Annotated in this window: 38 protein-coding genes (1 of these 38 cut by a window edge); 18 read left to right on the top strand and 20 right to left on the bottom strand. The window is 69.7% G+C overall.

Annotation, left to right across the window (positions count from 1 at the left end):
• Window positions 1-151 precede the first annotated feature (151 nt).
• On the bottom strand, window positions 152-589 hold the full coding sequence (locus A5773_RS17690; protein ID WP_066949743.1) for an ester cyclase: 438 nt from the start codon (window positions 587-589) through the stop codon (window positions 152-154).
• A 213-nt stretch (window positions 590-802) separates the two neighbouring features.
• Between A5773_RS17690 and A5773_RS17685 the strand changes: the two genes are divergently transcribed.
• From A5773_RS17685 to A5773_RS17670, 4 genes are all read left to right on the top strand, one after another.
• A complete protein-coding gene (locus A5773_RS17685; protein ID WP_066949747.1) occupies window positions 803-1,159 on the top strand; it encodes a hypothetical protein in 357 nt (118 codons plus the stop codon).
• A 50-nt stretch (window positions 1,160-1,209) separates the two neighbouring features.
• A complete protein-coding gene (locus A5773_RS17680; RefSeq protein ID WP_066949750.1) occupies window positions 1,210-2,016 on the top strand; it encodes an MBL fold metallo-hydrolase in 807 nt (268 codons plus the stop codon).
• Between the two features lie 213 nt (window positions 2,017-2,229).
• Window positions 2,230-3,369: a PPE family protein gene (locus A5773_RS17675; protein ID WP_066949754.1), complete on the top strand. Its 1,140-nt coding sequence runs from the start codon at window positions 2,230-2,232 to the stop codon at window positions 3,367-3,369.
• Window positions 3,370-3,493: 124 nt separating this feature from the next.
• Window positions 3,494-4,624, top strand: a complete 1,131-nt coding sequence (locus A5773_RS17670) for a PPE family protein (protein WP_067260511.1) — start codon at window positions 3,494-3,496, stop codon at window positions 4,622-4,624.
• Here the strand turns inward: A5773_RS17670 and A5773_RS17665 are convergent.
• On the bottom strand, window positions 4,613-6,976 hold the full coding sequence (locus A5773_RS17665; RefSeq protein ID WP_156659310.1) for a heavy metal translocating P-type ATPase: 2,364 nt from the start codon (window positions 6,974-6,976) through the stop codon (window positions 4,613-4,615). The genes A5773_RS17670 and A5773_RS17665 overlap by 12 nt on opposite strands.
• 115 nt (window positions 6,977-7,091) lie before the next feature.
• Between A5773_RS17665 and A5773_RS17660 the strand changes: the two genes are divergently transcribed.
• Both A5773_RS17660 and A5773_RS17655 read left to right on the top strand, forming a co-directional pair.
• The gene (locus tag A5773_RS17660; RefSeq protein ID WP_067791789.1) at window positions 7,092-7,496 is read left to right on the top strand and encodes a CBS domain-containing protein; all 405 of its coding nucleotides are present in this window, start codon (window positions 7,092-7,094) and stop codon (window positions 7,494-7,496) included.
• Window positions 7,493-9,031, top strand: coding sequence for an FMN-binding glutamate synthase family protein (locus tag A5773_RS17655; protein ID WP_067791787.1), 1,539 nt, complete (start codon window positions 7,493-7,495; stop codon window positions 9,029-9,031). Before A5773_RS17660 ends, A5773_RS17655 begins: the two co-directional genes overlap by 4 nt.
• Here A5773_RS17655 and A5773_RS17650 read toward each other — a convergent pair.
• Genes A5773_RS17650 through A5773_RS17640 form a run of 3 tightly spaced genes read right to left on the bottom strand, consistent with a single transcriptional unit; the run spans window position 9,000 to window position 16,735 of the window.
• The gene (locus A5773_RS17650; RefSeq protein WP_066949771.1) at window positions 9,000-11,657 is read right to left on the bottom strand and encodes a cation-translocating P-type ATPase; all 2,658 of its coding nucleotides are present in this window, start codon (window positions 11,655-11,657) and stop codon (window positions 9,000-9,002) included. The genes A5773_RS17655 and A5773_RS17650 overlap by 32 nt on opposite strands.
• A gap of 17 nt (window positions 11,658-11,674) precedes the next feature.
• Window positions 11,675-12,289: a DUF5994 family protein gene (locus tag A5773_RS17645; protein WP_067791785.1), complete on the bottom strand. Its 615-nt coding sequence runs from the start codon at window positions 12,287-12,289 to the stop codon at window positions 11,675-11,677.
• A gap of 9 nt (window positions 12,290-12,298) precedes the next feature.
• Entirely contained in the window at window positions 12,299-16,735 is a 4,437-nt protein-coding gene (locus A5773_RS17640) for a cation-translocating P-type ATPase (protein ID WP_082948292.1), read from the bottom strand.
• 190 nt (window positions 16,736-16,925) lie between these two features.
• Between A5773_RS17640 and phoU the strand changes: the two genes are divergently transcribed.
• The 3 genes from phoU to mgtA are packed head-to-tail and all read left to right on the top strand — an operon-like array spanning window position 16,926 to window position 21,247.
• A complete protein-coding gene (gene phoU, locus A5773_RS17635; RefSeq protein ID WP_066949778.1) occupies window positions 16,926-17,591 on the top strand; it encodes a phosphate signaling complex protein PhoU in 666 nt (221 codons plus the stop codon).
• A gap of 36 nt (window positions 17,592-17,627) precedes the next feature.
• Window positions 17,628-18,626: a magnesium transporter CorA family protein gene (locus tag A5773_RS17630; RefSeq protein WP_066949782.1), complete on the top strand. Its 999-nt coding sequence runs from the start codon at window positions 17,628-17,630 to the stop codon at window positions 18,624-18,626.
• A complete protein-coding gene (gene mgtA / locus A5773_RS17625; RefSeq protein ID WP_066949785.1) occupies window positions 18,623-21,247 on the top strand; it encodes a magnesium-translocating P-type ATPase in 2,625 nt (874 codons plus the stop codon). Before A5773_RS17630 ends, mgtA begins: the two co-directional genes overlap by 4 nt.
• 3 nt (window positions 21,248-21,250) lie before the next feature.
• Here mgtA and A5773_RS25675 read toward each other — a convergent pair whose 3' ends face one another.
• Window positions 21,251-21,520, bottom strand: coding sequence for a hypothetical protein (locus tag A5773_RS25675; protein ID WP_231989076.1), 270 nt, complete (start codon window positions 21,518-21,520; stop codon window positions 21,251-21,253).
• Between the two features lie 24 nt (window positions 21,521-21,544).
• Complete coding sequence (locus A5773_RS17620; protein WP_066949788.1) at window positions 21,545-21,889, bottom strand: DUF732 domain-containing protein; 345 nt, start codon at window positions 21,887-21,889, stop codon at window positions 21,545-21,547.
• A gap of 164 nt (window positions 21,890-22,053) precedes the next feature.
• Here A5773_RS17620 and A5773_RS17615 point away from each other — a divergent pair, with 164 nt between their 5' ends.
• A complete protein-coding gene (locus A5773_RS17615) occupies window positions 22,054-22,971 on the top strand; it encodes a PHB depolymerase family esterase (RefSeq protein ID WP_066949792.1) in 918 nt (305 codons plus the stop codon).
• A gap of 141 nt (window positions 22,972-23,112) precedes the next feature.
• Here the strand turns inward: A5773_RS17615 and nei2 are convergent, their stop codons facing one another.
• The 3 genes from nei2 to A5773_RS17600 are packed head-to-tail and all read right to left on the bottom strand — an operon-like array spanning window position 23,113 to window position 29,169.
• Window positions 23,113-23,868 (bottom strand): endonuclease VIII Nei2, encoded by a 756-nt coding sequence (nei2, locus tag A5773_RS17610; protein ID WP_067791783.1) that lies wholly within the window; start codon window positions 23,866-23,868, stop codon window positions 23,113-23,115.
• 13 nt (window positions 23,869-23,881) lie between these two features.
• A complete protein-coding gene (locus A5773_RS17605) occupies window positions 23,882-28,459 on the bottom strand; it encodes an ATP-dependent helicase (RefSeq protein ID WP_067791781.1) in 4,578 nt (1,525 codons plus the stop codon).
• 38 nt (window positions 28,460-28,497) lie between these two features.
• Window positions 28,498-29,169: a TetR/AcrR family transcriptional regulator gene (locus A5773_RS17600; protein WP_066949803.1), complete on the bottom strand. Its 672-nt coding sequence runs from the start codon at window positions 29,167-29,169 to the stop codon at window positions 28,498-28,500.
• A 278-nt stretch (window positions 29,170-29,447) separates the two neighbouring features.
• Between A5773_RS17600 and A5773_RS17595 the strand changes: the two genes are divergently transcribed.
• Both A5773_RS17595 and usfY read left to right on the top strand, forming a co-directional pair.
• Window positions 29,448-29,831, top strand: coding sequence for a hypothetical protein (locus tag A5773_RS17595; RefSeq protein WP_066949806.1), 384 nt, complete (start codon window positions 29,448-29,450; stop codon window positions 29,829-29,831).
• A 97-nt stretch (window positions 29,832-29,928) separates the two neighbouring features.
• Entirely contained in the window at window positions 29,929-30,240 is a 312-nt protein-coding gene (gene usfY, locus A5773_RS17590; protein WP_067791779.1) for a protein UsfY, read from the top strand.
• Window positions 30,241-30,374: 134 nt separating this feature from the next.
• On the opposite strand, the gene A5773_RS26320 is transcribed toward usfY, so the two are convergent.
• Window positions 30,375-30,521, bottom strand: a complete 147-nt coding sequence (locus tag A5773_RS26320) for a hypothetical protein (RefSeq protein ID WP_197505307.1) — start codon at window positions 30,519-30,521, stop codon at window positions 30,375-30,377.
• Between the two features lie 107 nt (window positions 30,522-30,628).
• Here A5773_RS26320 and A5773_RS17585 point away from each other — a divergent pair, with 107 nt between their 5' ends.
• Both A5773_RS17585 and A5773_RS17580 read left to right on the top strand, forming a co-directional pair.
• Window positions 30,629-31,066 carry an ATP-binding protein gene (locus A5773_RS17585; RefSeq protein WP_055405180.1) on the top strand — a complete coding sequence of 146 codons (438 nt, stop codon included), beginning with the start codon at window positions 30,629-30,631 and terminating at the stop codon, window positions 31,064-31,066.
• A complete protein-coding gene (locus tag A5773_RS17580) occupies window positions 31,063-31,851 on the top strand; it encodes an RNA polymerase sigma factor SigF (RefSeq protein ID WP_066949812.1) in 789 nt (262 codons plus the stop codon). Before A5773_RS17585 ends, A5773_RS17580 begins: the two co-directional genes overlap by 4 nt.
• On the opposite strand, the gene A5773_RS17575 is transcribed toward A5773_RS17580, so the two are convergent.
• From A5773_RS17575 to A5773_RS17540, 8 genes are all read right to left on the bottom strand, one after another.
• On the bottom strand, window positions 31,822-32,253 hold the full coding sequence (locus tag A5773_RS17575) for an STAS domain-containing protein (protein ID WP_066949815.1): 432 nt from the start codon (window positions 32,251-32,253) through the stop codon (window positions 31,822-31,824). The two genes, A5773_RS17580 and A5773_RS17575, sit on opposite strands and share 30 nt — an antisense overlap.
• A 176-nt stretch (window positions 32,254-32,429) precedes the next feature.
• Window positions 32,430-34,223 (bottom strand): acetyl/propionyl/methylcrotonyl-CoA carboxylase subunit alpha, encoded by a 1,794-nt coding sequence (locus tag A5773_RS17570; protein ID WP_066949818.1) that lies wholly within the window; start codon window positions 34,221-34,223, stop codon window positions 32,430-32,432.
• 108 nt (window positions 34,224-34,331) lie between these two features.
• The gene (locus A5773_RS17565; RefSeq protein ID WP_066949821.1) at window positions 34,332-34,769 is read right to left on the bottom strand and encodes a SufE family protein; all 438 of its coding nucleotides are present in this window, start codon (window positions 34,767-34,769) and stop codon (window positions 34,332-34,334) included.
• On the bottom strand, window positions 34,766-35,659 hold the full coding sequence (locus A5773_RS17560; RefSeq protein ID WP_067791777.1) for a sulfurtransferase: 894 nt from the start codon (window positions 35,657-35,659) through the stop codon (window positions 34,766-34,768). The genes A5773_RS17565 and A5773_RS17560 overlap by 4 nt, the downstream gene beginning before the upstream one ends.
• Before the next feature lie 39 nt (window positions 35,660-35,698).
• A complete protein-coding gene (locus tag A5773_RS17555; protein ID WP_067791827.1) occupies window positions 35,699-36,187 on the bottom strand; it encodes a pyridoxamine 5'-phosphate oxidase family protein in 489 nt (162 codons plus the stop codon).
• Window positions 36,184-36,840: a nucleoside triphosphate pyrophosphatase gene (locus A5773_RS17550; RefSeq protein WP_066949828.1), complete on the bottom strand. Its 657-nt coding sequence runs from the start codon at window positions 36,838-36,840 to the stop codon at window positions 36,184-36,186. The genes A5773_RS17555 and A5773_RS17550 overlap by 4 nt, the downstream gene beginning before the upstream one ends.
• Complete coding sequence (locus A5773_RS17545; RefSeq protein ID WP_067791826.1) at window positions 36,837-37,094, bottom strand: acyl-CoA carboxylase subunit epsilon; 258 nt, start codon at window positions 37,092-37,094, stop codon at window positions 36,837-36,839. Before A5773_RS17545 ends, A5773_RS17550 begins: the two co-directional genes overlap by 4 nt.
• A 56-nt stretch (window positions 37,095-37,150) precedes the next feature.
• Window positions 37,151-38,791, bottom strand: a complete 1,641-nt coding sequence (locus tag A5773_RS17540; protein ID WP_066949834.1) for an acyl-CoA carboxylase subunit beta — start codon at window positions 38,789-38,791, stop codon at window positions 37,151-37,153.
• Between the two features lie 35 nt (window positions 38,792-38,826).
• Between A5773_RS17540 and A5773_RS17535 the strand changes: the two genes are divergently transcribed.
• The 3 genes from A5773_RS17535 to A5773_RS17525 are packed head-to-tail and all read left to right on the top strand — an operon-like array spanning window position 38,827 to window position 41,753.
• Window positions 38,827-40,371 carry an FAD-binding protein gene (locus tag A5773_RS17535; RefSeq protein ID WP_067791775.1) on the top strand — a complete coding sequence of 515 codons (1,545 nt, stop codon included), beginning with the start codon at window positions 38,827-38,829 and terminating at the stop codon, window positions 40,369-40,371.
• Window positions 40,372-40,388: 17 nt separating this feature from the next.
• Window positions 40,389-41,201, top strand: coding sequence for a biotin--[acetyl-CoA-carboxylase] ligase (locus A5773_RS17530; RefSeq protein WP_066949840.1), 813 nt, complete (start codon window positions 40,389-40,391; stop codon window positions 41,199-41,201).
• Between the two features lie 33 nt (window positions 41,202-41,234).
• Window positions 41,235-41,753: a PH domain-containing protein gene (locus A5773_RS17525; RefSeq protein ID WP_067791824.1), complete on the top strand. Its 519-nt coding sequence runs from the start codon at window positions 41,235-41,237 to the stop codon at window positions 41,751-41,753.
• Here A5773_RS17525 and A5773_RS17520 read toward each other — a convergent pair.
• Window positions 41,708-42,367, bottom strand: a complete 660-nt coding sequence (locus tag A5773_RS17520; protein WP_066949843.1) for a GtrA family protein — start codon at window positions 42,365-42,367, stop codon at window positions 41,708-41,710. The two genes, A5773_RS17525 and A5773_RS17520, sit on opposite strands and share 46 nt — an antisense overlap.
• 97 nt (window positions 42,368-42,464) lie before the next feature.
• Here A5773_RS17520 and A5773_RS17515 point away from each other — a divergent pair, with 97 nt between their 5' ends.
• Window positions 42,465-42,725 carry the start of a 5-(carboxyamino)imidazole ribonucleotide synthase gene (locus A5773_RS17515; RefSeq protein ID WP_197507889.1) on the top strand. It continues 969 nt past the right edge of the window, so 261 of the gene's 1,230 nt are visible here — the first part of the coding sequence; the start codon lies at window positions 42,465-42,467; the stop codon falls past the right edge of the window.

Raw genomic sequence — 42,725 nt, 5'->3', positions numbered from 1 at the left:
CCAAACGCCGCCGCACCCGCGCCCAAGACCGCGCCTCCCGGGTAGCCACCGAACGCCGCAACAACCACCAAGCCCGCATGGCCCGGCGAGCCGAATCGGTGAGCTCCAGCGGGCCGGCCCCACCCGCCAGCGATGACGATCCGCCACCCTTCTAGCTGATAGGAGGAAGCACACCCATCTGAATCAGCACGTTCGCCATGTCGAAATAGACCTTCTCGCATAGCAGTCGATCGCCGTCGAATTCGAAGATGCCGACTATCGGAATCTCGATGCGGCGACCGGTTGGTGGGATGCCCGCCCATTCGCCGTCATGGGTTCCCGTGATCAGCCCTTCGCCGAATATCGCGTCGTCGGTATGGCGCATCCTGCCGAACTCGGCGTGCAGGTCTGGGAGGCCAACCATGAGGCCTTGCAGCAGCTCCCGGACGGCATCCTCACCGTCGCTCGGAACGCCGTTCACCTCGTAGCGTGGCTGCGCGAAGGTGGCGATTGTCGCCTCGACGTCGTGGCGGTTTTCCGCCTCGGCATGCTGATTGACGATTGCCTCGCGGCGCTGGCGAAGGCTGGTGATGTCGTCGACCGCTGTCATTACGGGGCCTCCTCGATGCCTCGACGAATCCCCCGGTAGGGCGTCACTGTAGAACACCCCTGCGCCACACGGGCGGCTTTGCTCCGCGACGCCCTTTTCTGGGATCGGTAGCGAACAGGCCGGTATCTGCTGATTCGCGTAGTCCACTTCCCCCGTGACGGGGTCGGCGCGAGCGGATACTGATCGCAGAGCGTCGAGGAAAGGCGCGAGGCAATGTCGAACAATCAAAAGCTCAGGAAGGTCATTACCGGGACGCTGCTGTCCGGCGGCGTGGCGCTGGCGGGTCTGGGCCTGTCCGCCGGTACGGCCCAGGCGGAGCGCGGTATTGCGCCGCAAGTGATCGGCCCCCTACCCCTGGACAACTTCACGGTCCCGCACGACTGGTGCCCGGGGCAGCCGTTGCCGATGCCCGATGTCCGATGGGATATGGGCGTCTGCCATCACTGGTACTGGGTCCCCGTCGGGGGGATGGGCAACGTCGGCCAGTTCGTGTGGGAGGGCGACGCTCCCCGCCGGCCGCTGGGTCCGCCACCTTGCTACGGAGCACCCATCTGCTTGCCCGGCCTGTAGCGGAAACTTCCGGGCCGCGTGAGCAGCCCGCGATCGGGTAGCCCGCGGCTATGGACATCACCGTGACGTTCGTGGGCAACGCGACCACCTTGATCGCGGCGGGCGGGCTGACGCTGCTGACCGATCCCAACTTCCTGCACCGGGGGCAACTCGCCTACCTCGGTCACGGGCTGGTATCCAAGCGACTCAGGGAACCGGCGTTGCGTATCGACGAACTACCGCCGATCGACGCCGTCGTGCTCTCCCACATGCACGGCGATCACTGGGACCGCGTGTCGCAGAAAGGCCTCGACCACGACCTCCCGGTGGTCACCACCCCGCACGCCGCCAAACGGCTGCAGCACCGGGGCTTCGCGAACGCGAGTGGGCTGTCGACGTGGGAACAGCACAAGATCACCAAGGGCGCCACCACCGTCACCATGACGTCGCTGCCGGGCCGACACGCCCCGGGGTGGAGCCAGCGGCTGTTGCCGCCGGTGATGGGCACCATGCTGGAATTCGCCGCCGCCGACGGATCACTCCGGCGCCGGCTCTACATCTCCGGCGACACCCTGCTCATCGAGGACCTCAAAGAGATCCCGGCGCGGTTCGACTCCATCGAGGTCGGCGTGTTGCACCTCGGCGGCACCCGGCTGCCGGCCGGCCCGCGGCTTCCCTTCGGGCTGACCGTAACCATGGACGGCCGCCAGGGCGCGGGATTGGTGTCGATGCTGGACCTGCCGAAGGCCATTCCGGTGCATTTCGACGACTACGGCGTCTTCGCTTCGCCGCTGGCCGAATTCACGCGGGAGATGCAGCGCCGCGACATGGCCGATCGGATCATCGAGGTGCCCCGCGGCGCGTCGGTGACCGTCTAGAGGGTCCGTCGGCGCCGGTTTTCGAGGTGCCGAAGCCGACTAATACTTTGGCTACCCTAAGGTCGCCGGTATATCGTTCTCACGGTCCGGAACTCGATGGGAAGGATGCGCGCAGCACCTTGGGGGGGTGAATGCCTAATGTTTCCGGTCTCTTTGCAACTTGGTAATCGAAATTTTCCGGCCGCGTACCCGGCATAGACAATGTGAGATGTGATGGACTTATTCGCGCCACCCGAGGTCACCTCGACGCTAATCCATTCCGGTCCCGGGGCGGGTTCGCTGATCGAGGCCGCTGGCGCGTGGCAGAATTTGGGCGTCGAGTTGGAAAACTCGGTTGCCGTGTACGCGTCCGCATTGTCGTCGTTGATCGATTCGTGGGACGGCCCGTCCTCGATGGCGATGCTGCAGGCCGTACAGCCCTATCTCATCTGGCTGCGCACCACCGCGCAACAAGCCCAGCAAATGGCCACCTCGGCAGAGTCCGCCGCGGTGGCATTCACCACCGTGCGCTCGGCGGTGGTGCACCCCTCGGTCGTCGCCGCCAACCGGACCCGGCTGGCGCAGTTGCTGGCCACCAACCGGTTCGGGCAGAACACCGCCGCGATCGCCGCGACCCAGGACGAATACCAGACCATGTGGGCGAACAATTCCGCGGCGATGACCCGATACCAGGCGGCGTCGTCGCAAGCGACCACGTCGTTGTCGCAATTCAATTCGCCGCTCGCCATCACGAACCCGACGGGCACGCTCAACCAAAACGCCGCGGTGTCTAATGCTTCCTTGCTCAGCTCGGCCTCCAGCACGGGGAACATCATCGACTCGCTCGGCGTCACCCCCTTCGACCCCAACGCCGGTTGGTTCAGCTACTTCAGCACCTGGGGCAACCAGTTCATCTCGTCCGGGTTCCCGATCAACCTGCTCAGCTACCTGGCGCAGAACACCTCGGCCCAGGCGCTGCAGGGTGTGGGCAGCGACATCGGCCTGGGGCTCTCGGAGGGCGAGGGGGCGCTGGCGTCGTCGGTGACCAGGCTGGCCAGTGCGTTGCAAGCCGCACCCGGGGGCGCGGCCGCGGGTGCGATGGGGGTCGGTGTTTCGCTGGGCAAGCTGACCGCGCCGCCCGCGGTGGTGGGCCTGCTACCGGCGACGCAGACGCCGGTGCAACTCGCATCGTCGGTGTCGCCACTGCCGGCCGACGCCGGGCTCACCGGCATGCCGCTCATGCCCATGATGGCGCCGGCAACCAACTCCGCGGGCAGTGGTTGGCGCAAGCGCAAGCAACAGAAGTTTGAGGACCTTGAATACGGGGCGGAACTCCCGAAGAAGGTGATTCACCGACCGCCAAGCGGGGGATGAGAGCCAATGACGCCTCCCCACTCCGGAAGTCGATTCTCGCCGCCGGATAGGTTAATCGCGGCCCAAAATCCCTGTTGCGCAAGCAAAGTAGTCCCGCGCACCCTATTGCGTTGGACGAGACATGATTGATTTCGGGCTGCTGCCGCCCGAGATCACTTCGGCGCTGATCCACTCCGGACCCGGCGCCTGGTCAATGATCGAAGCGGCCGGCGCCTGGCAGGAGCTCAGCGCCGAACTGGAGGCGGCCGCAAGCAGCTATACCGAAGAGCTGGCGTCGCTGGCGGGGACGTGGCAGGGCCCGTCCTCGGTGGCGATGGCCCAGGCCTTCGAGCCCTACCTGGCCTGGTTGCGGACCACCGCGGCGCAATGCCAGGAAATCGCCGCATCGGTGGAGACCGTCACGGCCGCATTCGAATTGACGCATTGGACGGTGGTGCATCCCTCCGTCGTCGCAGCCAACCGGGCGCGGCTGGCGTTGTTGCTGGCCACCAACTTCTTCGGCATCAACGCTCCGGCCATCGCCGAGACCGAAGCCGAGTACAACGCCATGTGGGTCAACAACTCGGCGGCGATGTATCGCTACGGCGCAACCTCGCTGAACGCCGTCAAGCTCTCCCCACTCTCGTCCCCGCCGCCCGTCGCCAACCCCTCGGGCGTCTCCACCCAGGCCTCGCTGGTGCCGGCCGCCAACGCGCTGGCAAGCTCTCAGACGTCCACGGGGTCGATCATCGACGCGCTCGGCGTCACCCCCTTCGACCCCAACAAGGGCTGGTTCGGGTACACCAGCATCTGGGGTTGGCAGTTCATCGCCGGCGGATTCCCCGTCAACCTGCTCAGCTACCTGGCGCAGCTCAATGCGGCCCAAGCGCTTTCAGGTGTCAGCGCCGACATCGGACAGGGCCTGGCGGAGGGCGGGGCCGCCCTGGCGTCGGCGGATGCAAGCCTGGTGAACGCCCTGGGTTCGGGGGCGCTGGCGCCCCGGGGCGCGCTGGGCGTTTCCGTGCTGGTGGGCAAGCTGAGCATGCCGCCGGCGACGGTGGGGATGCTGCCCGGCGCGCAGCCGCCGGTGCAGCTCGCCTCGGCGGTGTCCGCGCTTCCGCCGGGGGCGGGGCAGACCCCCGCCATGCCGGTGGCGCCGATGCGGCCGCCGGTGGGCGGCAAGGGTGGCCGGGGCGACGGGCGCGACTACGAGGACATCGAAATCGGCGCGGAGCTGCCCGGCACCGTTATGAAACGACCGCCGTCAGCGGGATAGCTTGTCCGCCAAGGCATCCCGGCCATCCGGTTTTCGCGGGCCGGGTTCGTCCTCGGCGAGGGTGAAATAGCTTTCCTCCTCCTGAAGGAAATGCAGGCGTAGCAGGGCATGCAACCCGTAGAGGCAGGCGAGCAGGTCGTCGAGCTGGTCGGGGCCGATCGCCCCCCTGCTCTGGGCCAAGGCCAGATGGGCGCCGATCCGGTCGGAGAGCCGCTGGATCTCCGCGTGGGTGCGGCTCATCGGGGCGGTCGCTTCGCTGGTGCCCAGCGGGTGGGCCAGCGCGGGATAAAGCTGCGTCTCCTCGGCTTGCTCGTGCGGGATGATGCGCTCGGTGAGCACGGCGTGCGCGCGGCCGATCGCCTCCAGCGCCGACTGGTCGGGCGCGGCGGCCAACCGGTCGGCGGCGTCGCGCAACAGATCCACGGCGTCGCGCAGCTCGTCATGCTCGGCGTCGAAGCGCCGCAACAGCTGCTCGGTCGACGCGGGGAGATCGACCTCGATGTCCGGGTCGCCGCGCAGGGCGCGCAGCGCGTTGAGAATCACGGCGACGTCGATGCCCTCCTGCACCAGCGCGCCGACGGCCGGTGGGAGCCAACCGATGGCGGCGACGGCCATCGCCGCCAGCGACAGGACCATGCCGGTGACCGCGCTCTGCACGGCGATGCGTCGCGACCAGCGGGCGATGTCCATCGCGTCGGCGAGCCGCTCCAGCCGATCGGTGGTCAACACGATGCCGGCGGCCTCCGAGGACGCGGTGGCACCGCGGGCGCCCATCGCGACGCCGACCGTGGCCGCAGCCAACGCCGGTGCGTCGTTGACCCCGTCGCCGACCATCACGGTCACCGCACGGTCCCGTTCCGCGCGCACGGCCGCCACCTTGTCGGCCGGGCTTTGTTCCGCGTACACCTCGTCCAAACCCAGGACGGCGGCGACCTCGCGGGCGGGTTCGGCGCGGTCTCCGGTCAGCATGACCAATCGGTTCAGCCCGGCTTCGCGTAACCGGCGCAGCGTTCGCGGCGCATGGCGACGCAGCGGGTCGCGCAGCAACACCGCGCCCGTGGGCCGCCCGTCGGCGCAGACCCAGGCGATCGCGGCGCCGTCGAGCAGGGCGCGATTGACCACCGCGCGGGCCCATTCCGCGGTCGCGGTGTCGTGCGAGAGTTTGCCGACGTGGACCCGCCGGCCGTCCAGGGTTGCGGTGACACCCCGGCCCGGTTCCTCGACCACCTCGGTGGGCAGCGACAGCCGCAGACCGCGGGCCCGCGCCGCGGTGACGATCGCCTCGGCCAGCACGTGCGGAGACATCTGATCGACCGAGGCGGCCAGGCGCAGGATCTCGAGCGCATCGCGGCCGGGCGCGGCCGCGACGTCGATGACGACGGGCTGCCCCATGGTCAGGGTGCCGGTTTTGTCCATCACCAAAGTCGTTGCGTGGCCCAGGTTTTCCAGAGCGCCACCGCTGCGGATGACCACGCCGCGCCGCGACGCCCGCGACAGCCCGGACACGATCGCGACCGGCGCCGCGAGCAACAGCGGGCATGGCGTCGCCACCACCAGCACCGCCACCGCCCGCACCGGTGACCCGCTGGCGAACCAGGCCGCCCCGGCCACCAACAGCGTCAACGGCAAGAACCACGCCGCGTACCGGTCGGCCAGCCGTACCACCGGCGCGTTCTCCGCCCCGGCCTCCGCGGCCAGGCGGACGATCTGCGCGTAGGTGCTGGCGGCGGCGGTGGCGGTGGCGTGAATCTCAAAGGCGCTGCCCGCGTTGACAACCCCGCTGCGCACCGGCTCGCCCACGCCGCGCTCCACCTGCAGGGGTTCGCCGGTCAGGACCGATTCGTCCAGCACCGCGACAGGGCCGGAAATGTGCCCGTCGACGGGCACCACTTCACCCGGGCCCACCACGAGCAGATCGTCGACCGCCACCTCGTCCAGCGCGATCACGTCCACCGCCGACCCGACGCGACGGCGCGCGAATCGCGGCGCGTGTTCCAGCAGCGCCCGCAGATCGTGGGACGCGCGGCGCTCGGCCGCCGCCTCCAGCGCCCGCCCACCGGACAGCATGACCGCGATCAGCGCGCCCGCGAGATACTCACCCACCAGCAGCGTGCCTACCAGCGACAAAACGGCGATCAGATCGACCCCGAATCGACCCCGGCGCAGTGCGGCCAGCACCCACACCACCGCGGGGAGCAACGCCACCACCGTGCCCGCGATCCAGCAGCCGTCGGCCACCCGCGGCGCCCCGGCAAGCCAGGCGATCCCCCCGGCCGCCAACGCGACGACGGTGACCACGGCAAGGATCGGCTCGACCCACTGAGCGGGCCGCAACCAGCCCCGGCGTCCCATAGCGCCCATGCCTGCCAGCGTGGTCCCGCATTCCCGAATGGGCTAGGGCCGGATGGACGCGGATTGAGGACTCAGGTCACTAGAAGGCCGGCCGCCCGCTGGCGAGCATGGAGGCGTGACTGAGATATCAACGCCGGGATCCATCCCGATCTCCACCATCACCGGTGACCCCGTGGCCCGCGTCCCCGCCGACGCCACGATCGCCGACGCCGCCAGGGCCATGGTGACCTGCGACGTGGGAGCCGTCGTGATCGGCGACGAGGCACGGCCGGTCGCGCTGGTGAGCGAGCGCGACATCGTGCGGGCCGTAGCCGCCGGGCGAAACCTCGCCACCGCAGCGGTCTCCGACGTGGCCAGCACCAAACTGGTGTGGTGTGACGCCGAAGCCTCGGTCGACCAGGTCGCCGCCCGGATGATGGACCGCTACATCCGCCACGTGCTGGTGGAGCGCGACGGCGCGCTGGTCGGCATCGTGTCGGCGCGCGACCTGCTGGGCGTATACACGGAATTCGATTCTTGAAATCGCGGGCGGTGGCCGCGTTGGTCGGCGGGAGCCTGGCCGGACTGACGGGCTGGGATCTCCTGCAGCGGCGTCACACCATCCTGCGCAACTACCCGATCATCGGGCACCTGCGGTTCCTGCTGGAAGCCGTCGGCCCGGAACTGCGCCAGTACATCGTCACGGACAACGACGCCGAGCGGCCGTTCAGCCGCGACCAGCGCCGCTGGGTGTACACGTCGTCGAAGCTGGCCAACCGGTACTTCGGCTTCGGCACCGACAACGACCTGGAACGGGTGCACAACTATCCGATCATCAAGCACGCGGCGTTCCCCGTCGCGGCGCCGGTGGGCGAACCCGAGCACCCCGACCCGGCGGTGCCGTTGCCGGCGGCCAAGGTGCTCGGCGGCGCGCGGGGGCGCGCCAAAGCCTTCCGCCCGTCGTCGGTGGTCAACATCTCCGGGATGAGCTTCGGCGCGCTCGGCGGCGCGGCCATCACCGCCCTGAACAAGGGCGCGGCCCTCGCCGGCGCCTTGCACACCACCGGCGAGGGCGGGGTGTCGCCGTATCACCTGGGCGGCGGCGACCTGGTCTGGCAGATCGGCACCGGCTACTTCGGTTGCCGCGACGGCGACGGCCGCTTCAGCCTGCCCCGGCTGATCGATCGGGCGGCAGCCACGCCGGCGATCCGCGCCATCGAGATCAAGCTCAGCCAGGGCGCCAAGCCGGGCCTGGGCGGTGTGCTGCCGGGCGCCAAGGTCACCCCCGAGATCGCCGCCATCCGCGGCGTTCCGGTAGGGGTGGACTGCAGGAGCCCCGCCGGCCACTCCGCCTTCCATGACGTCGACGGGCTGTTGGAGCTGGTGGAGACCATCGCCGCCGAGACAGGCCTGCCGGTCGGGATCAAGTCGGCGGTCGGGGAGGAACGGTTCTGGTGTGACCTGGCCGCGCGCATGGCGCGCACCGGGACGGGCGTCGACTTCGTGACCGTCGACGGAGGTGAGGGCGGCACCGGCGCCGCGCCGCTGGTCTTCAGCGACCACGTCGCCCTGCCGTTCAAATGGGCGCAGCCCCGGGTCTACCGGGCCTTCGCCGAGCACGGGCTGCACCACGATGTGGTCTTCGTCGGGTCGGGCAAGCTGGGCATCCCGGAGAACGCGCTGCTGGCGCTGGCCACCGGCTGCGACATGATCAACGTCGGCCGAACCGCCATGTTCTCCATCGGCTGCATTCAGGCCCAGCGCTGCCACACCGGCCGCTGCCCCTCCGGCGTGGCCACCCAGTCGCCGTGGCTGCAGCACGGCCTCGACCCGGACCTGAAGTCGGTGCGCTGCGCCAACTACCTCGCCACCCTGCGCTTCGAGCTACTGCAGCTCGCCCGCACCTGCGGCCACGTCCACCCGGCGCTGGTGCCGCTGGAAGCCATGGAACTTCTCGACATCGACATGAAGACGGTGCGGGTCGACGAATTGTTGGGCTACCAGCCCGACTGGGGACTGCCGAGCCGGGCGGACATCGAGGCGATCACAACCGTGATGTCCGCTGGCGCAAGATGAGCTTCCGGATTTCGCTCACCCACAGGACCGTGCTGGCCATGGCCACGCACACCAGCCACTGGCTCATCGACAGCGGCGTGGTGGTGAAGGCGGTGTTGAGAACCGGCAGCTGAACAACGGCCACCTGCAGCAGTGCCGATAACCCGATCGCCGCCCACAACCAGCCGTTGGCGAAGAACCGGTGGAAGGCGGTCCGCGTCTCGGAACGGGCGTTGATGGTGTTGACCAGCTGGGCGATCACCAGCACCGTGAAGCCAGCGGTGCGGGCGGTGTCCAGGGACGACGACAGCGGCCCGCCGGGCGCGTACAGGTGGATCGTGACGAGGGTGGCGGCGGCTACGGCCGCGCCGATCACGATGATGTTGTTCCACATCCGGGCGTCGATGACCCGGTCCGACGCCGAGCGCGGTGGCCAGTCCATGACCTCTTCGGCGTGTGGGTCCACGCCCAGCGCCAGGGCCGGAGCGCCGTCGGTCAGCAGGTTGATCCACAGAATCTGCGTGGCCAACAGCGGCAGCGCGACGTTATGACCCTGGGAGAGGCCGATCGCGCCGGCGAGCACGACGCCGAAGAAGACGGTGAAGATCTCGCCCATGTTGGAGGAGAGCAGGTAGCGCAGCGTCTTCTTGATGTTGGAGAAGATGCCCCGGCCCTCGCGAATGGCCTGCACGATGGTCGCGAAGTTGTCATCGGCGAGGATCATGTTCGCCGCTTCCTTCGCGACCTCGGTGCCGGTGCGGCCCATCGCGATGCCGATGTCGGCCGATTTGAGCGCGGGCGCGTCGTTGATCCCCTCGCCGGTCACCGCGACGACCTCATGCTCGGCCTGCAGCGCGTCGATGATGCGCTGCTTGTCCGCCGGGCTCACCTGGGTGAACTGCGAGTGCAGCCGCACCGTTTCGCGCAGCCGGTGGTCGTCCAGGGCGGCGAGTTCCGCACCGGACACGGCCGACTCGCTGTCTTCGATGCCGAGCTGGCGGGCGATGCGCGCCGCGGCTTGGGGATGGTCGCCGGTGATCATCACGACCCGGACGCCGGCCCGGCGGGCCTCGGCGATCGCCGCCGCCGCCTCCGGTCGCGGCGGGTCGGTGATGCCCACCATGCCGAGGTACACCAGGTCGTGGTTCGACCGGCAGGCGACCGCCACGACGTGCAGGGCATCGAGCCTGAGCCGCTCCGCACCGCTTCGAATCGTGGCTCGCGTCGCGTCGTCGAGCGGAGCCACCCGATCACCGGCTCGCAGGTGCGTGCAGTGGCCGAGCACCTCGTCGGGGTCGCCCGTCGTCACACCCGCCGGGGTGGGGCGGGGCCCGCCGCCGAGCTTCCGGTGGGCCACCAGGAAGGCCGCTTCGACGGGATCGCCCCGGATCGTCCACCGCCCGTCGTCCGCTTCGAGGGTCGCGTTGGCGGCCGCGGCGCCCCCGTCGAGCACCAGCGCGGCCTGCCGCCACAAGTCGTCGCCCTCGTCCAGCGCCGCCCCGGCACGCTCGAGGCGACCCTCGGGCCGGTATCCGGCACCGGTGACCGCCACCTCGCCGAGGGGGGTGACGACCCGCACGACCGTCATCTCCCCAGTGGTGAGCGTGCCCGTCTTGCCCGAACACACCACCGACGCCGACCCCAGGGTCTCGGCGGACGACAGCTCCTTGACGACGGCGTTCTGGGCCGCCATTCGCCGCATGCCCAGCGCGAGTACCACCGACATGATGGCGGGCAGGCCTTCCGGCACGGCCGCCACGGCCAGCGATACGCCCAACAGCGCCGCCGTCACCACGTCGTGGGCGCTGTGCATGCCGAAGACCACGAGAATGGTCGCGATCACGATGACGGCGATCACCAACACCGCGATCCCCAGCAGCCGGCTGGCCCGGGCGACCTCACGCTGCAACGGTGTCGGCTCATGGTCGGCGATGCGCACCAGGCTGGCGATCTGCCCGGTCTGGGTCGCCATTCCCGTGGCGGTCACCACCGCCCGCCCGACACCGGTGCTGACCGCGGTGCCCTTGAACACCATGTCCGCTCTGTCCCCGAGCGCCGACGGCTCCGCCAGTGTCCGGGCGTCCTTGGGCACCGGCTCACTCAAGCCGGTCAGCGCGGCCTCCGACACCTCCAGCCCCGCGGCCGAGAGCAGCCGCGCGTCGGCCGCCACGGCATCGCCCTCGGCGAGCAGCAGCAGGTCGCCGGGCACCACCTCGCTCGCGGGAACGGTGCGCCGCGCGCCGCCGCGGAGGACCGTCGCCGAGGTAGCGGCCATCCGCGCCAACGCGCTGACCGCGCGCTCCGCGCGCGTCTCCTGCGCGTAACCGAGGAGCGCGTTCAGGACGAGGATCACCGCGATCACCACCGCGTCGACCGGCCAGCCGCCGGCCCCCTCGACAACCCAGACGGCGAGCGAGGCGACCAGCGCGGCGAACAGCAGGTAGATCAGGGGGCTGCGAAACTGCGCCAGCAGCTTCCGGTAGGCCGGCGGCGGCGGAACGCTCGCGATATCGTTCGCGCCGACGACGGCGAGCCGGCGGGCGGCCTCCTCGGCGGTCAGGCCGAGTTCGGCGTCGGTGCGCAGCTTTTCGACGACGGCGGCGGCATCGAGGAGCGCGGGGTCGGGGTCGATCAGCGCGGCGTCCACCGAACGCGCTCAGCCGCTCAGGGGTGGCTCGCCGGCAGCACCGACGGGGCTTCTCTGCGGGACTCCACCATGCGGTTGCGAACGATGTGTTCGACGAGGATCGGCACGAAGGTCTGGACGGGTGCGTCGACGAACTGCTCGGCGGCCTCCTCGGACCAGCGTTTGATCTGCGCGGTCCGTTGCTCGTCGCCCAGCCCCTCATGGCGGGCCAACTTGTCGGCGACGTCGGCCACCGATCGCGCCACGGTTGACCGGCTGCGCGACGGCGCCCCGTCGTCGGCGGGCACCCGCGCCTGCTCCAGCGCCTGACGGGCCACCTCATCGCCGGCGTCCGGGCGGATGACGTGCAGTGTGAGGTGATGGCCGTTCTCCCCGATCAGGATGACGCTGGACGGCTCGTCGCTGGTGAAGGCCAGCAGTTCGACCGTGTGGCCGCCGATCTGCACCAGCGCAGGGGTGTCCTGCCAGCCGTTGCGGCGGTAGCCCACCATCACGACGGGGCCCAGCCGCTCGGACACAGCAGCCAGCAGGGCCGGCAACTCGTCGAGCAGGTTCGTCGTTCGCGGCCACCAGGCACCGTCGATGTGCTCCGATACGGACCGATAAGGCTTGAGCTGTAAGCGATTTTGCATGTGCACGCCTCAATCGTGGTCGGTGCGCCCGGGACCCGGCAGGGTCGGCCGCACCGAAGGGGTGGGACTTTGTGCCCTTTCGGGTTCGATCGCCGGCTCGCCGCCGAGCCACCGCCGCTGTGCGCCCTGCGACGCGCGCAGCAGCAGGTCGGGGGCGACCGCCGACAGGCCGCTGGCGGCCGCCGCGGCCAGCAACCCCTGGCCCCAGGCGAGGGGGTCCAGCGGCGTGCAGCCGAACAGCTGGCTGAGTCCCGGTGTGCTGACCACCACCACGAGCGCGCCCAGCGAGCCGACCGAGGTCAACACCACCAGCGGGGCGCGCGAATCGACCAGCGTCTGGGTGAGCTGCGCACCCACCAACGCCACCAGCGCGACCGTGGCGGCGCGGCGCGGCGGGCCGGTCACGCTGGCCATCGCCCAGCCGGCCGTCGCGCCGATCGTGGTGGCCGCACCGCGGATCCCGATCGCCCGCCACATCGCCGCCTCGTCGCGGTCGACGTCGGCGGTGCCCGTCTGGGGGCTGACGGCCAGAGCTGCGGCCGGCAGCGCGTCGGTCATCATGTTGACCAAGAGCATCTGGCGGGCGTTGAGCACCGAACGCCCGGTCAGGACCGTGGTGATCAGGGCGAAGCACACCTCGCCGAGGTTGCCGCCCAACAGCATCGACACCGCCGACTGCACCCGCCGCCACAGCTGCTCACCCTCGTCCAGCGCGTCGAGCAGCGCCTCGATCCGTTCGTCGAGCAGCACCACGTCCGCCGCGGTGCGGGCCGCATCGCTGCCGCGCGCCGCCACGCCGATGCCCACGCTGGCCGCCCGGATCGCGGCGGCGTCGTTGACGCCGTCGCCGACCATCGCCGTCACCAGCCCGGACCGCTCGAGGGTCTGCACCACGTCGATCTTGTGTTCCGGCGTCATCCGCGCGAACACCACCCGCGCCGCCGCCGCGGCGGCCCGTTGGTCGGCGGACAGCGCCTCCCAGTCGCTGCCGGTGATCACCTGTTCGGCGGTGACGTCGATCCCCAGCTCCTGGGCGATCGCCGCCGCGGTCGCCGGGTGATCGCCGGTGATCAGCCGGACGCCGATGCCACGCTCGCCGAGTTCCTTGAGCACCGCGGGGGCGGCGGCCCGCGGGGTGTCCGCCAGTCCGAGCAGGCCGACCGGCGTGAGGCCGGAGCCGCACAGGGCCTCCAGGCGGTCCGGATCCCTTGCCGCGGAGGCGGCTTCACCCGCGCTGAGTTGACGCTCGGCCACCGCCAGCACCCGTAACCCGTTGGCCGCCATCTCGTCGACCTGTCGTGTCAAGGGGTGGTCGTCGTGCAGCAGCGCCGACGCGAGCACCTCGGGTGAGCCCTTGATGGTCAGCCGGGTGCCGACGAGCGCGGCGGCGAACGGGCGACCGGACTGGAACGGCAGGAAGGCGTCCCGGGTCAGCCGCTGCGGCCCGGAGCCGTCGCCGCGCAGGGCGGGGTCTTCTGCGGCGCGGTGGATCGCGTCGTCGGTGGCGTGGTCGACGCGGTGGGTGTGCCGGGCGTAGCTGGTGCTCAACGCAGCATCCAACAGCGCACCGGGGGTGTAGCCCGGCATCGGGCGCACCGCCTTGACCTTCAGCCGGTTCTCGCTCAGCGTCCCGGTCTTGTCGAAGCACACCACGTTCAGCCGGGCCAACGCCTCCACCGAGTGCGGGTTGCGGATCAGCACCGATTCGCCGGTGAGCCGGCGCGCGGCGGCCAACTGGGCCAGCGTCGCCACCAGGGGCAGGCCCTCCGGGATGGCGGCGACGATCAGCGTGACCGCGCTGGACACCGCCTCGCGCAACCCGGTGCCCCGCGCCACGCTGAGCAGTCCGACCAGGCCCCCGCCGGCCACGCTGAACGGCAGGGCCCGGCGGGTGATGTGCCGCAACTGCCGCTGCAGCCCGATCTCCTGCATCTTCCTCGGCGCCATCGCCAGCGCCCTGCGCATCTCCGACTGCGATCCCACGGCGGTGACCACGGCCACCGCCGTGCCCGCGACCACCGTGGTGCCGGCGTAGAGCATGCAGGTCCGTTCGGCCAGCGGGGCGCCCGGCGTGGGATCGATCTGCTTGGCCACCGGCAGCGATTCGCCGGTCAGCGTCGACTCGTCGACCTCCACGTTCGAGGCGTGCAGCAAGCGGGCGTCCGCCGGCACCACCTCGTCGGCGTGCACCTCGATGATGTCGCCCAGCCGCAGCCGCTTGGTCGGCACCTTCTCGCGGCGGTGCGCGTCCAGCGCACCCACCCGCCGCCTCGCCGGCGGATCCTGCACCGCCAGCAGGCGATTCAGGGTGCTCTCCGCGTGCAGCTGCTGCTCGGCCGACAAGGCGGCGTTGACCAACAGCACGCTGCCCACCAGCACCGCATCCAGCGGCGAGCCGAGCAGCGCGCTGGCCGCCGCGCCGGTGGCCAGCAAGGGGGTGATGGGGTCCGCCAGGTCGTCGCGCATCTCGTCGGCGAAATCGCGGACGACCGCCCACGCCGCCGCGCTCGCGTCGTGCAGCGCACGAATCGGTGGCACCTGCTGCCACCAGGCGGCAGCCGCCTCCTCGCGGTCCTCCTCGGTCGGGCGGGGCAGCAGCCGCTGCACGTCGGCGACCGGCAACGCGTGCCAGTCGTGGATGGTTTCGGGCTTCGGCAGCGGATCGCGCAACGTCTTGGTGGCCGCCCGGTACCCGAACCACAGGCTGGCGAACATGCCGACGTTGACCGATGCCGAACTCCGGCCGGGCACACCGGGAATCAGCATCAACGCGCCGAGCGCCGAAGCCGACGCCGACAACCGGACGGCGTTGTCGGTGGCGGCGCGCGCGGCGGGCAGCGCGTGCAACACCCGCCAGGCGCCGGTCAGGTCATTTGCGATCACATCGGCCGCCCAGGGCGGCGAATGCCCCGGCCGCAGCAGCCCGATCGTCACGTCGGAGCGGTGCGCGGCCCGCATGCCCGACGTGGTCAACAGCGCCACGGTGTTACCGGCGGCCTTCAGTTCCGCAACGGCCGCCGCCACCGCGTGGTCGATCGACCCGTCCGCCGGATACAGTTGGTCGAAACCCTGTGCCAGGGAACGTAATCCGTCGTCGTCGAGTGAATATACGCGCGGCTGCGACCGCCTAGCCTCGGTCAGCACCGCGGCGGCGAACGGATCGCGGATGAAGCTGATGAGGGCCTCGCCGACGTTGCCCGCCCCGGGGATGTCGGCCAGGGGGTGCCATCCCGGTTCCAGGCCGTCGTTGTCGAGCGCGGCCCGAACCGCCTCCCAGGCGTGGGCGCGCGCCGAATCCTCCACTCCGAGTACACGACTGACCGTCAATTCGTCGGTGTACAGCGCGCGCGGGTCGACCATGATCGCGTCGATCCGGTCGAGTGCCCGCAACACCCGGGGGCGCAGCACCAGCGCGTCGTGGCGGGTGGAAAGGCCGCGGTTCATCGTGCAGCCGAACGCTTCTCGCACGGTGCGCAACGGCTTGGGGATGGCGGCCAGCGCGGCGGCGCCCGCCGCGTCGGGGTTGCGGGTGAGCAGGCCGACCGCGGCGGCGGCGCCGAGACCCGCCATGCCGACGCGGTTGGCGTAGCGTTCCGCGGGCCCGTCGGGGGGCGCCGGGTTGGCGGTCGGCGCCGCGCCGGCGTCGTCGCGCACCGGACGGCCAGCCAACCCGGGCTCATGCCGGGACCACGCCAGCCTGCCGTTCCACGCCTCGGCCGCCAGCATGGCGCGGGTGGCGGCCTGCGCCGCCCCCGCCGTCGGCGACAGCGTCAGGGCGGCGGTGGTGGCGTTGACGATGCCGAACAACACGTCGGTGCCGTCGGGCCCGAGACGCCGCTCCAGCTCCCTGCGCAGCCGCGGCAGGTGGTCGGCGATCGTCGGCGGTACGGCCACCAAGTCCGGCAACCGGGGCAGCCGCAGCAGACTGCCGGTCAGTGAGAGGCCAAGGCCCACAGAGGCGGCCGTGGCCGCGACCATCCGGCCCATCAGCAGCGCGTCGTCGCCCGGCAGGCTGGCCGGCAGCTGCCTGCCCGCGCGCCGTCGTTCGGCGCCGGCGACGGCGCGGCTCAGCGCTGAGGCCGACGGTCCGCCGTCGGCCACGGTTACCACCACCCGCGCGAGGGTGCGGTTGACGTAGGCCTGCCGCACGCCGGGGGTCGCGCGGACGGCCGCCAAAACATCGGTCGTGATCGCCGCGGCGTGCTGGCTTTCGAGCCCCCGCACCTCGACCCAGTGCCGCGCGCCGTTGCTGCTGGTGCGCCGCGCCGGTGGTCCGCCCGCCGCCTCGAGCACCGCGCCCGCCGCCGCGCGGGTCAGCGCCGGAACGTCCGGCGTGGCGCGCACCAGGGACCTGCCCACGCTCATCGCGACATTGCCGCCCAACAGGGCGGTGCCGGCGGCGATTTCGGTTCCCACGGCGGCGACGCGCAGCGGCGCCAACAGCATGCCCAAGCCGGGCAGGCCGCGTCGTGTGGTCACCGTGCTCTCCCGGCTCACGTCGATCGTTCGAGTGTTCTCGGCATGGTAATAGCGGCAGATTAACGGGCGGTGGCGCGCGGGGGAGGAGTCGTTCAGGACCTTTTCGGGTGGCTTTCGTCCCTTGTGAAATCGGCTCGCCTTGCGCCACCGTTGCGCTATGCGAACCGCGTATCACCACCAGCTGGCCGAGTTGACCGTTGAACTCAGCCAGATGTGCGGCCTGGCCAACGACGCCATGCGGCGAGCGACCGAGGCCCTGCTGGAGGCCGACCTCGACGCCGCGGAACAGGTCATCCGGGAGCACGACCGAATGGTGGTGATGCGGGCGGGCGCGGAGCGGGAAGCCTTCGCGTTGCTGGCGCTGCAACAACCGGTTGCCGGGGAGTTACGGGCGGTTTTCAGCGCCATACAGCTCATCGCCGACATCGAACGCATGGGCGCACTGGCCGTGCACGTCGCCAAGATCGCCCGGCGGGAGCACCCGAATCAGGTACTTCCGGAAAATGTCCGCGCGTGTTTCGCCGAGATGGCCAAGGTGGCAATCGCGTTGGGGGACAGCGCAACACAGGTGCTGATTTCCCACGATCCGCAGCAGGCCGCCCGGCTTCGCGAACAGGACGACGCGATGGACGAGCTCTACCGGCAGTTGTTCAGCGTGCTGTTGGATGACGACTGGACCGACAACATTCCCGTCGCCGTGGACGCGGCGTTGCTCGGCCGTTTCTACGAGCGCTTCGCCGACCATGCCGTGGAAGTCGGCCGCCGGGTCGTCTTCATGGTCAGCGGCGACCTGCCCGCGCCGGACGAAATCTCCACCTACTGACAGGCGCTGGAGGGGCTGGGCTGAGAGGATGGCCTCGTGCAGGTCGCGCCCAACATCCACGGACGCCTGTGGCGCCACGGTAAGCCGCAGGACGAGTTCGCATTCGATGACATCTCCGAGTACCTTCGCGAACCCGACGCCCTGGTCTGGGTGGATTTGTGCGAGCCGGACCACGATGCGCTGTGCGACCTGGCTGCCGAACTCGGCCTCAACACGTGGGCCGTCGAGGACGCTGTGGCGGCGGCCGAGCGTGTCAAGGCCACCGCGTACGAAACCCACACGTTCTTCACCGTCTATGCCGTCCACGTCGCGGGCGAAGGCACCGACGAGCCGCGGCGGATGCTGTCCACGCAGCGGATCTCGGCGTTCGTGCTTCCCCGCGGTTTGATCACCGTGCGCTTGACGCCCGACTTCGACATCGCCGCGGTCACCCGGCGCTGGGAGGAGATCGGCGCCCAGCAGTACGGGGTGGGCGCGCTGGTGCACGGGTTGCTCGACGTCGTGGTGGACAGTCACTTCGCGGCGGTCGAGGCCCTGGACGACTGCATCGAAGACATCGAAGACGAGCTGTTCGACGGCAAGCCGCGCCAGGCGAGCTTTCAGCGCAGAACGTTTCAGATGAGACGCGACCTGGTCGCCCTGCGGCGGGTGGCGCTCCCGATGCGGGAGGTCGTCAACTCGATTCAGCACCACCGCCACGAGCTGGGCACTGCCCCGGAACTGGACCCGCTGTACGCCGACCTGTACGACCACGTGCTTCGCGTGTCGGAATGGACGGAGTCGTTGCGCGACATGGTCACAACGATTTTCGAAACCAACCTGTCGCTGCAAGACGCCCGGCTGAACACCATCATGAAGAAGCTGACCGGGTGGGCGGCCATCATCGCCGTTCCCACCGCGATCACCGGCTTTTACGGTCAGAACGTGCCCTACCCGGGCTTCGGCCACCTCGCCGGCTTTCTGGCCAGCACCGGCCTGATCTTCGTCCTGATGGTGGTCATCTACGTGATGTTCAAACGTCGCGACTGGCTATGATCGCCGACCCCCGACAGGAGACCGCCGGCTCGACCACGACGCTGGTCGCGGCCGCCACGGTCGACGAGGTGCTGCGCCGGTTGGACAGCTCGCCGGCCGGGTTGTCCGGCGCGGAGGCCGCCGCCCGGCTCACGCGCTACGGGCCCAACGCGGTGCGCACCCATCGCGTGAATGTCCTTGCGGTGCTGGGCCGTCAGCTGCGCAACGCGGTGCTCATCCTGCTGGCCGGCACCGCAGTCGCCTCGTATTTCCTGGGCGACAGCATGCAGGCCGTCATCATCGGCATCATCCTGGCGGCCAGCATCGGGCTGGGCTTCATCAACGAATACCGCGCCGAGCGGGCCGCCGCCGACCTGCATGACAGCGTGCGCCACAACGCCGTGGTGCGCCGTGACGGGAAGTTCGTCTCGCTCGCCGTGACCGCGCTCGTCCCGGGCGACGTGATTCGGCTGTCGCTGGGGGAGGCGATACCGGCCGATGTTCGGCTGATCGAGGTCAGCGGCCTTGAATGCAACGAAAGCATCCTGACCGGGGAATCGACGGGATCGGAGAAATCGACGGAACCGGTGCCTGCCGGAACCGGTCTGGCTGACGCGACCGACCTGGCCTTCATGGGCACCATCGTCAGTGCCGGGGAGGGGACCGGGGTGGTGTACGCCACCGGTCGAGACGCCGAATTCGGGCAAATCGCATCGGGTTTGGACGATCGCCAGCCCGAGACCGCCTTCCAGGTCGGGCTGCGCCGGTTCTCCTACCTGTTGCTACAGGTCGCCGTCGCGCTGATGGTGGTCATTTTGATCAGCAACCTGCTGCTGCAGAAGCCCATCATCGACTCGGTGCTGTTCTCGCTCGCGATCGCGGTCGGGATCACGCCGCAGCTGCTGCCCGCTGTCGTCAGCACCGGCCTGGCGACCGGATCACGGCAGCTGGCCAAAGCGAAGGTGCTCGTCAAGCGGTTGGTGTGCATCGAAGACCTCGGCGACATCGACATCCTGATCACCGACAAGACCGGCACCCTGACGGAAGGGCGGATCCGTCTGGTGGGCTCGGTCGATCACGCCGGTGCGCACAGCGACGCGGTCTGCCACCTGGGGCTGCTATCCACCGATGTGGACCCGGAAACCGGTGGTGCGAGTGCCAATTCGCTCGATGCCGCGCTCTGGGAGTCCCCGCAGGCGCACCAGTTGGTGGCCGGTGCGGCGCACCGGGTCGCGATGCTGCCGTTCGACCACCAACGCCGGGCAACGTCGGCGCTGGTCGACGACGACGGAGGCCGCGTGCTGGTGGTCAAGGGGGCGCCCGAGCAGGTGCTGGCCCAGTGCCGAGCCGTCCCGCCGGCGGCGGAGGAGACTCTCGCGGAGTTGTTCGCCGCCGGGCGACGGGTGGTGGCCGTGGCCACCAAACCGGCGCCCGCGATGACGACGCTCACCCGGGCGGACGAAAGCGATCTGACGCTCGCTGGGTTCCTGGTGTTTGCCGACGAGCCCAAATCCGCTGCGCGGCAATCGCTCTCCGAGCTGGCCGAGCTGGGCATCGAGCTGAAGATCGCCACCGGGGACAACCCACGGGTCGCCGAAAAGGTATGCGCCGAACTGGGTTTGGCGTCGAAGGGCACCGTCACCGGCGGGGAGCTCGACGGTTTGGACGACCACGCGTTCATCCGCATCGCGCAGAAGAACACGATCTTCGCGCGCATCTCCCCCGAGCAGAAGGCGAAGTTGATCGTCGCGCTGCGGAGCGAGGGGCGATCGGTGGGCTTCCTGGGCGACGGTGTCAACGACGCGCTGGCCTTGCACGCCGCCGATGTGGGGATCTCGGTCGACAGCGCCACCGACGTGGCCAAGGATGCGGCCGACGTCGTGCTGCTGGAAAAGGACCTCAGTGTGCTGGCCACCGGGGTGGCCGAGGGCCGGCGCATCTTCGCCAACACCATCAAGTACGTGCTGATGGGCACGTCGAGCAATTTCGGGAACATGTTCAGCGCCGCGGCCGCGTCGGCTCTGTTGCCGTTCCTGCCGATGCTGCCCAGCCAAATCCTGCTCAACAACCTGCTTTACGACACCTCGCAGCTGGCGATCCCGACCGACCGGGTCGACGCGGCGCAGCTGCACGCGCCGTCGCACTGGAACGTCGCGTTCATCCGGCGCTTCATGCTGATCTTCGGCCCGATCAGTTCGCTGTTCGACTTCCTGACGTTCGGGTTGATGCTCGGCGTGCTGCACGCCGGTGCCATCGAGTTCCGGACGGGCTGGTTCGTGGAATCCCTCGCGACGCAGACGCTGATCATCTTCGTCATTCGCACCCGCATGGTGCCGTTCTTTCGCAGCCGACCCAGCGCGCTGCTGACCGTCACCAGCCTCACCGTGGTCGCCGTCGGTGCCGGACTGACGATTTCACCGCTGGCCCGCACCCTGGGCTTTACGCCGCTGCCGTGGCAGTTCTTCGCCGCGCTGGGCACCTTTGTCGTCTGTTACCTGGTGTTGGTGGAGCTGGGCAAGCTGCTCTTCTACAGCGAGCCGATGCACATCGTCGGGCAGCCGCACCGCACCCGCGGAAGCGCGTATCGCATCCGGCGACGGGCCGCGCGCTATCACTACATCGAGCGGCGGAGGCGGAAGTGATCGTCAGTGCTCGACGGCGATGGCCGGCAGATCCGAAAGGCCTTGCTGGATTCCGCGATCGACCTTGTCCGTGAGGGTGGTGCTGCCCGCCGGAGCAGTCTCCTGGCAACTGCAGCTCAGCGTGCTAAACGGGCTTGGGTCGGCGTTTGCCGATGCTGCCGTCCAACCTGCAGCGCCGAGGATGAGTGCAACGCCGACCAAAAGTTTAGGAATCATTTGGCCTTCGAGTTCTCGAGATAGGTTCAGCGCCAATTTTACCGGCGCGCTTGTCACGAGCCTGTCAACTGCCTGTTAATTTCAGGCCTGATACTTGGGGCAATACGCCCGGATGCTCACGCCCACGAAGTAGCCGGCGTGGTAGCCATCGAGGTGGCTGTTGGTCATGACGTCGTTGGCCACCTGTTGCGCCGATTCGCCGGATTCGAGTTCCTGGCACACCAAATGGCCGGACCGGATGGCGGTTTCGGGCGACTCGTAGTTGATGCCCTTGGCCGTCAGCGCCGCGAGGAAAGCGTCGTCGGCCGCGCTGGCGTGGGCAGCCGGGGCCGCTCCCAGGGCGCCCAGCAGTCCGGTCGCCGGGACAACCCCAGCAGCCAACAGCAACAGCAGCAGGCTGGGGTTGCGAATCTGGGTCCTCGTCATTTCTGATACTCCCGTGACATCGAAGTGCCGTTGCTCGTTGACCGCGGGGGCTGCCCGAATATTATTCGCACGTTGTTGCGTCGCACGGTGCAGGATCACTGATATTGCGATCATCGCCACACCCAGGTTTGCTCCGGCATCGGCTCCGTCGGTGTATTGACGGTATGCCGTACGTGCGTTGGTTGTCAGTGGCCGTCGTAGCCGTGTGCTTGGTGGGATGTGGTGTGCGGAATGTCTCGGCGGCCACCGCTCGGGATGCTTCCGGGACGTTCCGTTCCGGCGGCATGGATCGAACTTACCTGCTGCACGTGCCGCCGGGTAGCCCGGTCGGTCTGGTGTTGAGCCTGCACGGCGGCGGTGGCACCGGGAACGGTCAGCGGGGGCTGACCGGCTTCGATGCCGTTGCCGACGCCCATAACCTGCTCGTGGTCTATCCCGACGGTTACGACAAGAGCTGGGCCGACGGGCGCGGGGCGTCGCCGGCGGATCGCCGGCATATCGACGACGTCGGCTTCCTGGTGGGCCTGGTGAACAAGGTGCAAAACGACTACGGCATCGCCCCCGGGCACGTTTTCGTCACCGGGATGTCGAACGGGGCCTTCATGTCCAACCGGCTGGCCTGTGACCGCGCCGATGTGTTCGCCGCGGTCGCGCCCGTGGCGGGCACTTTGGGCGTCGGCGTGGCGTGCAATCCGTCGCGGCCGGTGTCGGTCTGGGAGGCCCACGGCACCGCCGACCCGCTGGTGCCGTTCAACGGTGGGGCCGTGCGCGGCCGAGGCGGGCTGAGCCACTCCATCTCCGCCACCACCATGGTGAACAAGTGGCGTTCGGCCGACGGATGCCAGGGCGACCCCTCGGTGCAGGCGCTGCCCAGCGTCGGGGACGGCACCGTCGTGCATCGCTTCGACTCCGCCGGGTGTGCGGCATCCACCGAGGTGACCTTCTACCAGATCGACAGCGGCGGGCACACCTGGCCGGGCGGCAGGCAATACCTGCCCAAGGCGATCATCGGGCCCACCACCCGCGCGCTCGACGGGTCGGAGGCCATCGCGGAGTTCTTCCTGGCGCACGCCCGGGACTAGTGGCGATCGCAAGCGCGGCGTAGCCGGGCGCTGCGGGTCGCCACCGCAGGACCAGTGGCGATCGCAAGCGCGGCGTAGCCGGGCGCTGCGGGTCGCCACCGCAGGACCAGTGGCGATCGCAAGCGCGGAGGGCTAGGAGCGTCAGCGCTGGCAGGACGGGCACCAGTACCTGACCCGCTCCCCGGAGTCGTCGTAGTTGATGGGGGTGCCGCAGCGACGGCAACCCTGCCCCGCGCGCCCGTAGACCCACAGCTGCCGCCCGGCCCTGGTATCGCCGGTGGTGCAGCGGTTCCAGCGGGACCGGTTCAGCCACAACATGTCCCGGGCACGGACGACCAGCCGGCGCGGGTCGGCGACCGCGCTCACCGGTGCGGTGGGCAGGTGTCCGCTGACGAAACACAGCTCGTTGCAGTAGACGTTGCCGATGCCCGCCAGCACCCGCTGGTCGAGCAGCGCCTGGGCGAGCGGCCGGTCCGGTTGGGCCGCCAGGTTGGCGGCGGCGGTGGTGGCGTCCCAGTCCTCGCCCAGCAGATCTGGCCCCAGGTGCGCGACGGCGTCCCCATCGCGGTCGCGCTCCAGGATCTCCAGGACGCCGAGGTCCACGCCGACGGCGCGGACGGCGCCGGCTTCCAGGACGATCCGCGCCCGGTGGTCGACCCGCACCGGCCGGTCGGCGACCCGCCAGCTGCCGTCCATCTTCAGGTGCGAGTGGATGCTCGCCCGGCCCACCCGGATGAACAGGTGCTTGCCCCGGCTGAGCACCTCGTCGACCGTCTGCCCGGTGAGGTCGACCGTCGCGTACCGGGGGACGCGGACGTCGCAGCGCGTGAGGGTGCGCCCGACCAGGTGCTCGCGCAGGACGGCCGCGGTGTGCCAGACGGTGTCTCCTTCGGGCATCGCTATCGGGGCCTTACCGGAGCCGAAGTCCGCGCGGTGTGCGGGCGAACCCCGCCTCCTGCAAGCCGTCCGCCACGCGGCTGGGCCCGTTTTGGGGCTGCAGCGCCGGTGCGCCGTCGATGCGTTCGACCAGGATCGACGCGACGCGCCGGGAGGCGACCAGCTCGGCCAGCGCCGTGGCCGCCGCATGGTGGGCCGCCGGGTCGTCGGTGAAGGTGAGCAGTGAGCGCCCGCCGCGCTCCAGGAACCAGGCCAGGTGGCCGTCGACCAGCACGACGAGCGCGCCGGCCTTGCGGCCCGGCCGCGCGCTCTCCGCGCCGGACGCCGGCCACGGCAGCGCGGCGCCGTAGGGATTGGCCGGGTCGGCGGCGGCCAGCACGACAGCGCGGTATTCCGGCCGCTCGGGGTCGATCCCATCGCTGTAGCTGCGCAGCCGGTCGACGGTCGAGGCGACGGCGAACTGGGCACCGCCCAGCGACTCGACGAAATAGCCGCGCTGGCACCGGCCGGCTTCCTCGAAGGTGCTCAGCACCTTGTAGAGCGTCGCGAACCCGCCGGTGACGCCCTCGGCCGCGACCGCGCCCCGGGTCAGCATGCCGTGGCGGCCCAGCAGCAACTCCGCCTGGTAGTGGGCGCGCACCGTGGAATCGGGCTCGGGCGGCGGCAGGGCCGACCACCGGCCCGCCACCGTCGGGTCGGCGGGGCGGGACTGCGCGTGCGCCACGCTGTACCGGCTCAGCCGCGGTGGCCGATGTGAGCGGTGCGCCGGGGCCGAGCGTTTGCGGTTGCCCACGCCGCCGAGCATCGCGCGCACCGGCGCGAAGGTGTCACCCGTGACCCACCCGGCCCAGATCAGCTCCCACAGCGCGGCTTTGAGCTCGGCGTCGGTGATGCCGCTCTGGGTCAGATGACGGAAGAAGTACGCGCCGCCGCCGGCCAGCGTGTCCAGGATCGCCCGGTGGGCCTCGGTGAAGTCGATTTCGGCGGGCCCGGCCAGCGTCAAGGGCGCGGAGTCGCCCACGTGCAAGGCGACCCAGCCGTCGCTGGCCGAGATCGACCCTGCGCCCGACCAGGTCACCTCCCCGATGGCGAGCAGCTCGTCGAGCATGGCGGGGGAGTAGTCCCGGACCCGCGGGCCCAGCACCAGGGGCTCGATCGCCGAGGCCGGCATCCGGACCCCGGCCAGCTGGTCGACCACGGACATCAGCCCGTCCAGCCCCGAGTGGCCCGACGAACCGGGGGAGGCCACCCGGTGCCAGGCCGGCAGGAACCTTCCGTACGCGGCGGTGCTCACCGGTTCGACCTGCGCGCGCAGCGCGGCCAGCGAACGCCGCCGCAACACTCGCAACACCTCGGCGTCGCACCACTGTTCGCCGCCGGGCGCCGCGGAGGTTTCCGTGGCGGCGACGAAGTCGCCGCGCACCAGCCGGCCGTCGGCGGCCAGCCGGCCCAGCACGTCGGCCGTCACCCGCAGCCCCAGCCCGAACCGGCCCGCGGCCGCGGCGGTGGTGAACGGGGTGTGGGTGCGCGCGTAGCGGCCCAGCAGCTCGCCCAGCGGGTCGGCCACCGCCTCGGTGAAGGCCGCCGGCACGCCCAGCGGAACCGGCGCCCCGACGCCGTCGCGCAGCCGGCCGATGTCCTCGATGGCCACCCACCAGCTGCGGCCGGCGAACGACACGGGCAGCACCCGCCGCGCCGCGAGCAGGCCTTCGAGCCAGCCGCCCACCTCGGCGCCGCCGGCCCGGGCGGCGACCTCGTCCTCGGTCATCGGCCCCAGCAGCCGCAGCAGGTCCGCGGCGCCGTCGGCGTCGCGCGCGGCCCGGTCCGCCGACAGGTGCTGCAGCTGGCGGGCGGTCGCGGCGATGACGTCCGGGTCGAGCAGCTCGCGCAGCTCGACCCGGCCGAGCAGCTCGGCCAGCAGCGTGCTGTCCAGCGACAGTGCCGCGGCCCGGCGCTCGGCCAGCGGGGTGTCGCCCTCGTACATGAAGGCGCCGACGTAGCCGAACAGCAGGGACGCCGCGAAGGGCGACGGCCGCGCCGTCTCCGTTTCGAGCACCCGCACCTTGCGCTGGGCGATGCCGGCCATCAGGGCGACCAGGGCGGGCACGTCGTACACGTCCTGCAGGCATTCGCGGATGGTTTCCAGCACCACCGGGAAGTCGGGGTATTTGCGGGCCACGTCCAGCAGCTGGGCGGCCCGCTGGCGCTGGTGCCACAGCGGCGATCGCTTACCCGGGTGCCGGCGGGGCAGCAGCAGCGCGCGGGCGGCGCACTCCCGGAACCGCGACGCGAACAGCGCCGAACCGCCCACCTCGTCGGTGACGATCGGATCGATCTCGTCGGCGTCGAAGACGAACAACTCGGCGCCGGGCGGGGTCTCGCCGTTGTCGGACAGCATGTCCGGCAAGCGCACCACGATGCCGTCATCAGAGGCGGTCGGTTTTTCGTCGAGGCCGTAGCGTTCGCGCAGCCGCCGACCCACCGCCAGCGCCAGCGGCCCGTTCACCCGCAGCCCGTAAGGCGAGTGCAGGATCACCCGCCAGTCGCCCAGTTCATCGCGGAACCGCTCGACCAGCAGGGTGGTGTCGGTGGGGACCACGCCGGCGGCGGTCCGCTGCTCGTCCAGCAGCGCCCACAGGTTGTCGGTGGCGTAGGCGTCGAAACCCAGGCCCGCGCACCGGGCGTCGAAGGCGGCGCGGTCGAGTCCGGCCAGCTCGCCGGTGAACGCGCCCAGCGCGGCGCCAAGCTCGGCGGGCCGGCCCGCGTCGTCGCCGCGCCAGAATGGCAGCCGGGCCGGCTGGCCGGGCGCGGGGATCACCAAAACGCGGTCGTGGGTGATCTCGGTGATTCGCCAGCTGGTGGCGCCCAGCGAGATGACGTCACCGGGCCGGGACTCGTACACCATCTCCTCGTCCAGTTCGCCCACGCGCGACGGCTTTTCCGACTCGCTGGCGAGGTAGACGGTGAACATGCCGCGGTCCGGGATGGCGCCGCCGGAGGTGACGGCCAGCCGCTGCGCGCCGGGCCGCGCCGTCAGCGTGCCGGTGTCGCGGTCGTAGACCAAGCGGGGACGCAGCTCGGCGAACTCGGTGGAGGGGTACTTGCCCGACAACAGGTCGAGGGTGGCCTCGTACACGCTGCGCGGCAGCGTCGCGAAGGGGGCGCTGCGGCGCACCGTGTCGAACCACCGGTCGGCGTCCAGCGGCTCCAGCGCGGCGGCCGCCACGGTCTGCTGCGCCAGGATGTCCAGCGGGTTGGCGGGCACCCGCATCGTCTCGATTTCGCCGGCGAGCATCCGCTGCACGGTCACCGCGCAGCCGATCAGGTCGGTGCGGTGCTTCGGGAACAGCACGCCCTGGGATACCTCGCCGACCTGGTGGCCGGCCCGCCCGATGCGTTGCAGGCCGCTGGCCACCGACGGCGGCGCCTCCACCTGGATCACCAGGTCGACCGCGCCCATGTCGATGCCCAGCTCCAGGCTCGACGTCGCCACCACCGCCTTGAGGATCCCGCGCTTGAGGTCCTCCTCGACCAGGGCGCGCTGCTCCTTGCTGACCGAGCCGTGGTGGGCGCGGGCCAACAGCGGCTCGGCGCCGTAGGTCTGGCCGCTGCCCATGATGTGCGCGGGCGCCCCGCCCGCCACCTTCGGGTTGGTCTCGCCCGACAGCCCCACACCACAGCGTTCGGCGTGGATCTCGTTGAGCCGGGCGGTGAGCCGCTCGGCCAGCCGCCGCGAGTTGGCGAACACGATGGTCGAGTTGTGCGCCTCGATCACGTCGACCAGCCGCTCCTCGACGTCGGGCCAGATGCTGTTGTTGGCCAGGTTGGCCATGTCTGGCACCGGCACCTGCACCGCCAGCTCGACGGTCTTGGCCGCCTGGGGCGCGACGATGGTGGTCGGTTGCTGACCGGACAGGAACCGGGCGAGCTCTTCGGGTGGGCGCACCGTCGCGGACAACCCGATGCGCTGTGCGGGCAGCCCCTCCCGCAGCTCTTGTGACAAGTCCTGGAGCCGCTCCAGCGACAGCGCCAGGTGCGCGCCGCGCTTGCCGGCGGCGATCGCGTGGATTTCGTCGACGATCACCGTCTGCACGCCGGCCAGCGTTTCGCGCGCGGCCGAGGTGAGCATCAGGAACAGCGACTCCGGCGTGGTGATCAGCACGTCGGGGGGACGGGCGATGAGCTGCCGGCGTTCGGCGGGCGGGGTGTCCCCGGAGCGGACGCCGACGCTGATGTCGGGCGGGGGGAGTCCGTGGCGCTCGGCGATGCGGGTGAGGCCCGCCAGCGGGGTGCGCAGGTTGCGCTCGATGTCGACCGCCAGCGCCTTGAGCGGGGACACGTAGAGCACGCGGGTGCCGGCCGGCCTCGCGGCCGAGCCGTCAAGACCGCCGCGCGTGGCGAGGGAGTCTAAGGCCCACAGGAACGCCGCGAGCGTCTTGCCGGATCCGGTCGGCGCGATCACCAGCGTGTTGTCGCCGTCGGCGATGGCGTCCCAGGCTTCGGCCTGCGCGGTGGTGGGACCGGCGAATGTGCTGGTGAACCATTCGCGCGTGGTCGCGCTGAACCGGCCTAACGGGTCACGGGTGGTCACCTCACCATGGTGCCAAGGCGTACCGACAAGAGCGCGGGCTAGCGCGGCTGGATTCGGGCCGTCGCCATCGCGTGGGACAACTCCTCGGGTATCTCGGGCACCCGGGCGATGGCGTCGAACAGTGAGTGCGCGCAGGCGTCGGCGAGGCGGTCGGCGTTGATCGTGGGATCGATGATGCGCTGGCGGCACAGCTCGAACGTGAACGCCAGCCAGCCGTGACAGATCACCCGCAGGTCGCGCTCGACGTCGCCTTCCAGCTTCGCCCCGGAGATGTTGGCCACCAGGTCGTGGATGCGACTCATGATGTGTTCGAGCTGGCGGTTCTTGGCTTCGTCGTCAACGCCCAGCAGAACCGGGTCGGACCGGCCCAGCCCGACGTAGGCGGCCCAGGCGGCCTCCGGATTCTGCTCGTGGTAGGCCATGTACGCCATGACCCCCATCCGCACCTCTTCGTACATGGTGAGGCCGGTGGCGTCGTCCATATTGGTGGTCTCGTACAGCCGGTCGGCCTCGTCCTTGACCACGGCGGCGAAGAAGGCGCGCTTGTCGGGGAAGTAGTGATACATCAGCGCCCGGGACACGCCGGCGCGTTCGGCGATCTCGTCGATCCGCACCTCGTCGTAGGGTCGCTTTCCGAAGACATCGGCCCCCAAAGCGAGCAGCTCAGCGCGTCGATCCTCGGGGGATAACCGCCTTCGGCCTGTCGGCATGTGAGAGATAGTACTCACCGGTCCTGAGTCGCCGACCACATTGCGTCTTTCCCGGCTCCACGCCCCGGGCCAGCGGTAATCCCTCCGAATAATTGACGGTGCGGGCTATTCGCGCGCCGGCGGGAATTTGGCCGGCAATACCCGGGACTGAGCCGTTTTACGGGGTTTGCCGACGGGTATTTGTCCCCATGCGATTTCCGCTTGTCATCGCGCGGTAACCATTGCGGCGCAGCAAACGATGAACAAAACATTGATTACCCGGGATATGAGGGGCACGGATGCACAAGGCGGATGAGCGATCGGGTGGTGATCGCTTGGGACAGGAAGACGGCGAGGTGCGTGCCGCCATCCGGTTCGCAGCATTGGCCGCGGCCGTGGCGGTCGGCTTCCTGGTGATGGCCGCGCTCTGGGTGAGCACTTGTCCTGGTACCGGTGTGGACACCGCGGCGTGCGGCGCGCCACAGCGGACATTGCTGGCGCTGGGCGGACCGCTGATCCTGCTGGCGGCCGGCCTCTGGGCATTCCTGCGGACCTATCAGATATGGAAGGCGCAGGGCACCTGGTGGGGATGGCACGGCGCGGGCTGGTTCCTGTTCACGCTGATGGTGTTGATGGTCGCCATGGGCGTGGCCCCCATCGCAGGCCCGGCGCTGGTCCTCTGACTGGGGTCTCGCCAAAGGCCTCCCGGGGGATCTACCGTTGATGGTGCAACCCGTATTGAGCTGCGAATGGTTTTACCAACCTCCCCTAGGAGCAGCCATGGGAGACACATTTCACGACCCCGTCGACCATCTCAGGACAACGCGGCCACTCGCCGGGGAGTCGCTGATCGACGTACTGCACTGGCCCGGCTACCTGTTGGTGGTGGCGGGCGTGATCGGCGGATCCGGAAGCCTGTCGGCGTTCGGCTCCGGACATCAGCACGAGGGCATGACCGCCGGGGTGGTGGCGATCATCGCCACGGTTCTCGGGTTGGTGTGGGTGGCGCTCGAGCACCGGCGGATCCGGCGGATCGCGGATCGCTGGTACGCCGAGCACCCCGAGGTCCACAGGCAGTGGCCGGCCAGCTAGGAGCGCTTGCGCCGCGGCGCCGCTGAGCGCCGAACCCATTTTTGCCGGGAAGTAAACGCGGGTGGTTACCCGCCTCGTCGAGTGGGTATCAGGTGTGCACCATGATGAGTGCCGGAAGGGTTGCGTCAGCGTGGTCACCCCATGGGGGGCAGGAACACGAAGACACCGACATAGATGCCTACAGCGAGAAATACCAATACGACCAGCGCGATCCCGGCGATCGTCGCCATGCGCTTGAGCCGCCGTGTCCGAGCCGTTTCGGTGGTTTCCGGCCCGTCCATATCGGGCCGCACACCCGGCGGAAACCATGACTAATCGGCTCGAACGCACGGTCCACGGCGGGCTGCGGGGCGGTAGTAGTGTCAGTCAAACATTGCCGGGAGACCAGATGAACGATGCGGGATTGCGCACTAACAAACGTCAGCGTGGCCATCGTGCCGTCGAATTGCACGTCGCGGCACGTCTGGAGAACTTGGCGATGCTGCGGACGCTGGTTGGTGCGATCGGCACCTTCGAGGACCTGGACTTCGACGCCGTAGCGGATCTGCGGCTTGCGGTCGACGAAGTGTGCACCCGGCTGATCCGCTGCGCGACGCCCGACGCAACCCTCGTCGTGGTGGTGGACCCGCAGGACGACCAGTTGGTGGTCGAGGCGTCGGCGGCGTGTGACACCCACGACGTGGTCGCTCCCGGCAGCTTCAGCTGGCACGTGCTGACGTCCTTGGCCGATGACGTCCAGACATTCCACGATGGTCGCGAGCCCAACCAAACCGGCAGCGTTTTCGGTATCACGCTGACGGCGCGACGGGCGGCCTCCAGCAGGTGACACCACCAGCTGCCGGCGGTTCGGTCTCGCGCCCGAACGAGTACGCCGATGTCCCGGAGATGTTCCGAGAGTTGGCCACTGTGGACGGCGACTCGATGGAATTCCAGCGTCAACGGGACAAGATCGTCGAGCGCTGCCTGCCCCTGGCCGATCACATCGCCCGCCGGTTCGAGGGCCGCGGCGAGCCCCGCGACGATCTCGTCCAGGTGGCGCGCGTGGGGCTGGTCAACGCGGTGGTGCGGTTCGACGTCGAGACCGGCTCCGACTTCGTGTCCTTCGCGGTGCCCACGATCATGGGCGAGGTCCGCAGGCACTTTCGCGACAACAGCTGGTCGGTCAAGGTGCCGCGGCGCCTGAAGGAGCTGCACCTGCGCCTCGGCACCGCCACCGCGGATCTCTCGCAACGACTCGGCCGGGCGCCCACCGCGACCGAACTGGCCGCCGAACTCGACATGGACCGCGAGGAGGTCGTCGAGGGCCTGGTGGCGGGCAGCTCGTACAACACTTTGTCCATCGACAGCGGCGGCGGCAGCGAGGAGGACGAAGCCCGCGCGATCGCCGACACCCTGGGCGACGTGGATACCGGCCTGGACCGGATCGAGGATCAGGAGTCGCTTCGCCCACTGCTGGAGGCCCTGCCCGAGCGGGAGCGGACGGTGTTGGTGCTCAGATTCTTCGAGTCGATGACGCAGACCCAGATCGCCGAGCGGGTCGGCATCTCTCAGATGCACGTGTCCCGGTTGCTGGCGAAGTCGCTAACGCGGCTGCGCGACCAATTGCAATAGGAACGGCGGCTCTTCGCCCTCGGCTCGCAGCGGTTCCAGCAGCGGCTCGGCCGCGTGCGTCGTCACCGGGAGGGTGCCGTCGGGGTCGCAGATGCGCAGCAACCTCGCCACCGCCGGGCTCGGCGCCATCGCCCAATCCAACTGGGCGCCCGAGCAGACGACGTTGATGCGGTGTAGCGCTGAAAAGCCTGCTGTGCCAATGAATTTCAGGCCGCGCAGGTCCAGGATCACACGCCGGGAACGAGCGACGACGTGTCGGACGTAGGCGGCGAGCTGATCGGCGTTGGCGGCGTCGAGCTCACCGTCCACGGTGACCAGGGTTCCCGCTGGGTCCCAGCGCGCGGTGAACTGCGCCGCCCGGCTGTGCTGCCAAGATTGGGCCACAGACATTACTGACTCCATCCGTAGAGCAGTTGTGCTGCGGAAAACGTCAAGCGTGAATTGAAGCGAAAAAACAGGGAGTTCGTCTTCCCCACGCCCTTTGACGTAATCCGGACGGCTGTGAACTCAACCTGACCCGAACGCTACCCGCGTCAGACCTAGTCGACAACTGTTTCCCAGGATTATCGTCCGACGGGCTATTTGATCTCGGCGAGCACCGTGCCCTGGGTGATGGCGGCGCCGGCCTCGACCGCAAGTCCGGTGATGACACCGTCCTTGTGCGCGGTGACCGGGTTCTCCATCTTCATCGCCTCGAGGACCACGACCAGGTCGCCGGTGGCAACCTCCTGTCCCTCCTCGACCGCGACCTTGACTACGGTGCCCTGCATGGGCGCGGTCACCGCGTCGCCAGAGGCGGCGCCCCCGGCGTGCGCCCCGCGCTTGCGCGGCTTGGGCTTCTTGCGGATGACGCCGGCCGGGTCCGCGGCACCGTTGGAAAGCGCCAGATCGCCGGGCAGCGACACCTCGAGCCGCCGGCCACCGACCTCAACGACCACCGTCTGGCGGGGCCGGGCGTCCTCCTCGTCGAGGGGCTCGCCGGCGGTGAAGGGCTCGATGGTGTTGTTCCACTCGGTCTCGATCCAGCGGGTGTGCACCGAGAAGCTGTCGCCGTCACCGATGAAGGCGGGATCGGACACCACGGCGCGGTGGAACGGGATGACGGTGGCCAGCCCCTCCACGTGGAATTCAGAAAGAGCACGGCGGGAGCGGGCGAGGGCTTCTTCCCGGGTCGCGCCGTACACGATCAGCTTGGCCAGCATCGAGTCGAACTGGCCGCCGATCACCGAACCGGCCTCGACGCCGGAGTCCAGGCGAACGCCGGGCCCGCTGGGAGTGTCGTAGCGGGTGACCGGGCCGGGCGCCGGCAGGAACCCACGTCCGGCGTCCTCGCCGTTGATCCGGAATTCGATGGCGTGGCCGCGTGGCGTCGGATCCTCGGTGAGATCCAGCTTTTCGCCGTTGGCGATCTTGAACTGCTGCAGCACCAGGTCGATGCCCGCGGTCTCCTCGGTGACCGGGTGCTCGACCTGCAGCCGGGTGTTGACCTCCAGGAACGAGATCAGGCCGTCCTGGCCGACCAGGTATTCCACGGTGCCGGCGCCGTAGTAGTGCGCCTCCTTGCAGATGCGCTTCGCCGACTCGTGGATCTCCTTGCGCTGCGCGTCGGTCAGGAACGGCGCGGGCGCCTCCTCCACCAGCTTCTGGAAGCGGCGCTGCAGGGAGCAGTCGCGGGTGCCCGCGACGATGACGTTGCCGTGCTGGTCGGCGATCACCTGCGCCTCGACGTGGCGGGGCTTGTCCAGGTAGCGCTCGACGAAGCACTCGCCGCGGCCGAAGGCGGCGACGGCTTCGCGTACCGCCGACTCGTACAGGTGCGGGATCTCTTCGATGGTGCGCGCGACCTTCATGCCGCGGCCGCCGCCACCGAAGGCCGCCTTGATGGCGATCGGGACGCCGTACTCCTCGGCGAAGGCCACCACCTCGTCGGCGTCCTTGACGGGGTCGGGCGTGCCGGGCACCAGGGGGGCCTGGGCGCGTGCGGCGATGTGGCGGGCGGTGACCTTGTCACCGAGGTCGCGGATCGACTGGGGGCTCGGGCCGATCCAGATCAGGCCGGCGTCGAGGACGGCCTGCGCGAAATCGGCGTTCTCCGAGAGGAAGCCGTAGCCGGGGTGGACGGCGTTGGCACCCGACTTGGCCGCCGCGTCGAGGAGCTTGCCGAAGTCCAGGTAGGACTCCGCGGAGGTCTGGCCACCCAAGGCGAACGCCTCGTCGGCGAGGCGCACGTGCGGGGCGTCGGCGTCGGGCTCGGCGTACACCGCCACGCTGGGCAGCCCCGCATCGCGGGCCGCGCGGATCACCCGGACAGCGATCTCGCCGCGGTTGGCGACAAGCACTTTGGAGATCCTCGAGCTGGCGTGACTAGCCACTGCGCCTCCTGTTTGGCAGATCTGAAGCGGACGTGTTTCCGCCGTGGGCTTCTTTAAGAGAGTTTCTTACAACTCCCGGGAAGTCTAAGCGCCGCGCCGTGAGGCCGATCAGGCGGTGCCGGAATTCGGAGCCGACTCGCGCACCCGCCGCTTGATGCGAGCGAGCATCGCCGACATGCCGCGCAGCCGCAGCGGGCTGATCAGCGCGGCCAAGCCCAGGTCGGTGTAAAAATCCTCGGGCACCGCCAGAATGTCGGCCGCGGGCTGCTCGTCAAGACCGGCGGCCAGGATCGACGCGAACCCCCGGGTGGTCGGCGCCTCGGCGGGCGCGCTGAAGTGCAACCGCACCCGGTTCGGGTCGCTGGCATCGACGTGGAGGAAGAGCGGGGTCTGGCATTCGGGCACCGGCTCCATGGCCTGCTCTTCCAGCTCGGGGGGCAGTGCCGGGAGGTCGTTGGCGAATTCCAGCAGCAGCGTCAGCTTGTCCTGGCCCTGGACTTCGGCGAAGTCGGAGACCACCTCGGCTAACGGGGCGGGCAGCGTCATCGGACCGGAACGGCCCCCGGCTCTTCGCCGGCGACGATCGGCGTGCGCACGGTGTTGCCCCACTCCGTCCAGGATCCGTCGTAGTTGCGCACCCCGGGCTTGCCCAGCAGGTACGTGAGCACGAACCAGGTGTGGCTGGACCGCTCGCCGATGCGGCAGTACACGACGGTCTTGTCCTCGGGATCGATGAAGGCGTAGAGCTCCTCGAGCTCCTCGCGGCTGCGGAATCGCCCGCTCTCATCGACCGCCTTGGCCCACGGGATGGACCGGGCCGTGGGGATGTGGCCGCCGCGCAGCACGCCCTCCTCCGGGTAGTCGGGCATGTGCGTGCGCTTGCCGGTGTACTCGTCGGGCGAGCGCACGTCGATCAGCGGCTGGCTGCCGAGGATGGCCAGGACGTCGTCCTTGAAGGCCCGGATGGGTTCGTCGTTGCGCGCGACGACGGGATAGCCGGTGGAGGTCTTGGTGGGGACGTCCAGGGTGGTCTCCCGGCGCTCGGCCAGCCACAGGTCGCGCCCGCCGTTAAGCAGGCGCACATCGGGGTGGCCGAACAAGGTGAAGACCCACAGCGCGTAGGCGGCCCACCAGTTGCTCTTGTCGCCGTAGATCACCACGGTGTCGTCGCGCGAGATGCCTTTGCGGTCCATCAATTCGGCGAACTGCTCGCCGTTGATGTAGTCGCGGACCCTCGGGTCGTTGAGGTCGGTGTGCCAGTCGATCTTGACCGCGCCGGGGATATGGCCGACGTCGTAGAGCAAGACGTCCTCGTCGGATTCGACGATCACCAGGCCGGGGGTGCCCTGGTGGGCGGATAGCCAGTCGGCGGTGACCAGCCGTTCGGGGTGGGCGTAGGCCGTCAGAGTCGGGCTTGGATCCGGGGGTAATGCCACGCCTTCGAGCCTACCGTCAGGGCTCAATTGGCCATCGGGTCAGTGCTTGCGGACCACCCGCTCGGGCACGCGGGGGTTCCAGATGGTGACGTCAAGGTGGCCGTCGCGGACCTCGACCGCCGATGCCCCGGTGATCTCGGCGCCGAGCAGGTCGAATCGCTGCTCGCGCAGGTCCAATCCGGTCTCGGAGAACAGTGTCTCGGCCAAGCGCCGGTGCACCGCGCCGTAGGGAACGACGCGGGCCAGGCCCCACAGCTTCGCGTCGCCGTCGGTCACCTCGGTGTCGACCGTCGCGGTGTGCAGACAGAACCTCGGGTCGCGCGCCAGATCGAGGAACTTGGTGGTGGCCGGCATCCCGGGCAGCCATAACTCTTCCTCGAAGATCCGCGGCTCCATCGGGCTGATCCGGGGGAACCCGTCGGAGCGCAGGGTGGCCAACATGCACAGGTTGCCGTTGGCGCTATGTCGACGGGTGAAGATGCCGGCGATGCGCGGCGCTTGGGCGGTGAACTCGGTCCACGTGGTCATGGCTTGACCCTTGGGTTGCTCGGCGTTGCCGCCCACAGCTCGGCTATCGACAACCCGGCCCGCTGCAACATGGACCGCAGCAGCGGCAGGCTCACACCGATCACGTTCGACGGGTCCCCGTCGATCCCGTCGACGAACCAGCCGCCCAGCCCGTCGAGGGTGAACCCGCCGGCCACGTGCAGTGGCTCGCCGCTGGCGACGTAGGCCCGCAGGTCCGCCTCCGTGGGTGCGGCGAAACGCACCGTGGTGCAAGCGGATTCGACTTCGCGATGGATGATCGCGCCGCCCTCCAGCCGCAGCAGGCAGTGCCCGGTGTGCAGCCGGCCCGACCGGCCAGCCATGCGGCGCCACTGGGTCATCGCTTCGTCGGCCGACCCCGGCTTGCCGCACAGTTCGCCGTCGAGGTAGAGCATCGAATCACAGCCGACGACAACGCAATCGGCGGTGACGGTGCCGGCCAGCTCGCCCGCGACGCGCTCGGCCTTGGCCTCCGCCAGCGCGCACACCACCTCGGCGGGCGCGGCTTCGGGCCCCAGCTCCGCGACGACGGCGTCTTCGTCCACGCCGGAGACCACGACCAGCGGATCGATGCCGGCCTGGCGCAGCACCTGCAGGCGGCCCGACGAGGCCGACCCGAGGACCAGCCGGGTCAATGCTTCATGTGCGTCATTTGCTGCATGGTAAGCCGCTGGTAGTTGGACATCGCGAACCGCAGCCGGTCCACCGGCAGGCCCCAGCGGGTGGGCTCGGGTTCGGTGGGCTCGGGGACGCCGCCACCGACGACACCGAGCGCGGTGACCAGCGCGGCCACCTCCTCGTCGGTGGGGTGACCCTTGACGATGTGGATGTGCGGCTCGTGCGGCTGGTGTGCGGCTTCGGTTGTCTCGGAGGCGTTTTCGTCTGTCATGGCCGAATCGTTCGCCGCACTCCCGTCGCTCACTGCGTTCGCACCGTTCGTTCGGCTCACAGGGGGATGTTCCCGTGCTTCTTGGGGGGCAGGTGCGCGATCTTGCGTTCCAGCAGCCGCAGCGCCGTGCCGATGTAGCCGCGGGTGTGCGACGGCGGGATCACCGCGTCGACATAGCCCCGCTCGGCGGCGACGTACGGGTTGACCAACGTGTCCTCGTACTCCTGCTGCAGCTCCAGCCGCAGGGCGTCGACGTCCTTGCCCTCCTTGGCCGCCTCGGCCAGCTGCTTGCGGTAGACGAAGCCGACCGCCCCGGAGGCGCCCATCACCGCGATCTGCGCGGTCGGCCAGGCAATGTTGACGTCGCAGCCCATGTCCTTGGAGCCCATGACGCAGTACGCGCCGCCGTAGGCCTTGCGGGTGATGACGGTGATCTTCGGGACGGTGGCCTCACCGTAGGCGAACAGCAGCTTGGCGCCACGCCGGATGATGCCGTTGTATTCCTGGCCGGTGCCCGGCAGGAAGCCCGGGACGTCCACCAGCATGATGATCGGGATGTTGAAGCAGTCGCAGGTCCGCACGAACCGGGCCGCCTTTTCCGAGGCGTTGATGTCCAGGCAGCCGGCGAACTGCGTGGGCTGGTTGGCCACGATCCCGACCGGCCGGCCCTCGATGCGGCCGAAGCCGACGACGATGTTGGTGGCGTAGCCGTTCTGGATTTCCAGGAACTCGTCGTCGTCGAGGATGCGGGTGATCACCTCGTGCATGTCGTACGGCTGGTTGGCCGAGTCCGGGATCAGCGTGTCCAGCTCGAGGTCCTCCTCGGTGAGGTTGTCCTCGATGGCGCCCTCGGGGACGGGCTCGGCGTAGCGCGGCGCGTCGGTGGCGTTGTTGGGCGGCAGGTAGCTCAGCAGGTCGCGCACCCAGTCGAAGGCGTCCTGCTCGCCCGAGGCGACGTAGTGCAGGGTGCCCGACTTGGCCATGTGGGTGTGGGCGCCGCCGAGCTCCTCCATCGTGACGTCCTCGCCCGTGACGGTCTTGATGACGTCCGGCCCGGTGATGAACATCTGGCTGGTCTGGTCGACCATCACCACGAAGTCGGTCAGGGCGGGGGAGTACACGTGCCCACCGGCGGCGGCGCCCATGATCAGCGAGATCTGCGGGATCACGCCGGAGGCCAGGATGTTGTTCCGGAAGATCTTGCTGTACAGGCCGAGGGAGACGACGCCCTCCTGGATGCGCGCGCCGGCGCCGTCGTTGATGCCGATCAGCGGGCGGCCGGTCTTGATCGCCAGTTCCTGGACCTTGACGATCTTCTCGCCGTACACCTCGCCGAGGCTGCCGCCGAACACCGTGGCGTCCTGGCTGAAGATGCACACTTCGCGACCGTCGATGGTGCCGTAGCCGGTGATCACGCCGTCGCCGAGCGGGCGGTTGTTGTCCAGGCCGAAGTTCTTGCTGCGGTGGCGCGCCAGCGCGTCGAGTTCGACGAACGAGTCCTCGTCAAGCAGGGCGAGGATGCGCTCGCGGGCGGTCAGCTTGCCCTTGGCGTGCACCTTCTCGACGGCCTCTTCGCCCACCGGGTGCAGCGACTCTTCCCGGCGCTTATGCAGCTCGGCCAGCTTGCCTGCGGTGGTGTGGATGTCGATTGTGTGCTCAGCGGCCGGCTCCGCGGTGTGGTCGGTAACGCTTGTCATGGGATCCGAGCTTAGCGGCGGGCTAGTCTCCGCTGATGGACTGGGCGACCGAATGCGATGTGCTGGTCGCGGGATCGGGCGGTGGCGGGGTCACCGGTGCCTACACCGCGGCGCGCGAAGGCCTGGACGTGTTGCTGGTGGAGGCGACGTCGAAATTCGGCGGGACCACCGCCTACTCCGGTGGGGGCGGCGTCTGGTTCCCGTGCAACCCGGTGCTGGTGCGAGCCGGAGTTGACGACACCATCGAGGACGCGCTCACCTACTACCACGCCGTCGTCGGTGACCGCACCCCCCGTGAACTGCAGGAAACCTATGTCCGCGGCGGCGCCCGGCTGATCGAGTACCTGGAAGCCGACCCCCTGCTGAAGTTCGTGCCGTTGCCCTGGCCGGACTACTACGGCAAAGCGCCGAAGGCGCGGCTGGACGGCCAGCGCCACATCGCCGCGAAGCCCTGGAAGGTGGCCGCCGCCCCCGAACTGCGGGAGGTCATCCGCGGGCCGCTGGACACCGACCGGCTCGGGGCGGAACCGCCCGCCGACTACTACCTCGGGGGTCGCGCGCTGATCGCGCGGTTCCTCAAGGCGATTGAGCAGTATCCGACGGCCTCGCTGCGGCGTGACACCGCACTGGTCGAGTTGGTGATGTCCGGAGGGGCGGTGACGGGCGCGATCGTCGAGAGCGACGGTGAGCGCCGCGCGATCCGGAGCCGGCTGGGGGTGCTGCTGGCCGCCGGCGGCTTCGAGAACAACGAGGAGCTGCGGCGCAGATACGGGGTACCGGGCGCGGCCCGAGACACCATGGGCGGCCCGGGGAGCCGGGGGCTGGCGCTGCAGGCCGGCATCGCCGCGGGCGCTGACACCGACCTGCTGGATCAGGCGTGGTGGTCGCCGGGCATGACCCACCCGGACGGCCGGTCCGCCTTCGCGCTGTGGTTCACCGGTGGCATCTTCGTGAACCAGGACGGCAACCGGTTCGTCAACGAGTCCCGCGCATACGACCGGGCCGGCCGCGAGATCATCGCGCAGCTGCAGGACGGGTCAATCACGTTGCCGTACTGGATGATCTACGACGACGCCGACGGCGAGGTGCCGCCGGTGAAGGCGGCCAACGTCTCCATCGTCGAGACGGAGCGCTACGTCGCCGCCGGCCTGTGGCACTCCGCGGACACCCTGGAGGAACTGGCCGACAAGATCGGTGTTCCGGGCCGGCAGCTGGCGGCAACTGTGGCCCGGTTCAACGGTTTTGCCGCGTCCGGCGTCGACGAGGACTTCGGCAGGGGCGACGAGGCTCTCGACCGTGCGTTCTCGGGGGGCGCCTCGCCCCTGGTGCCCATCGATCGCCCGCCATATCACGCCGCGGCTTTCGGCATTTCGGATCTGGGCACCAAGGGCGGCCTGCGCACCGACACCGCCGCCCGCGTGCTCGACACTTCCGGCAAGCCCATCCCCGGCTTGTACGCCGCCGGCAACACGATGGCCGCGCCCAGCGGCACCGCCTATCCCGGCGGCGGCAACCCGATCGGAACCAGCATGCTGTTCAGCCACCTGGCCGTCCTGGACATGAGCCACCGGCGCCGCTGAGTTCTACGCTGGGTCCGGTGACAGACCGAGACCAGCTCAGGGCACCGCTGGACCAGGCCGCGCTGCGCGCCGAACTGATCGGCACCGGACTGGGCTGGCGGCGACTCGACGTCGTCGAACAGACCGGCTCCACGAACGCCGACCTGCTCGAGCGAGCGGCGTCAGGGACCGACGTGGCCGGGGCGGTGCTGATCGCCGAGCACCAGACGGCGGGCCGCGGGCGACACGGCCGCAGCTGGTCGGCCACCCCGCGGACCCAGATCACGATGTCGGTCGGCGTCAGCATCGTCGACGTGCCGACCGCCGGCTGGGGCTGGTTGCCCCTGGCCACCGGGGTGGCGGTGGTCGACACGGTGGCCCCGCTGCTCGGCGGGGTTCCGGTGGGGCTCAAGTGGCCCAACGACGTGCTGGCGGGCGCCCCCGAATCCCCGGGCAAGCTCGCCGGCATCCTCGCCGAGGTGGCCCGTCCGGTGGTGGTGATCGGTCTGGGACTCAACGTGTTTCAGGCGCCCGACGGCATCGAGGGGGCCACCTCGATGCTCGACCTCGGTGTGCAGGCTCCCGACCGCACCCTGCTGGTGTGCGGGCTGTTGTCCGAGCTCGGCCGGCGGATCGTGGCGTGGCGCGCCGCGCGCGGGGCGGACTGGGCGCTGGCGGCCGACTACCGGGCGCGCAGCCTGACCATCGGCCACCGGGTGCGGGCCCACCTGCCCGGCGGCAAGGAAGTGGTCGGGGACGCGACCGCCGTCGACGACCAGGGCAGGCTGTGCATCGACACCGGGGGAGAGACCGTCGTCGTCTCGGCGGGCGACGTGGTGCATTTGCGCTAGTTGTCCGGCCCCGCGCGGCTAATGTCGGCGGGCATGAGCTACCCGGATAACATCCTGGCCGCGGGCGAGCAGGTTATCGTCCACCGCCACCCGCACTGGAAGCGGTTGATCTGGCCCGTCGTGGCCCTGCTGCTGGCGACCGCGCTGGCGGCGTTCGGATCGGGATACCTGAACTCGACGCATTGGGGTCAGCTGGCCAAGAACATCATCTATGGCGTCATCTGGGGCATCTGGCTGGTGATCGTCGGCTGGCTGACGCTGTGGCCGTTCCTGAGCTGGCTGACCACTCATTTCGTTGTGACGAACCGGCGGGTGATGTTTCGGCACGGGGTGCTCACCCGCACCGGAATCGATATCCCCCTGGCACGGATCAACAGCGTGGAATTCCGCGATCGGATCACCGAGCGAATGTTTCGCACCGGGACGCTGATTATCGAATCGGCGTCACAGGATCCGTTGGAGTTCTATGACATTCCGCGCCTGCGCGAGGTGCACGCGCTGCTGTATCACGAAGTCTTCGACACCCTGGGTTCGGAGGAGTCGCCCAGCTGACCCCACCGGCCGGCCCGGTTGCGCCAGGTGCGCAGCGGAGTGACGTTCCCGCCCTCGATCTCGTCCTCGAGCATCTCGGCGATGCCGCCGGCGGTGAGGGCGGATTCCAGTGCCTTGTCGGGGTTGCGCGCGAACTCGTCGGGAAACACCCAGCGCCGGAACGCCCAGAAGCGGAAGGCCATCTGCAGCAGGTTGCCGATGATGTAGGCCGAGATGAAGTCGGCGATGTTTTCCACGGTCAGCGAGACCATCGGCTCCCGCAGCTGCAGGACGTAGCTGGAGAACCACAGCGGCGCCATGGACAGCAGCACCCCCACGCCGCTGAAGGCGAAGAACAGCAGCGCCTCGTGGTGCCGTTCCCGGCCGCCGCGATCGCGGAAGCTCCACTCGCGGTTCAACACGTAGGAGGCGATCACCGCGACGATGCCGGCGATGACCTTCGCGGTGACCGGCTTGGAGTCCAGAATTGTCAGCTTCAGGGTGTAGAAAATCGCCGAGTCGATCACGAACGTGGTGCCGCCGACGATGGCGAATTTGATCAGCTCGTGGTGGCGCAGCAAATAGGGCTGAATAAACCCGGGCATGCGCTCGATTGCGGCGTCGGCGAAGGGCACAAGTGGTCAGTGTACGGACGGACACAAAATCGACGCAAAATCGTACATAACGATTCGGTGTCACCGCCGGTCAACACGCCGCCCGCGCCGTGACACCATGATGGCCGTGCCGAGTACACGCCCGCCCAGGGCCGCCCCCGCAGTAGCGCCGTTGGTCGCCATGGTCGGCGGCGGCCAGCTTGCCCGGATGACCCATCAGGCCGCGATCGCCCTGGGGCAGACGCTGCGGGTGCTGGCGACCGCCGCCGACGAGCCGGCCGCGCAGGTCACCCCCGACGTCGTGATCGGTTCGCACACCGAGCTGGAAGACCTGCGCCGGGTCGCCGCCGGGGCCCATGTCCTGACGTTCGATCACGAG

Origin of the sequence: Mycobacterium sp. 852014-52450_SCH5900713, from assembly GCF_001667075.1 — a bacterium.
GTDB lineage: Bacteria > Actinomycetota > Actinomycetes > Mycobacteriales > Mycobacteriaceae > Mycobacterium.
The sequence above is the reverse complement of the archived record's forward strand: the minus strand, read 5'-3'. Positions and strand labels throughout refer to the sequence as shown.

Bases quoted from the DNA above. Each gene is read 5' to 3' on its own strand.
- A5773_RS17535 (WP_067791775.1), top strand. From the start codon at position 38,827: ATGGACTGGGCGACCGAATGCGATGTGCTGGTCGCGGGATCGGGCGGT.
- A5773_RS17595 (WP_066949806.1), top strand. From the start codon at position 29,448: ATGCACAAGGCGGATGAGCGATCGGGTGGTGATCGCTTGGGACAGGAA.
- nei2 (WP_067791783.1), bottom strand. From the start codon at position 23,868: ATGCCCGAAGGAGACACCGTCTGGCACACCGCGGCCGTCCTGCGCGAG.
- A5773_RS17645 (WP_067791785.1), bottom strand. From the start codon at position 12,289: ATGCAAAATCGCTTACAGCTCAAGCCTTATCGGTCCGTATCGGAGCAC.
- A5773_RS17525 (WP_067791824.1), top strand. From the start codon at position 41,235: ATGAGCTACCCGGATAACATCCTGGCCGCGGGCGAGCAGGTTATCGTC.
- usfY (WP_067791779.1), top strand. From the start codon at position 29,929: ATGGGAGACACATTTCACGACCCCGTCGACCATCTCAGGACAACGCGG.
- A5773_RS17665 (WP_156659310.1), bottom strand. From the start codon at position 6,976: ATGGGACGCCGGGGCTGGTTGCGGCCCGCTCAGTGGGTCGAGCCGATC.
- A5773_RS17585 (WP_055405180.1), top strand. From the start codon at position 30,629: ATGAACGATGCGGGATTGCGCACTAACAAACGTCAGCGTGGCCATCGT.
- A5773_RS17675 (WP_066949754.1), top strand. From the start codon at position 2,230: ATGGACTTATTCGCGCCACCCGAGGTCACCTCGACGCTAATCCATTCC.
- A5773_RS17685 (WP_066949747.1), top strand. From the start codon at position 803: ATGTCGAACAATCAAAAGCTCAGGAAGGTCATTACCGGGACGCTGCTG.
- A5773_RS17545 (WP_067791826.1), bottom strand. From the start codon at position 37,094: ATGACAGACGAAAACGCCTCCGAGACAACCGAAGCCGCACACCAGCCG.
- A5773_RS17540 (WP_066949834.1), bottom strand. From the start codon at position 38,791: ATGACAAGCGTTACCGACCACACCGCGGAGCCGGCCGCTGAGCACACA.
- A5773_RS17615 (WP_066949792.1), top strand. From the start codon at position 22,054: ATGCCGTACGTGCGTTGGTTGTCAGTGGCCGTCGTAGCCGTGTGCTTG.
- A5773_RS17555 (WP_067791827.1), bottom strand. From the start codon at position 36,187: ATGACCACGTGGACCGAGTTCACCGCCCAAGCGCCGCGCATCGCCGGC.
- phoU (WP_066949778.1), top strand. From the start codon at position 16,926: ATGCGAACCGCGTATCACCACCAGCTGGCCGAGTTGACCGTTGAACTC.
- mgtA (WP_066949785.1), top strand. From the start codon at position 18,623: ATGATCGCCGACCCCCGACAGGAGACCGCCGGCTCGACCACGACGCTG.
- A5773_RS17640 (WP_082948292.1), bottom strand. From the start codon at position 16,735: ATGCTGTTGGCGCCGCTGCGCGTCGCCGCCGTGGGAACCGAAATCGCC.
- A5773_RS26320 (WP_197505307.1), bottom strand. From the start codon at position 30,521: ATGGACGGGCCGGAAACCACCGAAACGGCTCGGACACGGCGGCTCAAG.
- A5773_RS17620 (WP_066949788.1), bottom strand. From the start codon at position 21,889: ATGACGAGGACCCAGATTCGCAACCCCAGCCTGCTGCTGTTGCTGTTG.
- A5773_RS17690 (WP_066949743.1), bottom strand. From the start codon at position 589: ATGACAGCGGTCGACGACATCACCAGCCTTCGCCAGCGCCGCGAGGCA.
- A5773_RS17600 (WP_066949803.1), bottom strand. From the start codon at position 29,169: ATGCCGACAGGCCGAAGGCGGTTATCCCCCGAGGATCGACGCGCTGAG.
- A5773_RS17575 (WP_066949815.1), bottom strand. From the start codon at position 32,253: ATGGAGTCAGTAATGTCTGTGGCCCAATCTTGGCAGCACAGCCGGGCG.
- A5773_RS17565 (WP_066949821.1), bottom strand. From the start codon at position 34,769: ATGACGCTGCCCGCCCCGTTAGCCGAGGTGGTCTCCGACTTCGCCGAA.
- A5773_RS17680 (WP_066949750.1), top strand. From the start codon at position 1,210: ATGGACATCACCGTGACGTTCGTGGGCAACGCGACCACCTTGATCGCG.